Here is a 53,264-nt window from a genome sequence, read left to right as displayed (position 1 = left end):
CGAGCCACCTTGATCCACGACGCTGCCCTCGCCGAGCCCGACCGACGCCGGCGCTGCCTCGCGGCCATGCTGCCCGAGCACTACAAGCCAAGCCCACACTGGCTTGACCTCCGCAACCGCCTTCAACCCCCTCCTTGACCTCTTCGATGGCACCGGGTCGGTCGCCGACGTGGCCACCGCTTCGGCTCTCTGATCTCACCAACATCTCGGGCGGCCGCACCTATCTGTGCGGAGCAGGCGGAATGAAGTACCTCGACCCGCTCCCATTTCAGGAGCACGGCATTCGCGTGGTTCTATTCCAGCCTGGCGGCGTAAGCGGGCCGTGGGGGCAAGCACGGCGTGTCACGGTGATGTCAAGAATCCCGAGTTTCCTGGCTGGAAGAGTGATCGCGGCTTCTTCTCCACCTTGGAGTTCGACGACGCGTGGGATGAGGAGCTCGGTCAGTCCGAACTTCGCGATGTGCTGGAGACCAGGTCACAACAGGAACGCTTTGAGTCCGTTCTCGTCTTGTTCGAAGAAAAGCTGCGGCTCCTGTCCGACCGTGACAGCACGCCCGACTACGTGGTACTCGCTCTATCCGACGAGATTGTCCGTCGTTGTGGCGTAGCGGATTACCGAGATCCAGACCACGGGCAGGTGCATCGCGACCTGAGGCAAGCCCTCAAGGCTCGCGCAATGAAGTACCGCATCCCCACACAGATCATCCGCGAGCCCACACTCGATGGCAGGGACAAGACCCCACCTTCGCGGATCGCCTGGAACTTCTTCACCGCTATGTACTGCAAAGCCGGGGGCTACCCCTGGAGCCCTCACGGCCTGGCCTCTGGAACTTGCTACGTGGGCGTGGGCTTCTACCGTCCAATGAGCACGTCGTAGCCGACCATGCAAACGAGCTTGGTGCAGGCATTCAACGAGCGCGGCGACGGACTGGTCCTTAGAGGCCATGACTTCGACTGGGATCCAACTAAGACGGGCAGCTGGCCCGGCGAGCTCGATGGATTCCGAGCAGCGATCGAAAGCCGCGTTCGGCGATACGACTTGATGGCGCTCCAACCACAGAGCGCGGTCAGATTGATCACCACCTCCAAGTATCCGCCCCTGCGGGGTACCCGCTTCGGCGTCGGCGATCTCGACTACCTGTATACGACCGGATACATCTCAGCTCTTCGCGAGTTTCACGGCATGCATGTCCCCTCGCCGCTCCAGGTAGCCGATCATGTCGGGCAGGACACGTCCAGAGACACCCTCCTGCGCGAAGTCCTCGCGCTCACGAAGCTGAACTGGAACTCTGCAGCGCTCGGCGGTCTCCTTCCCATCACGATCAAGTTTTCTCGCTTGGTCGGAGAGGTCATGAAGGAGATCCCCGCAGACCGAGATCCCCTACCCCAGTTCAAGTTCTATATATGAGGTGCGGGTTCCAGGCCGCCTGGTGAGCTCCAGCCTGGGGAAGCCAGTTGGAAGACGGAGCAACTCAGCTTCCACTGACGATGCGGGGACCGTCAGGAGCCGGTCGAGGGTGGACGTGGCCGGGGCCATGACGGCGGCCGTGATGCCGTCGACGGACAGGATGAAGGTCCGGCGCGCTCGGTCCAGTTTGCTCGGCATGAAGGATCAGTCCATGTTGATGGCGGATCTGAGTGCCACCCGGCGAGAACGCTGGAAGTGATGCCGGACCGCCTCGCCAACCCAGTCCTTCTCGATGATCGCCGCGATCCGGCCGCCGTCGGCGTTGGGGAACAGCCCCACCGCCAGCTCGCACGCGGACAGCAGGGCCAGGAGGGCAGCGGTCCGCCTGCTCGGCGGCTCACCGGCGAGCGCCAGGTCGATACGGCCGCTGATCTCCAGTCTCAGGCTGGGGTCTCCCTCCGGATATCGCTTGTTGCGGAGCATGGTCTTCTGCATGGACAGTGCGCCTCGGGAGATGAGCCGGTCCAGCAGGCGTTGCGCCCGCTGCGCGGAATACAGCCTGTTGAACCACTCCAGGACTCCGATCGGGGCGGTCTCACCCGCCAGGGTGCTCAACACGTCGTCGAGCTCCCCGTCGCCGGTCGCGGCCTCGTCCAGCACCCGGATGTTTCCGTTCCGCAGGTCAATCCGGTTTCGGACGGCAAGCTCGGAGAGGACGCCGGCGGTGCTGACGAAGCCAAGGGGCTCCGAGGCGAGGAGGGGGCGGCCATCCGTCTGGTACGTCAGGAGAACGAACTCTTCGGCGATCATCAGATCCGGGTCTTCCATGGTTCTGGAGTCTGGCCGACGCGGACCGATCGCGCCATGCGCACGCCTGCGGGCCGGGGGAAACATCCCGCTCGACTCCTGCGCCTCCCGTCACGACCCTGGAATCCCCGGCCAGTGATCGGCCGGGGGTTCGGATCGGTTGTCAGCTCGTGATCTCTAGGGCTGCCTCCACTGGTCTGACGGGGAGACGCCGGGCAGTGGCTTGCCGATGAGGGCCAGGGGGAGGAAGAAGCAGACCTGGCCGATCGCCATGATGAGGGTGGCGAGTGCCTTCTCGTCGTAGTGAAGCGACGCCCGCGTGTACAGCTCGTCGGGGACGCGTTCGCCCGACGGGTTCGGGGTCAGGACGGATTCGACCAGTTCCAGTGCGACCCGTTCGGCGTCGGTGAAGTAGGGCGCGTCTCGCCAGGAGGCCACGGCGGTGATGGTCTCCTCGCTCACGCCGGATTTGCGGAGGCTGCCGGTGTGCAGGACGGTCAGGTACGTGCTGCCGGCGAGTTGCCCGGCGCGGAGCTGGATCAGGCTGATGGTGGTCTGCGGGATGGCGCCGTTGCCGGTCGCCTTGTACAGGGCGCCGCCGATGTCCTTGAGCTCGGGGATGAGCGCGAGGGGGTTGGACAGGCGCGACTGCCGCTCGATGGCGGTCATGGTGGTGGGTTCCTTTCTGAACGGTGGCTTCGCCGCTATGACGGATCGGCCGCGACGGAGGTGACGGCGCGATGCAGGGCGGTGGCGAGGCGGTCGTGTTCGGGGTAGGACCAGGCGAAGCCGAAGCGGCGCCGGGTGTAGCCGAGGACGATGCCGGTGCGGGGGTCGGCGAAGGCTTCTGAGCCGGCCGAGCCGTCGTGGCCGAACGCGTTCGCGCTGAGGAACGGGTAGCGCAGCCCCTTGGCCTGGAAGCCGAGCGCGTAGTTGCCCTGGTCACCGCGGACCAGGTCGGCGCCGATGGAGTGCGGCTGGGCGAACTCGGCGACGGTGTCGGGCTTGAGTAGCGGGGGGTTTCCGTTCACTCCCCAGATGGCCGCCGCGTACAGGGCGGCCAGGCCGCGCGCGCTGCCCACGCCGCCGGCCGACGCCTGGCCGTTGGCGCGGACGGTACGGTCGTTGGCGAAGGCCGCCTGGTCCAGCGGGGGCGTGCTGTTGAGGCCGTATCCGATGCCGAGGAGGCTGTGGGGGCCGGGGACGTTCTCCCAGAACGCGGCTTCCTGTTCAGGCGTGGCCGTCCACCATTGGATCGGGCGGAACCGGGCCTCCTCGGACGACGGCAGGCCCAGGTAGAGGTCCAGTCCGTACGGTATGCGGATGCGCTCGTCGTAGACCTGCTGGAGCGTCTGTCCGGTCACCCGCCGGACCACCTCGCCGGCCATGGCGAACGAGACGAACCCGCCGTAGCCATAGGCCGCGCCCGGCCGCCAGTACGGGCGCTGCGTGGCCAGGCGGCGCGCGATGACCGCGTCGTCGGCGAGTTCGGCCGCGGGCAGGCCGCCGTCGACGCCGATGACGCCGGAGCGGTGGGTGAGCACGTCCCGCAGCGTGATCGTGTCCTTGCCCGCGGCGGCGAACTCCGGCCAGTGCCGGGCCACGGGCTGGTCCAGGTCGAGGATTCCCTCCTGGACCAGCACCGCCACGACCAGCGTCGCGGCGCCCTTGGTGGAGGAGTAGACGCCGGTCAGCGTGTCGCCCCTCACCTCGTCCCCGGCCCACAGGTCCACCACCTGCCGGCCGTGGGCGTAGGCGGCGAGCTGCGCGCCCGCCTGCCCATCCTGTTCCGCCACGACCGCGGCGAACTCCTCGCGTACCTGCTCGAAGCCGTCCGCCACCGTTCCCTGAATCCGTCCCGCTCATCGCGGCCACCTTTCGTGAGTGTCGTTGCCGGGATGACGGAGAGCGCGGGTCAGAGGTGACCGGTCACCTTTCCCCGGTTCGACACGTCACCTGTATGAGAGAGAGGTGTGCGACCGATGACGACCCATGACGCGCTGGCTGTCCGGTTCGAGGGGCATCGCCCCCATCTGAGAGCGGTCGCCTACCGCATGCTCGGCTCGCTGAGCGAGGCCGAGGACGCGGTCCAGGAGTCGTGGCTACGGCTGGCGCGCTCGGACTCCGCCGACGTCGGCAACCTGGGCGGCTGGCTGACCACCGTGGTCGGCCGGATCTGCCTGGACATGCTCCGCGCCCGCAGGTCCCGGCGTGAGGAGTCTCTCGAGGACCGCCTGCCGGACCCGGTGATCAGCCGGGAGGATGCCACGGGCCCGGAGCAGGAGGCGCTGCTGGCCGACTCGGTGGGGCTGGCGCTGCTGGTGGTGCTGGAGTCGCTGACTCCGGCGGAACGGCTGGCGTTCGTGCTGCACGACATGTTCGGCCTGCCGTTCGAGCAGATCGCGCCCATCGTGGACCGTTCGGCGGCGACGGCCAAGAAGCTCGCCAGCCGCGCGCGTCAGCGGGTGCGCGGCGGGACCCCGAATCCCGACCCCGACCGGGCGGATCAGCGCCGGGTGGTGGACGCGTTCCTGAGCGCCGCGCGCGGCGGCGACTTCGCCGCGCTGGTCTCCATCCTCGACCCTGACGTGGTCCTGCGCGCCGACGGCGGCGTGCTCGCCGGTGGCCTCAAGGTCATCCGCGGCGCCGCGGACGTGGCCGGGCAGGCCGCCACCTTCCGGCGGATGGCCGGCGGCACCACCACCCGCCCGGCGCTCGTGAACGGCCTCGCCGGCCTGGTCAACACCGTCGACGGCCGGCTGTTCTCCATCATGAGCTTCACCGTCTCCGGCGGCAGGATCGCCGCGATCGACATCCTGTCCGACCGCGACCGGCTGGCCCGGCTCGACCTCACCCGTCTGGAGCCGTGATCGGTCAGGGGGCCAGGAGGTCGTGCAGTTCGGCCTCGAAGAGCAGGGCGGTGTCGATGCGCATGCCGTTGAAGTGGCCGGCGAGTTCGAGGGAAAGGACGCCGTGCACGCGGGTCCAGAAGCTCAGGCCCCGGTGCAGCGCCTCGGGTGGGGCGGGGTGGCCGGCGGCCCAGTCGCGGTGGTCGGCCAGGTGGGCGTCGAGCGGGGTCGCGGGGGCACGCGCGGGTAGCTTGACGGCGGCGTCGAGCAGGGCCGTCATGATCTCGGAAGAGATGAGCGTGATGTCGTCGGGCGCCTGGTAGCCGGGGACGGGCGTGCCGTAGATCAGCAGGTACCGCTGGGGGTCCTCCAGCGCCCAGGCGCGCATCGCGCGTGCCAACCCGGCCAGGTCGGCACCGGCCGCGGCGGCTTCCTGGACGCTGTCGGCGAGGCTTCGGTAGGCGTCCCTGATGAGCTCGGTGATCAGGTCGTCGCGGCTGGCGTAGTAGCGGTAGAGGGCGGGGCCGCTCATGCCCATCTGTTTGGCGATGGCGTTGAGGGAGAGCGCGGATGCGCCGGTTGTGGCGATCTGTTCCCACGCGTGTTGCTTGATCTCCGCGCGTACCTGAGCCCGGTAGCGCTCGCGGGGGGTCATCGTCTCCGCCATCTCCAGCCGCCTTACATCTTGAAGATTCTGTTAGAAGGTATCACGAAACCTATTGACGCCTTCTTCCGCTTTCAGTTATAACTTCTAACGTAAGCATGAGGCCCTAACAGACAACGAGGAAACGTCATGACCACCGCATCTCTCGCCTCCACCAGCCGCCGTACTCCGCTCGCGGTGACCATCTCCGCCTGGGCGGTTCCCGTCATGGTGATCGGCCAGTTCGCCATGCTGGCGATCGTCCCGGTCGTCATCGCCCTGGTCGGCGCGCTCCGCGGCGCCCACGACCGGCTGGTCCGGTGGACGGCCGCGGCGGTGGCCGCCTCGTGGGCGATCCCGTTCGCCATCTGGCAGGTGCGTCCCGACGGCGCGCCGAGCATGTCCAAGGACATCCACCCCGGCTTCGTCGCCCTGATCGTCGTCGCGTCCGCCGCGCTCATCCTCGCCATCTTCCGCGCCCGCCGCCGCGGCTGACCGCTCCTCGACCAGACACCCCCGGAAGGAAACACCATGTCCAGGAACCGCACCCGCTTCGCCGCCCTCACCGTCTCGGTCGCCACCGCCGCCATCCTCGCGGGCAACGTCCCGGCCGCCCAGGCCGCCACCGCGCGGCAGCCCAGCCCCGCCGGTCTGACGTGCCGCGGCGCGGGCGTGGACCCCGGCGCCAAGGTCCACTACCGGAGCGAGATCCTGATCAAGGCGCCGCTGCGCACCATCTGGAACCTGCAGACCGACGTGGAGCGCTGGCCCCGGTGGCAGAAGCCCGTCGCCACCATGAAGCGCCTGGACAAGGGCCCGTTCCGCGAGCACTCGCGGTTCCGCTGGACCACTCCGGTGCCCGCCACCCCGGTCAGCCCGCCCACCACGCTCGTCATCACCTCCACGGTCAAGCAGCTGAAGAAGGACGCCTGCATCCGCTGGACCGGGCCCGCGATCGGCAAGGGTCTGCGCATCGACCAGGGCGTCCACGTCTGGACGTTCCAAAAGGTCAAGGGCGGTGTCCTCGTACGCACCGAGGAGACCCACGCCGGCAAGCAGATCGAATCCGACGTCCCCCTCGCCACCCAGTTCCTCGGCCAGGGCCTGGAGGCCTGGCTGGGCGCCCTGAAGACCACCGCCGAGGCCAAGCACCGGCGATAGAATCCCGAACAACGCCATCCACGAGGCCCGCACCGGCGCGAAGACCGCCGATGCGGGCCTCGGCGTTACAAAGCGTCAGCGCCGATGCGCCCAGGCCGGTGCCGCAGCCCATGGTCGGCGGGCCAGACGAGCCGGGTCTGCTCCCCCACGAACGTCGGCGGCGTCCTGGAAACGCCCCGTGTCCGCGGCGGCCACGAAGGTGCGCACGGCATCGAGATCCACGCCTGCGAACGGGGCCCGGCGTCGTCGACCGCGCCTGGCCCCGTCCGGCCTGCCGTACCGGAGAATCAGCCCTTGTCGGCTTCGCCGGTGGCGGCTTCCTGAGCCTCTTCCGGGGAGGCCTCCAGGTCCTGCTCGGCGTCGGCGCCCGCCTGGGCGGAGGCCTTGTCCAGGCGCACCCACGAGGTGACGCTCTCCACCGCGAACAGGACGAACAGGTACGCCGTGAGCACCGCCAGCACCGGCAGCAGGATTTTCAGGGCGGCGCCGGCGCCGATGATCAGCAGCCGCACCTCCCAGCCGAGGCCCGCGTGGAAGACCCAGGCCGGCGGCCAGATGCTCTGACGGGTGCGGTAGACGGTGTCGTAGGTGTGGTAGCCGACCACGTACACCAGCACGAACAGCAGCCACTTCGGCGCGTCGGCGGCCAGCCCCACCAGGATCACGGTCAGGAACTCGGTGCCGCGCAGCAGCGGCGGTGTGAGCCAGTCGAAGCGGCCCAGGTGGTCGCGCGGGGCGGTGGGCAGCACCAGCAGGACCACGACCAGCGGCGCCACGAAGAGCATCGGGCCCGGCTTGAGCAGCCCGGCCACGGCGAGGGCGATGACGACCAGCAGCGCGGCGAGCGTGGCGGGGACCGGCGGGAGGCCCTTGCCGATCTTGCCGGCGACGGCGTGGACGAGGAGACCGTCGTCGCGGTAGGCGAGCAGACGGGCCGTCTGGATACGGCGCCGCTCCTCGTCGGGGTCGGGTGTGGGGGTGGCGGCGGCCTGCGGCTGAGTGATCATGCGAGCGACCTCATGAGGCGTCCGGTGAGGGTGTAGGCGGCGGCGACGGTGCCCCAGGCCACCAGGGTGATGAAGGTGACGCGGGCGTCGAAGAGGGCGGCGGTGATCGCGATGGCCGCGAACCGCTCGCCGATGGGGAACACGACCATCTTGCGGGCCCAGTGGACGGCCCGGTAGCGCCCGGCCTTGGTCCACATCTTCAGCAGGCCGCGGATGCCCTGGCTGCGCTCGATCTTGCGCTTCTCCAGGTCCTTGCGGAGTTTGCGGTCGTCGGGGGCGTCCAGCGCGAGCGTGGGCAGCTGCGCGGGGGGCTTGCGGCGGTTGGAGATGCCGAAGGAGAAGTCGAGCAGGTGGCGCACCGACTGCAGGCCGAGCGCCGCCAGCGCGAGGATCCAGATGTCGTCGCCGTTGCCGGAGACCACCCAGCCGACGGCCAGGCCCGCGAAGACCACGTACTCCTTGAACCGGTCGAACGTGGCGTCCAGCCACGCGCCCAGCACGCCGAACTTGCGGGCGTAGCGGGCCACCTGGCCGTCGACGCAGTCGAAGACGAAGGCGAAGTAGATGAGCACGCCGCCGGCGACCATCCACGGCCGCTGGCCGGTGGCGAAACAGGCCGCCGCAGCCACGCCGAGCAGGATGGAGATCAGCGTCACCTGGTTGGGAGTCAGGCCGCGGCGAGCCGCCCAGCGGGCGATGAAACGCGAGTACGTCGAGACGAAGTAGGTGGTGAAGAAGCCGTCGGCGCCCTTGACCGCGTTGTCGAGCCTGGCGCGGTCCTCGTTCATGCCGGCCATCTCGGAGCCGGCCTCGTTGGCCTCCTCCTGGGTGGAGACCCGGCGGAAGAACAGGTCGCGGCGGCCGCGGATGCCGACCGAGACGCCCTTGCGCACCAGCCCGAACGCGACCAGCTGCGCCAGGTCGTCGTCGGGGCCGAAGCTGCCGGCCAGGTCGGCCAGCTCGCGGCAGGTCTCGGCGAGCACCGGCATGTGCTGCACCTTGATGTGCAGCGGGCCGAGCAGCACCGTGTTGGGCCTGGTCACCGCGATGGTGGCGGTGCCGACGGAGACGATGCGGGACTTGCCGGCGCGGGCCCGGACGGGCAGGCCCTCCAGGGTGCGGTCGCCGATCTCGGGATCGGCCTCGTCGATCGGGACGGTGTCGGCGCTGTCCTCCTGCGTGTCCTCACCGTTGTCCGGCCGCGGCTCCTTGGCCACGAGCGCGAGGGCGCCCCGCTTGGCCTTGGTGATCTGGTAGATCAGCTCGTCGTGGATGACGGAGTTGGCCGGGAGGATGAGAAGGTTGTCCGTTGCGGATTCTGCGACGTCGGCAAGGGCACGCAAAGCGGCGGCCACGTCGTGGGGCTCGATCGTGGCCGGCTGCGGATCCAGGGAGAGGATCTGACCGCGCAGTCTCTCGCCAACCGTGGGGTTGCCGGGCAGCGCGGCCAGCCGAAGGCCGGTCGGAGCGGTGTCGGGGCCGGGCGAAGAGCCCAGCAGGACCACGCGGGTCATGACTCCCTTTCGAGGCAGTTGCGGGGGGTTGAACAACGGGTAATGCGGGGACAGACGTCAAAGTCTAGTGAGCCTTGGGTAAAGCCGGTCCACCCGTGTGCCCCAATAGGATGTCCTCGTGAGTCTCTATCGTGACGAGGGCGTAGTCCTGCGCACGCAGAAACTGGGCGAGGCCGATCGCATCATCACGGTGCTCACCAAGCGCACGGGCAAGGTCAGGGCGGTCGCCAAGGGCGTGCGCCGCACCACGAGCAAGTTCGGGGCGCGCCTCGAACCGTTCACTCACGTAGATCTTCAACTGCACGTCGGACGCTCCCTCGACGTCGTCACCCAGGCCGAGACGCTCAGGCCGTACGGCGAGGCGCTGGCGATCGACTACCCGAAGTACACCGCGGGCAGCGCGATGCTGGAGACCGCCGACCGGCTCACCCACGGCGAGAAGGAGCCGGCGCTGCGGCAGTTCCTGCTCCTGGTGGGCGGGCTGCGCACGCTGGCCGAGGGCGAACACGAAGCCAGGCTGGTCCTTGACGCGTATTTCCTGCGCTCGCTGGCCGTCGCCGGGTACGCTCCGGCGCTGGAGGCGTGCGCCAGGTGCCGTGCCCCGGCGATCAGGGCGTTCGCGATCGTGGCCGGTGGCGTGGTCTGCGGCGGCTGCAAACCGGCGGGCTCCGCCGTACCGTCGATCGAGACCATCGGGCTCATGACGGCGCTGCTGAAGGGCGACTGGGCGGCGGCCGACGCGTCGCTGCCGCGCCACCGCGGCGAGTGCAGCGGGCTGGTGGCCGCCTACCTGCAGTGGCACCTGGAGCACGGCATCCGCTCGCTCCGACACGTAGAAAGAGAACCGGTTTGAACGTCCGTCCCCCGACGCCCCACCCCTCCGGCGTGACGCCGCCGCCGATCCCCCGTGAGCTGGTGCCCAGGCACGTGGCGATCGTCATGGACGGCAACGGCCGCTGGGCCAAGCAGCGCGGGCTGCCGCGCACCGAGGGGCACAAGGCGGGCGAGGCGTCGCTGTTCGACGTGATCGAGGGCGCGATCGAGCTGGGCATCCCCTATCTGTCGGCCTACGCCTTCTCCACGGAGAACTGGAAGCGCTCGCCGGACGAGGTGCGCTTCCTCATGGGCTTCAACCGTGACGTGATCCGCCGCCGCCGCGACGAGCTCAACGCCATGGGCGTGCGGGTGCGCTGGGCGGGCCGGCCCGGACGGCTGTGGAAGAGCGTGATCTCCGAGCTGGAGACGGCGCAGGAGATGACCGAGCGCAACCGGACGCTGACGTTGCAGTTCTGCGTCAATTACGGTGGCCAGGCCGAAATCGTCGATGCCGCGGTGAAGCTGGCCGCCGACATCGCCGCGGGCCGGGTGAAGCCGGGCAAGGTCAACGAGAAGGTCTTCGCCCGCTACCTGGACGAACCGGACGTGCCCGAGGTCGACCTGTTCGTACGCTCGTCGGGCGAACAGCGCTTCTCCAACTTCCTGCTGTGGCAGTCGGCCTACGCGGAGATGGTCTTCCTCAACCGCCTCTGGCCGGACTTCGACCGGCGCGATCTGTGGGAGGCCTGCGAGATCTACGCCAAGCGCGACAGAAGATACGGCGGAGCCGTACCCAACGAAGTCGCCCGCTGAGCCGCGAGGGGGCCCGCACCACGCGGACCCCCGAGGTCCGTCAGCCGCGGCGGCGGGCGCGGTAGGCGGCGACGTGCATGCGGTTTCCGCAGGTACGGCTGTCGCAGTAGACCCGCGAGCGGTTGCGGGACTCATCCACGAACACCCGGTCGCAGTCGGGCGCCGAGCAGGTGCGCAACCGCTCCCACTCGCCCTCGACCAGCAGATGGGCCAGCGCCACCCCGCAGTCGGCGGCCACGTGCTCGGACAGCACGGCGTCCTGCGCGAAGTAGTGCATGTGCAGCGGATGCCCGTCGTGCTCGGCCAGCCGGGGCGTGATCCGCGTGTCGGCGAGCAGCGAGTTGAGCAGCCGGACCGCGACGGCCTGGTCGGTGGCGAGGAACACCCGGTGGAAGGCCTCCCGCAGCATGCGCACCTGGCCGAGGTCGCGGGGGGTGAGCACGCCGATACCGCTGACCTGCCGCGACTCGACGAAGGCCTGCAGGTCGCTCAGATCCGCCAGCCCGTCGTCGCCCCCGGTGGAGGGCGAGGTGTTCACAAGCTCGACGACGGTGGCCAGCGAGTGCACCATGTCATGGCCAAACGGCATATTGACTCCTGTCTACGCCTGCTCATAGCGTGGACGAAGCGTATCTCTACAACGGGCGGGCGGGGGTCCTCGGTGAGTGCACATCGCCGTATCGTGCTGATCGCGGTGGTGGGCGCGCTGGTCATCTCCATGTCGGGGCCGCTCGTCCGCCTGTCCGGCGTGTCACCGGCCACCTCGGCGTTCTGGCGGCTCGCCTACGCGGTGCCGCCCTTACTCCTGCTGGCCTGGCTGGAGCGACGCCGGCTCGGCCCGCTGCCGGCCAGGGGCCGCTACCTGTCCTGGGCCGCGGGCTTCGTCTTCGCCCTCGACCTGCTGTTCTGGCACACCGCGATCGAGTACGTCGGTGCCGGGCTGGCCACCGTACTCGGCAACCTGCAGGTGTTCCTGGTGGCGTTCGCCGCCTGGGCGATCTTCCGGGAACGCCCCTCCACCCGGCTCATGATCGGCACCCCGGTGGTGTTCACCGGCGTCGTCCTGATCTCCGGCCTCTTCGACAGCGCCGCCTATGGCGCCGACCCCGGGCTCGGGGTCGTGTTCGGCCTGGCCACCTCGGTCGCCTACGCCGCGTACCTGCTGCTGATGAAGGCCGCAGGCCCGCACACCATGACCCCCCTCGCGCACACCGCCGTGGTCGCCACGCTCTCGGTGGCCGTCCTCAGCCCGATCTTCGGCGGCGCCGACTTCGTACCGGACTGGCCCGCCCACGGCTGGCTGCTCGCCCTCGCCCTGGGGCCTCAGGTCCTCGGCTGGGCGCTCATCACCTGGGCACTCCCCCGCCAGCCCGCCGCCCTCACCGCGCTGCTGCTCCTCATCCAGCCGATGACGACGGTCGCGCTGTCAGCGCTCTTTCTGGAAGAACGCCCGTCACCGTGGCAGCTCGCCGGCTGCGTGGTGATCATCATCGGTGTCCTGTACGGCTCCCGCGGCTCCTCACCCCCTCCACCCGGCCCGCCAGTGCCAGCCGAGCCACTCGGCACCTCGTCCCGGCGGACCTGACCCACGCCACCCGATGGTTGATTACTGAACCTGGACGCTATGGTGCGCTCTACGCCAATTGATCTCTATCGCATGGAGCGCACGGTGCTGGAGACGAGGGAGCCCGACTGGGCGCGTGTGGTCTGGTCCTTGACCAAGGTCCTGGCCGTCACCGCGGCACTGTCCCTTGCCGCGTACGTGGCGGACCGGGTGCTGTGGGTGTTCGTCGATTTCGGTACCGAACAGAAGGCCAGCATGTACGGCACGGCCGCCCGCATCGCCAACCCCGACAAACGTTTCGTCTACGGCTCAAGCCACGACTCCGGGCTGCTGGAGAGCCGGTACACGCTGTGGGGTGAGCCGCGCCGGGCCGGACCCAGCGAGGGCCGGACGGAGTACACGATCACGGAGAACGTGTTCGGCTCCGTCCGTGCGCCCTTCCTCGACAAGCCGGACGGCAGCGTGGCCGACGCGATCGACTACGTGGAAACAGGCCACGACCCGGCCGGGAAGGACAAGGTCAGGGAGATCATCGACGCGCTGCCCCAGACGCTCAAGACCGTGGCCGTCGTGGAGTTCACCCGCGAGATGACCACCACGCAACTCATGGCCTTCAACCGCGCGTACAAGATCTGCGGAGGCCCGGACGTCTCCTACATCTACTATCCGTCCTACTACGACGACTCCAGCGACCCCGACTCCATGAACGCGATCACCTGGAACCGCGACATGACCCGCGACACCTACATGCCGGAGGTCCAGTACCAGTGCGAGGGCGAGCCCAGTCCGGCGCTGGAGGAGTTCCGCAAATGGGTGGGGCTGCTCAACGAGGGAGACGACCTCTACGCGTTCGAACTGGACCACGACTGGCTCACGCGTGCTGCCGAGGAGGGCGTCGTCTACGGACTGCTCCTTGACGGCTGGAAGCTGAGCGACGTCAGGAGGCTTCTCGACAACCCGCAGGTCGAAAGCGTGTACCTCGCCGACGTCGCCCATGACATCAGCGGGCCCGTTAGTGGCCGGGAACGCTGATCGGCACCGAGATGTGTTCGTGCGTGATCAGCCACTGGTCGTTTGACCGACGGCAGCAGACCGTCGATCGCACCCATACCTCACCTTCGGGGCCGCCCTTCCGGGTTCCCGAGTTCAGGTGCAGCATGTGCGCGAACGCCACATCCCCGCTCACCGCGACGTTCAGCTCGTGCGTCTCCAGGCCGATCGGACCTTCGTAGCCGTCGAACCACCGCACGAAATTGCGGCGGACGTCATCGGCGCCCGCGAACTGGAGCGGCGGTACGACATCGAAATAGACGATGTCGTCGGCGTAGTGCGACATGAGCCGGTCAATGTCCTTCTTCTGGGCGGCGTCGACGCGGCCTTCCAGAAACGTCCTGAACTCGGACTCGCTCGAAGTCATCTCGTCCTCCGTTCAACAATGTTCGCCGGTACTCCGACGACACAGCCCTCCGGAACGTCAGGCCGACGCCAGTAGTTCGACCGATGCGGCCCGATCGTCCGCGCTTCTAGCGTTCAGGCAAGCCACAGAACGGAGAACGCACGATGGGACAGCTGATCGTCCACAACTCCATCAGCGCCAACGGGGCCTTCGAGTCGCCCTCGCCCGAGGACTGGCTGGTCCTCGACGACGACAGCGCCAACGCCTCGCTGGAGCAGTTGACGCTGGCCGACGCGATGGTCCTCGGCCGCAAGACCTACGAAGGACTGGCCGCCGCCTGGCCGCACCTGACCGGCCATCCGGCGATGGGGCGCTTCGCCGGCCGTATCAACGCCATGCCGAAGTACGTCGCGTCGCGCACGCTGACCGAGCCGCTGGAGTGGAACGCCGTCCTGATCGAGGGCGAGCTCGGCCAGGCCGTACCCGAGCTGAAGAAGGCGCACGGCGGCAACCTGATCGTCTCCGGGGCCGGCGAGTTCGCGCACGCCCTCACCCGGCAGGGATTGGTCGACGAGTTCTGGATCTGGATCCACCCGGCCCTGTGGGCGAGGGGCCCGCGCTTCTTCGACGGCGTCGGTCCCGTGCGCCTGCAACTGGTGGCCGCGACGCCGTTCCGGTCGGGCGTCGTGTGGCTGCGCTACCGGCCCGCGGGCTGAGATGCGGTACGCCGGCCGTTGACCGCGTAACTCTGTATATATAGAGTTATGCGCATGACCCGCATCCGACGGCCTTCCCCGCAGACCATGGCGGTGGTGCTGGCGCTGGCGGAGCAGCCCGCCGCCTGGCGGTACGGCTACGAGCTCTGCCGGCAACTGGACATCAAACCGGGCTCGATGTACCCGATCCTGATGCGGCTGACCGACCGTGGCCTGCTGGAGACCTCCTGGGACTCCGACGTCCCCGCCGGCCGGCCACCGCGGCACCTGTACCGGCTCACCGGCTCCGGCCGCGCCCTGGCCACCGAGCTCGCCGCCGCCGAGCCGGCCCCGAGTCCGTTCGGAACGCGAGAGAGGTGGCAGGGCGCATGAAGTGGACGCGGCACGGATTCCTGGCCGGCGCGGCCTGGATCATCGTCGTGGTGTGGGTGGCCGCCTACGCCGTCATCCTGGTGAACTCCGAGCAGCTGCCCGCGCCGGACGCCGCCTTCCTCTACCTGGTGGGCCCGCCCGTGGTGTGGGCGGGCACCGCCACCCTCGTCCTGCACCACTGGTGGAGGGCGACCGGCGAGCGCATGTCCGCGATGGACCCGCCGCAGCGGCTGCTGACCGCCGCGGTGGCGGCGCTGCCGGAACGCCGCCGCGAGTGGGGCCTGGCTATGACCGCGGAACTGGCCGGGATCGAGGGGCGGACGGCGCGGTGGCGGTTCGCGCTCAGCAGCGCGCGGGCCATGCTGTGGCTGCGCCCGGCGGGCGGCTGGCCGGTCCTCGTCCTGACGAGCGGCGCCGCCGTGGCCGCCGCGGCGGTGGCGGGAACGGCGATGGGCGCACTGGCGCCCGGCCTGAGCGTGCTGGCGGCGAGCTTCACCGCGATCGTCGGCGCGATGGCGGTGCTGGCCGTCGCCCGTGCGCCGCGGCTGCGGTTGCCGGTGCCGGCCGCGACCGCGGTGGTGGTCGCCGGCGTGGCGGCCGCGATCGCCATGACCGTGATCTTCTTCCGCACCGAACCGGCCGCGGTACGGCACCTGCCGCCGGTCGCGGCGATCTCCCTGGCCGCCGTTCTGGCGGGTTGCCTGTGGATCGCCCTGGCGACACCGCGGTGGCTGGGAACCGACCGGGTGGCACCCCACCTGGCCACCGCGGCCGCCGCCGGGTTCGCCGCCTGGTTCCTGCTGATCAACTTCATGGAGCGCAACGAGCCGTCGCCGGTCGTCGCGCTCCTGACCGCACCCCTGATCGTGGGCGCGCCCCTGGCCACCTTCGTCGTGCCCGCGTTCGTGGCCGGGCGTGTCAGCCGGTCCTTCCGCGCGGGCCTGCGGGCCGCGATCTGGACCGTCGCCGCGGCCGTCCCGCTCACCTACGCGGTGTGGCTGCCCCAAGGACTGTCCGGCGGCGTCTCCCTGGTCGACGAGAGCGGCCTGGCTCCTGTCAGCGCGAACCTGGCCGACGCCCTGATCATGTGCCTCGTCGTCCTTCCTCTGGTCGGACTCCCCCTGGCCGTCTTCGCCGCCGCCCTCGGCGCCCGCACACCGCCCTCCGCGGCGGACCCCATGTGAGCGGTTGTGCGTGGCGTCAGCGTGCGAACTTCTCGATGGCCGCCGTGGTGACGGGGGTGAAGAAGTTGACGAGGTTGCCGTCGGGGTCACGGAACAGCAGGGACCGGTTGCCCCAGGGCATCGTGGTGGGCTCGGTGACGAAGTCGGTGACGAACCCGGTCAGGTTCCGGTGGACACGGTCCACGTCGTCGACGAGGAACTCGGTGATCACGCTGTGGTTGTCGGCCGGGCGGGCCGAACCGGGTGCGAACAGCGGGACGGTGCGCGTGCCGGCGATCGCGAGGGTGGCGGACGCGGTCCTGAGTTCGGCGAAGTCCTCGGTGGCCCACGTCGCCCGTACTCCTGTGGCTCGCTCGTAGAACTCGACGAGGCGGGCGACGTCGCCGGTGATGATGCGGATCGAGACGAATTCCATGGTGATCTCCTTGGCTGTGCAGGACGTGCGCCTCGCAGGCTAGGAGCAATAGTGGACAGAATCGGTCCAGTATTCGGGCTAGGCTGCGAACATGTCTCGCCCCACCGGCCGCGTGCTGACGCTCCTGGAACTGCTGCAGTCGGGCGGCACCCGGACGGTGGCCGAACTCGCCGACCGGCTCGGCGTCGAGGGGCGCACCGTGCGGCGGTACGTGGACCATCTGATCGACCTGGACGTCCCCGTGGAATCGGTGCGCGGCCGCTACGGCGGGTACCGGCTCGCCCCCGGCTACCGCCTGCCTCCGCTCATGCTCAGCGACGACGAGGCGCTGGCCGTGCTGCTCGGCCTGGTCGCCGGCCGCCGGGCAGGGCTGACGACGACGCAGCACACGGCAGGCGAGACGGCATCGGCGAAGATCCGGCGGGTACTGCCCAAGCACCTCGCCCGCCGGCTGGACACGCTCCTGGAAGCTCTCGCCTTCACCGATCAGCCCGGCGAGTTCGCCGCCCCGGACGCCGGGGTCCTGCTCACCATCGCCGACGCGGTGCGCCACCGCCGGCCGTTCTCGATCCGCTACACCGACCGCGACGGACGGCACAGCGAACGCACGCTGCACGCCTACGGCATCGTCGCCCATGCGGGCCGGTGGTACGTCACGGGCAAGGACCCCGCCATCGGCGAGGACCGCACCTTCCGGCTCGACCGCGTCGCGGACGCGAGAACCCTGCCCGGCTCCTTCGAGGCGCCCGTGGGTCCCGATCCGGCACGGCGCCTGTTGTCAGGGTTCGCCACGGCCGAGTACCGGCACGAGGTGACCTTGCGGATCCACGGGACGGTTGACCAGATCCGCGCCCACCTTCCCGCCGGCGTCGCGAGCCTGGAGGAGTACGCCCCCACGCCAGGCCGGGACCGGGCGGCCGAGCGCTGGCTGCGCGTCGAACTACGGGCGGAGCGGCTCGACTGGTTGCCTCCGGTGCTCGCCGCACTCGACCGGCCGTTCGTCATCGAGCGCCCCGGCGAACTACGCGACCTCGTCACCGCGCTCGCCGATCGCCTCGCGTCCCACGCCCGCCAAGCCTGACACCTATGCACCGCCGTCGCCCTCGCGGAGGGCATGGATCATGCTCTTCAGGGTCCGGAACGCGGCTGACTGCTCGGTCTCGGTCATGCCGGCCAGCATTCTGACCTCGACGGACCGGACCGCCACGGTCGCCTTCTCCAGGCTCCGCCGGCCGCGAGGCGTGAGCCGCGTGGGAAGGACCTTCCCGACGGGCGCCGCCGCGGGCCTGGTCACGTAGCCCTCTCGTTCCAGGTTCTGGAGCAGTACGTTCATCGTCTGCCGTGTCACGAACGCGCCCCGCGCGAGCTCGGAGTTCGACAGGCCCGGTCGCTGAGCCAGCAGTTCGAGGCAGGAGTAGTGCGTCACGCTCATCCCGAGCGGCCGCAGCACCTCCTCCATGGCCGCGCGCAGCGCGCTCGACGCCTCTTTCAGCAGGTAGCCCAGTGACGTCTCCAGGTCGACGCCGACACCGTGTTGACTCATGTCAGTATTCTGACATAGATTGACCCGTGTCAGAAAACTGACATGCATTCAGGAGGACATCATCATGCCCGTCACCGGCCCCGACTTCATCTCGCTCCAGGCGCGCGACCTCGGCGCTTCGCAGGCGTTCTACGAGCAGTACCTCGGCCTCGTCCGCTCGCCGGCCGGACCTCCGCACGCCGTCGTCTTCGAGACCAAGCCGATCGCGTTCGCACTCCGCGACATCGTTCCCGGCACCGACCTCGCGTCCGTCGCCCAGCCCGGCATCGGTGCCGCGATCTGGCTCCACGCCACAGACGTCCAGGCCATCCACGACGCTCTCGCCGCCGACGGTCACACCATCGTCTCCGCACCGATCGACGGCCCCTTCGGCCGGACCTTCACCTTCGCCGACCCCGACGGCTACCAGATCACCCTCCACGACCGCACCTGACACGCCAGACCGAGGCCGACACGGCGCTGATGCGATCGGCCGGCTGGGCGGCCACACTGGAGCGGTGCGGCGCGACGAAGAACAGCCATTGACCGGCGGGAATGTGCACGACGGCGTCGTCCGGGTGGGAGACACAGTCCGTCGCCCCACAGGACCGTGGACTCCCGCGGTGCACGCACTCCTCACCCACCTGCACGAAGTGGGGTTTCACGCGGCTCCACTGCCCCTGGGCATCGACGATCAAGGCCGAGAGGTATTGACCTTCGCCCCCGGCAAGGTCGTCTGGCCCGACTCGTTCACCCTGGTCGAGCCACCACGGAAACTGGCCCACGTGGCGCGGCTCATCCGAGACTTCCACGACGCCGTGGAAAGCTTCACCCCTCCGGCCGACGCCCAGTGGCAGACGCTGATCCCGGCAGATGAAGACGACATCATCGCCCATCACGACCTGGCACCGTGGAACCTCGTGATCGACGACGCGGGCGAATGCGTCTTCATCGACTGGGATACGGCCGGGCCGGGCTCCCGGCTGTGGGACGTCGCCTACGCCATCCACGGCTTCGTCCCCATGTCCGCGCACCCGGACTGGCAGAACCGCGACATGGCCGCCCGGCTGCGGACCTTCGCCGACGCCTACGGCCTGCGGGAGACCGATCGTCGCCGGCTGGTCCCGCTGCTGAGCCGCCGCACCCGATCCATGCACGACTTCCTCCGCGAGCAGTCCACGCTCGGAACACAGCCTTGGGCGACGTTGTGGGCCGAAGGCCACGGCGCCGCCTGGCTGAACGATGCCGCGTACATCGAACAACGCGAAGACCAGTGGGAACGCGCCTTGCTCACCTAACCAAAGGTCCGCACGCAGCTTTGACCTGCGGCGACAACGGCCGGTGGCGGCGAAAAGCTTGCGGACATGCCCTAGATGCCCGCGCCATCCATCAGACTGCCCGTCACGACCTTCAACACGATGAACGCCTGTTTCAGAGGTCGAACTCGTGCTTGGCGACGCCGTCCCGGAATGCCGCCCACTCGCCGTCGGTGAAGGTCAGCGCGGAGCCGTCAGGGGTTCCGCTCTTGCGCAGGGAGACGATGCCGGCGAGGTCGGTGGCGACGCTCATGCCCGGCCCCTCGCCGTCGAGGAACCCCGCCCACTCCTCGTCAGTGAAGATCAGCGCGGGGCCGTCGGGGTCCTTGCTATCGCGGACTGCGACGATGCCAGGGAGATTGGTGGCGACTTCCACGCACTGCCCGTTGTCGCCGCTGGCGGTGGCCTTTGTCCATGCGGCGTTGTCGAGGTTCACCCGGTCCATTTTCTGATCGCATCCTCTATTGCCTCATGAGTGACGCTTTTCGGTTGCGCGTCGGCTCTGATGCTGTCATGTCTCTGTTTGATGCGGGCCACGGCGTCGTAATCGGCTGTCACCTGGCCGGACAAGACCGAGTCCGCGCAGACCACTTCGGAGCCGTCGCGCAACCGCGCCAACGCGAATGCGCTCATCATGCCAAGCACACAACCTGCGGCGATAGGCACGAGTTGGACAGTAATGCGTGGGTGCCGCGCCATCTCCAGCAGATATCGCAACTGGGCCGCCAATGGGGCGGTGGAGCACTGTTGCGAGCCGACTACCGCCTTGCCCGGCTGGCGCGCCATTCGGCGGTGATCGTGACGAGCTCGGTGAGGCTGTTGATCCGCCAGTCCGCCGCAGCCGCCGCCGGGTCGTCTGCCCACAAGTGCCCCCAGGGGCCGCGACGAATGTGCGCCGTGCGCATCCCGACGGCCCGCGCAGGCGTGATGTCGTTGGCAGGGTGGTCGCCGACGTAGATCGTGGCGTTAGGGGCGGTTCCGGTGAGTTCCAGGACCCGAGCGAAGAAAGCCAGGTCCGGCTTGGAGACACCCCATTCGCCCGATGTGGCGATGGCTTGGACGGGCAGATTCAGGCGGCGAAGTAGCTCGGCGGCGCGAACGGTCTGGTTACCCGCGACCACGACTTGATGGCCGGCCTCTCGGAGAGCGGCCAGAGCAGGTCGAACGTCGGGATAGAGGTCGGCTTCTTCGATGACCTCGCCGCGTCCTGCGGCTTCCCGTTCCGCGTATTCGGCCGCGATGTCCACATCGGGGTCCACGAGCCGGATGGCGTCGGCGTTGTCACGTCCTTGCGCGACGACAGCTCCGACCAGGGCGGACAAGGTGTGTCGAGGGACTTCGAGCCAGTCGGCCCAGGCTGCCCAGTAGCGGTCGTCGCGGACGATGGTTTCACCGACGTCCAGGACGATGGTCATCATGGGGATGAGCATAGGTGGCCGCACGATCAGGTGATGCCTGGGATGGCTTTCGCCCCCGGGTAGGGTGTGGGTGGGCGGACGAGTTTTTGCACCCACAGGTTGTCATGGCGGAGAGGATTAGCGCCGAAGCCCCTGCGGTTTTACGAAGCGAGGCGCTGAGATTCACTCTCAGCGCCTTCACCTCTTTTGATGATTTGCCGCAGACCGGCGTTACGAGCCGCAGGTTCGCACATACCAGACTGGGCTCCAGTTCACGATATATCCTTGCCCTCCCCGGTACCAGCCGAATACCGACTTGTCGCTTCTGAGGGCATTAACCGTCAGCGACCCGTGATTGTGTGCGTCCCAGTGTCCATTAAAGTAAGCCAGAGCGAAGTCGCCACATCCGCTGAATTTCCACACGTTGTAGTACCCGGCAGGGCCCTCCTGTATGGTGCAGAACGCATCGCCGCATCTGCTCCGAGTATGAACGTAGTTTTGCGCATCTGCGGCGCCTCTGGGAGTGCGAGGGAATAGGATGCTGCGTACCTGAGCGCTCGCTCTGTTCACGTGTACGTATGCATGCGGCACGACGAGGGCATTCGATCCCGCCCGTGCGGCGGTTGACGCTGCTGCCGAGTAGGTGCCGATCTGCAGACCGGCGAAGAGGGCAGCGAGAGTCACCAATGCCAATGCCGCACTCAGCAGGTATTGCCGTATTGAACGCATTTACGTTCCCTTCGATTGGTGAGTGATATTGTTCGGAGGCGTGTGTCTGTTACCTTTTGACAGCCCCGAGCGGGCCAATGCCATTGCGCCGGTTGCGAGCTGGCGGCCCGCGCCGATTTGCCGCAGACGGCGCTCGCGGATCCAGCCGGCGGGTGTGCCCTTCGATGTGGAACAGTTTCTGCGGACAGCGCCGAGTTGAACTCGGCAAGGTTTTGGGCCGGTTGCAACAGGAACTGCGAAGACAGCGCGCCGACGGCCTGAACGCCCGGGACGCGCATCGTGGTCAGCTGCCGCAGGTCCCGTGCCGGCAGCGACAGCAACGAGCGCATAAGCCTGCAGGACCAGCAGCCGGCTGCGGCGGGCCGAACTGGCCTCGCTCGCTGGTCTCAGGACGCGAGGGTCGTTGGGAGGTTCCTCATTGCTAGATCCCCTTCGGTTGGTGGGGGTGAGACCTCCGGTGTACCAAGGTGCGTCTTCATCGCCGCTTCACGGCTGCGTCGCAGCTGGTCTGGCCAGCGGGGACCACGATATGACCCTGGAAGAGCTCACCGCGGCTCGTCTTCAAGCGATTCCACGGCCACGGAAGCCAACCGGGCAAACCTGGGCGTCAGCCCCTATGAGGAAAACGCGCGGAGCGAAGCGGAGCACCTTTGGCCAGGGCGGGATCCAATCGCTCAACCACTTAGCTGGGCAACGGGCGGGCCTCAAGAGGGCGGTCCGAGCGCAGCGAGGCCCCACAGGGGTCGGGGCTCGCCCCGACTGGAAGAACGCGCGGAGCGAAGCGGAGCACCTTGCCCTTCAGGTCGAGCACACAGCACAGGTCCCGAACACCTCGACGGTGTGGGTGATCTCTGTGAAGCCGTGCTCGCTGCCCACCGCCTCCGCCCACCGCTCCACCGCGGGCCCGGCCACCTCGACCGTCCGCCCGCATCGCCGGCACACCAGGTGGTGGTGATGGTCGTCGGTCGCGCAGGCCCGGTATACGGACTCCCCGTCGTCCGTACGCAGCACATCGACCTTGCCCCCATCGGCCAAGGCCTGAAGCGCGCGGTAAACAGTAGTGAGGCCGATCTTGGCCCCATCCTGCCGCATCTCGGCGTAGACGTCCTGCGCGCTGCGGAACCCCTCGCTGCGCCGCAGCGTGTCGTGGACGGCATCGCGTCTGGTCGTCATGTGATCTCCTGTGGTCGGCCTCGCCGTACGAACTTACCGACCCCGAGGGCCAGCACGAAGCCGGCGAGCGCGAGTAGGACGATCGAGGCTCCCGGCGGCACCTTCGGCGAGACGGTGGACACGAGCAGACCGCCGACCGCCGCCACCATCCCGAACACCGTCGCCAGCCCCATCGTCGCCTTGAACCCCCTGGTCAGCTGCTGGCTCGTGGCGACCGGGATCACCATGAGCGCGCTGACGAGCAGCAGCCCCACCACCCGCATGGCGATGACCACGGTCAGTGCCGCGGTCACGGCGATCAGCAGGCTGAGGAAGCGCACCGGCAGCCCGCTCGCCTTCGCCACCTCCTCATCCTGGCAGAGCACGAACAACTCTCTCCCGAAGAACCCCACGACCGCCAGCACCGCGACCGCGAGCCCGCCGATGATCCAGATGTCCTGGCGGGTGACGCTGGCGATGGCGCCGAACAGGAAGGAGTTGAGTTTGGCGTTGCTGCCGCCGGGCGCGATGGCCATGAGCATGACGCCGCCGGCGATGCCGCCGTAGAACAGCAGGGCGAGGGCGACGTCTCCGCTGGTACGCCCGCGCGCCCGTACCAGCTCGATGGCGATGGCGCCGGCGACGGAGACGAGCACGGCGGTGAGCACCGGCGCCGTGTCGGTCAGGAACCCGAGGGCGACGCCGGTCAGCGCCACGTGGCCGATGCCGTCGCCGAGCAGGGCGAGGCGGCGCTGCACGATGAACGTGCCGACGGCGGGCGCGCACAGGCCCACCAGCAGGGCGGCGATGAGGGCGAGCTGGAAGAACTCCCTCTGGAGAAGGTCGCTCACGGGTGCACTTGCCAATCGGTCGGGGGTGGGCGGCTACGGTTTGACGCGGAGGTCGGTCAGCGGGCCGGTGACGGGTTCCTCGGCGTGCGGGTGGACGTGCTCGTGTCCGGGTTTGGCGCATTCTCCTTCCGGCTGCGGCGGCCGTCCGTCGTGCTCGATGAGCCCGGCGCGGACCACGACGCCGCGTGAGATGACGGGTTCGAGCGGGCCGAGCTCGTGGGCGACGAGCACGACGGTGCGTCCTTCGCGGACGAGCGTGGCGAGCGTCCCGGCCAGCAGTTGCTGGCTGTCGGCGTCGACGCCGGCGGTGGGCTCGTCCATGACGAACGTGTCCGGCTCGCCGGCCAGCGCCCGCGCGATGAGCACGCGCTGTTGCTGCCCGCCGGACAACGACTGCACGGGGTCGCCGGCCCGCTCGGACAGGTCGACCGCCGCGAGCGCGCGCGCCACCGCCGCGTGGTCTTCCTTGCTGGTACGGCGGAGCCTGCTCTGCCTGGCGATGCGCCCGGAGGCGACGATCTCCCTGACGGTCGCGGGCACGCCGCCGCCGACGGCCAGGCGCTGGGGAACGTAGCCGATGCGCCGCCAGTCGCGGAATCTGCCGGGCGGCACGCCGTACAGGAGAGTCTGCCCGCCCGACAGCGGCGTGAGGCCGAGCAGGGCGCGCACGAGCGTGGACTTGCCGGAGCCGTTGGCGCCCATGATGGCGACGACCTCGCCGGGGCAGACGGTGAGGTCGACGCCGCGCAGGATCGGGCGGCGGTCGAGGGTGACCTGGCCGCCGGTCATCTGGAAGACGGTGTTCACGCGCAGCCCAGGGCGGTCTGGAGTGTTTTGAGGTTCTGCCGCATCTGGGAAAGGTAGTCGCCGTTGGCCGGCTTGCCCTCCAGCGGGTCGAGTACCGCGGTCTTGGCGTGGACCTCCTGGGCCAGTACTTCGGCGACCTTCGGGCTGACCAGGGCCTCGGTGAAGATGGTGGTCACCTTCTCGGCGTTGGCGAGCTTGGCGACCTCGGCGATGCGGGCGGGCGACGGCTCGGTCTCGGGGTCGAGGGTGATGCCGATCTGCTTGAGCTTGTAGCGGTCGGCGAGGTAGCCGAACGCCTCGTGGCTGGTCACCATGGTCTTGCTGGTGCAGTTGGTCAGGCCCTTGGCCATCTCCTGGTCGAGCGCGGTGAGGTCGGCGGCCGTCCTGGCGGCGCGGTCCTGGTACGCCTGCGCGTGCGCCGGATCGGCCTGGGCCATGCGCTCGCCCAGTTTCCCGGCGACGGTGGCGAGCCTGGACGGGTCGAGCCACAGGTGCGGGTCGTAGGAGACCTCGTGTTCGTGCGCCTCTTCTTCTTCGCCGGCGTGTGCGGGGGCGGGTAGCGTCTTCACGGCGGTCGCCGCGTCGAAGGCCCGCTCGCCCCGCGGCGCGAGCGCGTCGTCCACGGCGGGCTGGACGCCCTTGATGTAGACGGACAGGGTGGCGTCCTCCAGGTCGGCGATCTGCTGGGCGCCCAGTTCGAGGTCGTGCGGCTCGACGCCGGGGGCGGTGAGCACGGACACGTCGATGTCAGCACCGCCGACGCGCTCGGCCAGCCACTGCAGCGGGTAGAAGGCCGTGACCACGCGGGGCTTGTCACCGGCGGTGGCGGTCTCGGCGGCGCCCGAACCGCAGGCGGCGGTGGCGAGGAGTCCGGCACCCGCGAGCAAACCCACAGCGCGCACCCGGAAATGTCCTGACATCATGGGAGTCATTATGCGGCAAAATGAAAATGGTTGTCAAAATCAGGCGTGATCTCCGCAGGGCGGCTCGAAGGCCAGACCGGGGAAGTGGCGCTGCCACTCGGCGGCGGTGATCCGCGGCGTCGCCAGCGCGCAGAGCCGCCGCGCGACACGTTCCGGGTCCATGTCCCACAACCTGGCCGTGCTGTCGCTGCTGCCCGTGACCAGGGTCGCGCCGCCGGGGCCGAGCGCGACGGAGTTCACCCGGTCGGTGTGGCCCACCAGCGGCACCGGCGGGCCGGGGCTGCGGGGGCGCGTGATGTCCCAGACGCGGGCCGTACCGTCGAAGCCCGCCGTGACGAGCGTGCGGCCGTCGGGACTGAAGGCGAGCCCGTTGACGCTGTTGCTGTGTCCCGCCAGGACCGACAGCGGCCGCGGGCCGCGGGTCGGACAGGTCCCAGAGGCGGGCGGTGTGGTCGTAGCCCGCGCTGGCCAGCACGTCGCCGGAGGGGGCGAACGCGACGGCGGCCACGCTGTTGGCGTGCGCGCTGATCGTCGACAGCGCGGCCGGGCGCCGCGGATCGGACAGCTCCCACAACCGCACCGTGCGGTCGGCGCCCGCGCTGGCCAGCACCCGCCCGTCCGGCCTGAAGGCCAGGCCCAGCACCCGATCGGTGTGCGCGCGCAGGACGCGGGTCTCGACGGGCCTGCGCGGGTCGGACAGGTCCCACACGCGCACGACGCCGCCGTCCTCTCCCACCGCCAGCACCCGGGCGTCGGGGCGCAGCGCCAGCGTGAACGTGTTGGCCGGCGCGCTCACCATGCCCAGCCGCACCGGGCGGAGGGGATCGCGCACGTCCCACAGGCGGGCGGTGCGGTCGAGGGAGACGGTGACCAGCCGGCCGCCGTCGGGGGTGAAGGCGGCGGCCAGGACGTTGTCGGTGTGCTCCTTCAGCGTCGCCAGCGCCGCGGGCCGGCCAGGGTCGGACAGGTCCCACAGGTGCGCGCGCCGGTAGCTGTTGGCCACGAGCAGCCGCCCGCCCGCGCCGGGCACCGCGGAGTGGATCGGGCCGCTGTGGCCGTACAGGACCGGGCCCTTGACCTCCCACAGCCGGGCCGTGGTGTCGCGACCGCCGCTGGCCAGGGTGCGGCCGTCGGGGCTGAAGGCGACCGCGTAGACGGTGTCGGTGTGCCCGGTCAGCGTGAGGGGGACGGCGGCGAAGCGTGGCTCGGCGATGTCCCACAGGCGCACGGTCAGGTCGTAGCTGCCCGTCGCGACGGTACGCCCGTCGGGGCTGAAGGCCACCGCGACGATGCCGTTGACGTGCCCGCCGAGGGCCGCCAGCGCGACCGGCCGGGCGGGGTCGCGCACGTCCCACAGCCGCAGCGTGTTGTCGAAGCCCCCGGTCGCCAGCGTGCGGCCGTCCGGGCTGTAGGCGGCGGCCAGGACCCGGTCGGTGTGCCGGACCTTGGCCACCTGCCGCGGTTCGCGCGGGTCGGCGACGTCCCACAGGCGCACGGTCGCGTCCCCGCTGGTGGTGGCGAGCGTACGCCCACCGGGGGCGAACACCGCCGCCGAGACGCCGTCGCCGTGCCCGCCCAGCACCGACAACTGCCTGGCCTGGGCCGGCGTCGTGACGTCCCAGAGCCGGACGGTGCGGTCGGCGCCGGCCGAGGCCAGCGTCCGCCCGTCGGGGCTGAACGCCACCCGCCGGATCTCGCCCGCGTGCCCCATGAGCGTGGCCGCGGCGGCCGGGCGGGCGGGGTCGGCGAGATCCCACAGCCGCGCGGCGCCGTCCTGCCCCGCGGTGGCCAGCAGCCGCCCGTCGCCGCGGATCGCCGCCCCGAGCAGGCCGCCCGAGCCCGGCAGCACGGCCAGCGGCCGTGGCGCGTGCCGCGCGCCGACGTCCCACAACCGGACCGTGCCGTCCGTGCCGGTGGTGGCGAGCCGCCGCCCGTCCGGGGTGAACTCGGCCGCGTAGACCGCCCCGGTGTGCCCGGTGATCCGCGTCGAGTACGGCGTCGCGAACGTGCTGAGCAACGCCCCTCTGGCCTCCGCCGTCGGCGCCAGCCGGTAGGCGGCCAGGCCGATCTGCGCGGCCAGCGCCGGGTTGGTGCCGCGCAGCGCGACCGCCTCGTTGGCGGCCTTGCCGGACAACGCCTGGTTGCGCTGGTCGCTGACGGCCTCCAGGCTGCGTACGCTGACCACGGTCGCCACCACGGTGAGCAGCAGCATCCCCGCCAGTCCCGCGACGAGCTGGTAGAGCCGCCGGGTCCGGCGGCGGGCGGCGGCCAGCTCACCGGCCTCGCGGGCGAGCGAGGCGTCCAGGAACGCGCGGTCGGCCGGCTGGGTCGTGGCCAGCTCGCGGGCGGCGGCCAGCCGGGCGCCCCGGTAGAGCAGCGCGGGGTCGCGGTGTTCACGTTCCCAGGCGGCCGCCGCGTCGGCGAGCTGCCGGCGGATCACCAGCCCGGCCCGGTCCTCCTCCAGCCACTGCCGCAGCAGCGGCCAGGCCGTCAGCAGCGCCTCGTGGCTGATCTCCACCGAGTCGGTGTCGGCGGTGATCAGCCGTTGCGCCACGAACCGGTCGAGTACCTCCTCGGGTAACCGCTCGGTCGCGACCCGCCGCCGGGTGTCTGCGGTGTCGGCGGCCACGTGCACCAGATCGACGAACAGCCGCCTGGCCTGCTCCCGCTGCGGCCCGCTGAGCGAGGTGTAGACCTGGGTGGCGCTGGCCGCGACCGCGCCCTCGATGCCGCCCACCGCCCGGTAGTCGGCGATGGTCAGGCGCCGTCCGCCACCCTGCCGCCAGGTGGCGTACAGGGCGTGCGACAGCAGCGGCAGCACCCCCGCCTCGTGGGCGCCCGCGCGCGGGGCGACCTCGCGCAGCAGGAGGTCGACCAGCCCCTCCCCCAGGTCGACGCGGGCCTTGCGCGCGGGTTCGACGATGGCCTCGCGCAGTTCCGACTCGCTCATCGGGCCCACCGCGAACTGGCCGTCCCGGGCCGCGGCCAGCAGCGACGGGTGGCGCAGGGCGTGGGCGTAGAAGTCGGCGCGCAGGCCCAGGACCACCGTCGCGCCGTCGTTCGCCGCCTCGGCCAGCTCCGCGATGAGCGCCTCGCCGGGCGAGCTGGTGGTGAAGACCTCCTCGAACTGGTCCACGACCACGAGCCCGGACAGCTCGCCGGGCGGGCGCGTGCTCGGCGTGAACAGCAGCGCGGGCCGCTCGCCCAGCGCGGGGATGAGCCCGGCGCGCAGCAGCGAGGACTTGCCCGAGCCCGACGCCCCGACCACCAGGTGCGGGCCGCGGCCGCGGGTGACGCGCTCCACCAGTTCCTCGGTCAGCGCCCGGCGGCCGAAGAACCACTCGGCGTCCTCGACCTGGAATCCGGCCAGTCCGCGGTACGGTTCCGGTCCGGCCGGCCTGGGGCCGGGGGCGCGGCGTACCCGCCGCCAGGCTTCCACCCACCGCTCCAGCTCGGCGGGGTCGTCGACCCCGCACGCCCGCAGGACGCGGTCGAGCAGGTCGCGCGAGCCCGTCGCGGGCAGCCCGCGGCCGGCGAACCAGTCGCCGACCGTGCTGTGCGCGCCGCGCACCCCCGTCGCCGCGGCGACCTGGCGGACGGTGAGGCCGGCGCGCTCGCGCGACGCGGTCAGCTCGCGGGCGAAGTCCTGGCGGGTGTGGATCAGGTCGATCGCGTGCGAGCTGCCGGACATTCGAGTCTCGATTCGACACGTGGCGACGGCGGGTCACCGCGATCGTACGTGTCAGCCCGACTTCGGCCGCCAGCCGGGCGGGGGATCCTCGCCGACCCGCCCGTCGATGGACTCGCGCAGCAGGTCGGCGTGCCCGGTGTGCCTGCCGTACTCCTCGATGAGGTCGCAGACCAGCCTGCGCAGGCTGGCGTGGTTGCCGTCGGGGTCGCTGATGTGCGCGAGCTGGTCGAGGCCGCCGTCGGCCAGGGCCGCCCCGAGCCGCGCGCGGGAGCGTTCCACCGCGCCGTCCCACAGGGCGTAGAGCTGCTCGGGGGTGTGACCGGTGGTGGCGAACTGCCATTCGCCGCCGCTCCGGTCGATGGTGTCCCACGGCGGGCCGACGGGCTCGCCCCGCATCTTGGCCGTGAACATGTGGTCCTCCACGAGGGCCAGATGCTTGAGCAGACCGCCGATGGTCAGGTCGGAGGCGCCGATCCGGGTCCGCAGCTGCCCCGCGTCGAGGTCGTCGGCCTTCCACCGGAACGTCGCGCGCAGCCGGTCGAGCGCGCCGATCAGGTGCTCGGTCTCGGTGCCGGCGAGGGGTGGCTCCCAAGGGGTGTCGCTGTCGCTCATGGCCGACACCGTAGCCGCCGCCTCCGACAGTCTCGGCACAATGAGGGCATGCGATTTCCCGATGGCTTCGTGTGGGGCGTCTCCTCCTCGGCCTATCAGATCGAGGGCGCGGCGGCCGAGGACGGCAGGGGGCCGTCGATCTGGGACACCTTCTCCCACGCTCCCGGCCGGATCGCCGACGGGAGCACCGGCGACGAGGCGTGCGACCACTACCACCGCCACGCCGAGGACGTCGGGCTGATGAAGGGGCTCGGGCTGCGCGCGTACCGGTTCTCGGTGAGCTGGTCCAGGGTGCTGCCGGACGGGGCGGGAAAGGTCAACGCGGCCGGGCTCGACTTCTACGAACGGCTGACCGACGACCTGCTCGGCCAGGGAATCGCCCCGTACGCCACCCTCTACCACTGGGACCTGCCCCAGGCGCTGGAGGACCGGGGCGGCTGGCCGAGCCGCGACACCGCCGAGCGGTTCGCCGGCTACGCGGCGGCCGTACACGAGAGGCTGGGTGACCGGGTCGACACCTGGTTCACGATCAACGAGCCGTGGGTGGCGTCCTTCCTCGGCTACGCGGCCGGCACGCACGCGCCGGGGCGGCGCTCGGCGGCCGAGGCGTTCAGGAGCGCGCACCACATGCTGCTGGCCCACGGGCTGGCCGCCGGGGTGCTGCGGGAGGCGGGTGCGCGGCGGATCGGCGTGGCGCTCAACCTGTCGCCCGTGCTCACGCCTGGCCAGCTCGGCGACCAGGACCAGGAGCTGACGCCCGAGGACGCCGGGGCGGTGTCCAGGATCGACGCGCTGCTCAACCGCCAGTTCCTGGACCCGATGCTGCGCGGCTCCTACCCGCCGGAACTGCTCGAGGTGGTGGAGCGGCATGCCGGGCTCGATCACGTGCGCGACGGCGACCTCGATCTCATCGCGCGGCCGATCGACGTGCTCGGCGTCAACTACTACGCGCCGCACGTCGTCCAGGCGCAGCCCAGCCGGCCGGGCGAGCCCGCCTTCCCCGGCAGCGAGGGCGTGCTGTTCGCCGCCACGCCGGGCCCGGCCACGGCGATGGGCTGGCCGATCGTGCCGAGCGGGCTGACCGTCTTGCTGCGCAGGCTGGCCGCCGACCATCCCGGGCTCGACCTCATGGTCACCGAGAACGGCGCCGACTTCGGCGACGGGTCGCGCGACGCCGACCGGGTCGCGTTCATCGAGGCGCACGTGCGCGCCGCCCACGCCGCGATCTCCGACGGGGTACGGCTGCGCGGCTTCCTCGCCTGGACGCTCATGGACAACTTCGAGTGGGCCGACGGCTACCGGCGCAAGTTCGGCCTGGTCCACGTCGACTTCGCCACCCAGCGGCGCACGGAGAGGGACAGCGCGCGCTGGTTCCGCGAGGTGATCGCGCGCAACGGCCTGCCCGCCGCGCCCCGGCCGACGCTGGAGACCGTGGCGGCGCGCGCCGGGGTCTCCCGGGCGACGGTCTCGCGCGTGGTGAACGGCGAGGCGTCCGTCCGCCCGGAGGTCAGGGCCAGGGTCCAGGCGGCGGTCGAGGAGCTCGGCTACGTGCCGAACCAGGCGGCCCGCAGCCTGGTCACGCGGCGCACCGGCACGGTGGCGCTGGTGCTGTCCGGGCCGCGCCACGACAACGCCGCCCTGGTCTCTGCGGTCGTCCAGTACGTGACCAGCGTCCTGGAGGCGAGCGGCCGTCAGGTGCGGCTCATGCTGGCCGACTCCGAGCGGAGCCACCGCCGCGTCCTGGCGCAGGCGGAGGGACGGCACGTGGACGGCATGATCCTGCTGCCCCCCGACCATCCGGACCCGCTGGCGGAGCGATTGGCCGCGACGGACGTGCCACTGGTGCTGCTCGGCGGCCCCGTGGTGGCCGTCGACGAGGCGGGGGGTGGCGCGGCGGTGGGCCGCCACCTGCGCGAGCTCGGCTGTGCCCGCCCCGCTGTCCTGACCGGTCCCGGCGCGGCGGCCGGGGAGCGGGTGCGCGGCTTCCTGGAGGTGTTCCCAGAGGCGGAGGTCTCCGGCGACGCCGGGCGGCTGCTGGCCGGACGCCTCAACCCGATGCGCCCCGACGCGGTCTTCGCCGTGACCGACGCGCTGGCGCTGGAGGTGCTCGGGATCGCGCGGGAGGTGGGCCTGCGGGTTCCCGAGGACCTCGCGGTGGCCGGGTTCGGGGACGGCGAGGCCGGGCGGCACACGCTGCCCGCGCTCACCACGGTCGCCGTCCCGGTGACCGACCTGGCGCTGGCCCTCGCCAGGTCGCTGCTGTCCGCGCTGGACGGGCAACCCGTGGCGCCGAGCGTCCTGCCCGTCCGTCTGGAGGTCAGGGGGAGCACGGTCAGCGGCGGGCGATGATGCGCTCGGCCCAGCTGGCCGCCTCCGGGTCCTTCAGGCCCTCCACCACGCCGCCCAGGTAGGCCGTGGCCAGGCTGTGGAAGCCGTTGTCGAGCTGGCGGACGCGTCCGGCCCGCCGCCGGTCGGCGCCCTGGAGGTGCTGGCCGATGCTCTCGGCGTACCCGGCGTCGTGCTGGTAGGCGGCCTGGGCCCGCGCGCAGGCGGCGGCGTCGTGGTCGCGCTTGGCACGCAGTTCGCGCAGCCGCCGGTCGTTCGGGTTGTGCATGCGGCGGCCGAGGTCGGCGGCGATGAGCGCGGTGGCGATCAGGAGCGCGAGCAGCAGCACCATCGTGGGCAGTTCACCGACGCCCTGGGAGGTGGGGCCGATCTCCTGGCCGTCCACGACCAGCGGCTTGACCAGGGCGTCGCGGCGCAGGACGGCCACGGCGACGATCAGGCCGAGCCATACCAGCGCCACGGCGGCCAGCAGCCAGCGTCCCCGGGCCGGGCTGCCGTTCTCCTGCCAGGCGCGGAACGCCCTGCCGTACATGTGCGGCGCGACCAGCATGATCAACGCGGCGCCGGTGGCGAGCAGGGCGGTCATGGCGACGCTGTCACCCCAGTTCAGGATGACCTGGTAGAGGATGGGCACCTCGACGATCAGCAGGAGCAGCAGCAGGAGCGCGCCGGGCAGCCAGCGCCGGATCGCCGGCCAGCGGCTGCCGGACAGCGCGATCGAGCTGGGCCGCCCGTCGCCGGGGCGCCTGCTGGGCTGCTCCAGCTCGGCGACGTGGCGCTGGGAGTCGTCGAGCGTCTTGCGCAGGTCGGAGAAGGTGCGCTGCGACTCGGCCAGCCTGATCTTCTGCGCCTCGAACTCGGCCCTGGCCTGCTGCGCCTCGCGCTCGGCGCACTCCTCGACGCGGGCCAGCTCGGCCAGCCGTTCGTCCTCCAGCTCGTGGAAGCGCGGGACGCTGCCGGTCTCCAGCGTGAGCGTGTCGATCTGCCCTTCGGCGGCGTGGCCGCGGCCCAGCTCGCGTTCCTCGGCGCGGCGGCGGCGCCAGTCGGGCAGGTGGTACAGGTCCCCGTCATAGGCGATCGCGGGGGTGATCCGTGCGACCTGCGCGGGCTCGTCGGGAAGGTCCTTGTGCCGTTTGCGTAAACGCATCGCCCCTCCAGCTTCTGCTTCGATGCTAATCGCCGAAATTCACGGAGAATGGCTGTCGTGAGCGAATTGCCGGTTATCGATATCGCGCCCCTCCTCTCCGGTACGGCCGGCGACGTCCCCGACCAGATCGGGGCGGCCTGCCGTACCAGCGGCTTCTTCTACGTCACGGGGCACGGCGTGCCACCCGCGCTGATCGAGCGGCTGGACGCGGCCGCGCGCGCGTTCTTCGAGCTGCCGGACGAGGCCAAGAACGAGATCTCCATGGAGCGCGGCGGGCGGGCCTGGCGCGGCTTCTTCCCGGTCGGCGGCGAGCTCACCTCGGGCCGCCCCGACCTCAAGGAGGGCATCTACTTCGGCGCCGAGCGCCCGCCCGGCGGCACGCCCCTGCACGGGCCGAACCTGTTCCCCGCACAGGTCCCGGAACTGCGCGCGGCGGTGCTCGCCTACATCGAGGCGATGACCGGGCTCGGCCAGGCCGTCATGCGCGGCATCGCGCTCAGCCTGGGCCTGCCTGGCGACTACTTCAGCGCCGGGTACACCGCCGACCCGACCGTCCTGTTCCGTGTCTTCCACTATCCGCCGTCGGAGCCGGACGCGGACGGATGGGGCGTCGGCGAGCACACCGACTACGGGCTGCTCACGCTGCTGCTCCAGGACGCCAACGGCGGGCTCCAGGTCCACACGCCCGGCGGCTGGATCTCCGCGCCGCCGGTCCCGGGCACGTTCGTGTGCAACATCGGGGACATGCTCGACAAGCTCACCGGCGGCCTGTACCGCTCGACGCCGCACCGGGTGCGCAACCTGAGCGGGAACGAGCGGCTCAGCTTCCCCTTCTTCTTCGATCCCGGGTGGGACAGCGAGGTGCCGCCGCTGCCGTACACCGAGGGCGGGCGGGCCCGGTGGGACGGGCAGGATCTGCGGGCCTTCACCGGGACCTACGGCGAGTACCTGCTCGGCAAGGTCTCCAAGGTCTTCCCCCAGTTGCGCGCGGACGTCCTGGACTAGAGCAGGTCGGAGGAGACGGCGCCGGAGGCCTCGAACGCCTCCCGCCAGAAGGTCTCCAGCAGCGGGAAGCGGTCCGGGTTCGAGGTCTTGGCGCGCAGGAAGCCGTGCACCACCACCTCATACCCGGTCAGGTCCGGCAGCAGGCGGGCCTGGCGCAGCTCCTCGATCTTGCGTTTCCTGCCGGCGTCGCTCAGGTCGAGCTTGTTGACGTCGAGGTCGCCGCGGTTGTTGATGAGGTCGCTGAAGACGGCGATCCGGTGCGCGCTGTCCGGCCGGCGCTGGGCGTTCATCTGCTTGACCAGGTAGCGCAGCGCGCCGATCACGTCCGAGCCCTTGCCCTCCGCCGGGCAGTCGAACAGCTTGAGCGCCTTCGGCAGCACCTGGCCCAGGCGGTGCTTCCTGATGCGCTCGTCGACCACCGGGTTGTCGTTCGGGTTCTCCCGCGGCGACGCGGCGATCTTGACCGGGGTCTCGCGGCACGTGCTGCTCTCCGAGGCGCCGGTGACGGCGGCGAAGCCCATCCAGTCGCAGCCGCCGGTGAACTCCGGCAGCTTGGCCGACACATCGCTCCTGGACGTGGCCGGCTCGGCGTACGAGGTGGAGTCCACGATCGTCCCGCACAGGGCGCGCGCGTCCGTCCCGCACCCGCTCACACCCGCGCCGGCCAGCACGACGACCATGACCCCCGCCAGCCGCCTCACGCGTCCCCCTTCTCGTCAGGTGCGGCCTCTTCGAGTTCCGGGGGCTGGGAGGTGGTCAGCTCGCGCCGCCCGTTCACCTCGGCCTGCCAGAGCTCGACCCGCCGCTCCACCTCCTCCAGCAGCCCGCCCATCTCCTCGCTCCCGGCGACCGGGGCGGCGGTGTCCATGGCGATCACCTCGCCCTTCCACAGCGGCGGGATCTCCTCGCGCCGTGGATGGGCCCGCATCACCCCGCTCCGGTAGGCCGCGATCATCCGCTGGGCCCAGGCGTGCACCTGCTCCACGTCGTGGTTGCGCCGCAGCACCGCGCCGTCCCACTCGCGCGCCAGCCGTTCCACCTGGGCCCGCGCGCCGAACACCCGCTCGGCGGAGTCCCTGGCCTCGGCCGCCCGCCGCCGTTCCTCCCGCCGCCGCCTGGCCTCGGCGATGGAGATGAACTCGTCCTCCCCCCGGCCGTTGGCGGCGTGCGTCCCGTTCGGCGACGCGGGCCTGGCGAAGTCGACCGTCATCCGCAGTACGGCCTGCCGCGCCTCGCCCGCCTCCCGTAACAGGGCGGTCCTGACCTCGGCCAGTTCGCGGTCCAGCCGGGCGATCCGCTCGCGCGCCATGGCCCGTACCTCGCCCAGGTAGGCGGGCCGGCAGTCGGGGTCGGTGAACTCGTGCAGCGCGTGCCGGCGGGCGTCGCGTACACCTTGCTGGTGAGCGTCCTCCCGCTCCTGGTCCAGCCCTGTGCTCCGCTTGAACAGCCGCGCCAAGAACGCCATCCGCGTCTCCCGAGTGTCCCTGGAATCTCCACACTAATCGCCCAACCCATCCCGAAAGCGTCTTCTCCCCCGAAACGACTTCGTGATCACGAGGGTCGTGGAAGAAGGGAGGTGGGAGCGTTCCTGGAATGCGGGGGTGCGGGCGGGTCCGGGCGGGTGGCGAGGCTGTATACAGGTCGCGTGGAACTGGATCGGCTGGACCGCGACATCATCGGGGCGCTCATGGAGGACGCTCGGGCGACATACGCGGAAATAGGCCAGCAAGTGGGTCTGTCGGCGTCGGCGGTGAAGCGGCGCGTGGATCGGTTGCGTGAGGCGGGGACGATCACGGGGTTCAGCGCCGTGGTGGCCCCGCAGGCCCTGGGGTGGACGACCGAGGCGTACGTGGAGCTCTTCTGCCAGGGCAAGACGAAACCCTCCGACATCGCGCTGGCGGTGGCGCGGTTTCCCGAGGTGGTGGCGGCGGCGACGATCACCGGCGAGGCCGACGCCCTCCTGCACATCCGGGCGACCGACGTGGGCCATGTGGAGCGGGTCATCGAGCGCATCGCGGCCATGCCGTTCGTGGTGCGGACCAAGAGTTCGATCGTGCTGTCGAGGCTGGTCGACACCGCCGTGCCGACCGCACGCAACGGATCGCCCATCACCGGGTAAGACTCGCAACAGACCCGCGCCAACGCGCAATATCAGCCGCTTGGCCTGCATAATCATGCATTCCTAGGCTGTCTCCGTCCCCCGAGATACCCCTGGTGGCCCGGAGGGGATCCCCCGACGACGATGACGGAGACCCGTATGCCCAAGCACTTCCTGATGTGCCGCCCCGAGCACTTCACGGTGGAGTACGCGATCAACCCCTGGATGGACCCCGAGGCGGGCGCCGATCGCGAAGTCGCCGTGCGGCAGTGGGAAGGGCTGAAGGCCGCCTATGAGAGCCTCGGCCACCAGGTCAGCCTGATCGACCCGATCGAGGGCCTGCCGGACATGGTGTTCGCCGCCAACGGCGCCACGGTGGTCGGCGGTCGCGTGTACGGCGCGCGGTTCGCCTTCCCCGAGCGCGGCCCGGAGGGCCCGGCTTACCTGCGCTGGTTCGAGGAGCGCGGCTACCAGGTGAAGAACCCCGAGCACGTGAACGAGGGCGAGGGCGACTTCCTGACGCTCGACGAGTTCGTCCTCGCGGGCACCGGCTTTCGCACCGACGTACGGGCGCACCAGGAGGCCCAGGAGTTCCTCGGCCGCCCGGTGATCTCGTTGTCGCTGGTCGACCCGCGTTTCTACCACCTCGACACGGCGCTATTCTCACTCGACGGACGCAATGTCGCCTACTACCCCGGCGCCTTCTCCGAGGGCAGCCAGGAGGTGCTGAAGCGGCTGTTTCCCGAAGCGGTTCTGGCCACGGCGGCCGATGCCGAGGTTCTCGGTCTCAACGCGGTCAGCGACGGCGAGCACATCGTCATCAACTCCGAGGCGGGCGAGCTCCAGCTGGAGCTCAAGCGGCGCGGCTACGAAGTGATCCCCGTCGAGCTGGCCGAGCTGCGTAAGGCCGGTGGCGGGCCGAAGTGCTGCACGCTCGAAATCCGGGCATAACAGAAAATCCCGGACATAACATGTAATAGGGGGAGATAATGACCAGCACCACACAAGAGCTGATTGAGATCAGCGAGCGGCGCAGCGCGCACAACTACCACCCGCTTCCCATCGTGATCCACGAGGCGCACGGCGCCTGGGTGACCGACGTCGAGGGCAAGCGCTACCTGGACTTCCTGGCCGGATACTCCAGCCTGAACTTCGGCCACGGCAACCCGAAGATCATCGAGGCGGCTCAGGCCCAGCTGCAGAACCTCACGCTCACCAGCCGCGCCTTCTACCACGACCAGTTCGCCGCGTTCTGCACCGGACTGGGCGACCTGACCGGCAAGGACATGATCCTGCCGATGAACACCGGCGCCGAGGCGGTCGAGACCGCGATCAAGGTCTCCCGCAAGTGGGGCTACGAGGTCAAGGGCGTCGCACCGGAGCAGGCCAACATCATCGTGATGGAGGACAACTTCCACGGGCGTACCACCACGATCATCAGCTTCTCCACCGACCCCGACGCGCGCGAGAACTTCGGCCCGTACACACCCGGCTTCAAGATCGTGAAGTACGGCTCCGCCGAGGCCGTCCGCGAGGCCATCGACGCCAACACCGTCGCGGTCCTGGTCGAGCCCATCCAGGGCGAGGCCGGAGTCCTGGTGCCGCCGGACGGCTACCTCACCCACATCCGCGAGATCTGCACCGAGAACAACGTTCTCATGATCGCCGACGAGATCCAGTCCGGCCTCGGCCGTACCGGCAAGACGTTCGCCTGCGACCACGAAGGCGTCGTGCCCGACATCTACATCATGGGCAAGGCCCTCGGCGGCGGCGTCGTCCCGGTCAGCGCCATCGCGGCCGACGAGGACGTGCTCGGCGTCATCAAGCCGGGCCAGCACGGCTCCACGTTCGGCGGCAACCCGCTGGCCTGCGCCGTCGGCAACGCCGTCATCGAGATCCTCAACACCGGCGAGTACCAGGCCAGGGCCACCCAGCTCGGCGAGGTCCTCCACGCCCGCCTGAACGAACTGATCGGCAAGGGCGTCGTCACGGTACGCGGACGCGGGCTGTGGGCAGGCGTGGACATCGACCCGTCGCTGGCCACGGGCCGCGAGGTCTCCAAGGCCCTGATGGCCCGCGGCGTCCTGGCCAAGGACACGCACGGGTCGACGATCCGGCTGGCTCCGCCGATCGTCATCTCCGAGGAGGACCTCCTCTGGGCCGTCGACCAGCTCGCCGACGCCATCGCCTCCTTCCAGTAACCCCGATACGGGCCTCCCGGACGACCACCGCGCGTCCGTCCGGGAGATCGGCCCTGCCCGCAGGCGGCGTTCACCGGAGGGGGTGCGCCCGCCGAGGGCGGCCGGGGAGGTCAGACCTGCCCGGACGGCCCTGTGGGGCGCCCCTCACCAGAGGCGCCCCGGTTTCGGGAGGCGGCTCGCCAGGAGTGATCCTCCGGGTGAGCCGCCTTCCGCGCGTCAGGGGGCGGCGGCGATCAGTTTTCCTCCGGGATCGGAGTCGGCTCCCGGCTCGCCTGTTCGGCGGACGTGGGGGTGGGCGTGGCGACCGGTGGGGTGGCATCGACCGGCGGCGGGGCGGAGGTGGCCACGTTCGCGGGCGTGGCATCGGCCGGCGGGGTCGGGCTAGCCGAAGCCGTGGGCTTGTCCTGTGGGCAGGGCGTGATCTCCCGGCCGTCCACCTCGGGCAACGAGTCGACCACCCGCATGCCGAGCTGAGCCGTCAGCGCCAGGACGCTGCCCTCGGGCGCCTGCGCCTCCTTCGCGTCCACGACCGTGCTGCGCAGGCCCATGTACTGGCTGGTCACGGGGTCGAAGATGAGCTGATTGAGGGCTCCGCCGTACACGAGCCCGATCCCGATCCCCGTGCGGCCGGTCTCGTCCGCGACCCCGTCGGCCACGCGCACGCCGGGGATCGCCTTCAGCTCCGCGATCAGCGTGTCCAGCTGCTCCTTGGTCAGGTACCGCTCGACGATCATCTCCCGTGCCCGGTCGAACGCGGCGGCGGCCGGGTCCCGGTTCGAGGCGCCGTCCGGGTTGGCGAGCTGTGCCCGCACCGCCGCCGGGTCGGGGGCCACGATGGGCAGCCACTCGGGGCACTCGGCCAGCCGCAGCCACCTGGTGCGCGGCATCGCGGGCGCGGGCGTCGCCTGCCCCGGCGAGGACGGGGACGGCGGCGTCTCGATGCGGACGTACACCGCCTCGGTCCCCGACGACGTCAGCCACACCTGCCGTTTGGCCTGCCTCATGACGCGTCCCTCCGGGCCGAACCAGGCCTGCACCAGGCCGCCCTCGGTCCCCTGCGTCTCGATCACGATGTACTGGCCGGGCTGAGGATCGAGCCCGCCCGGCGAGGCCACCATCCCCGTCTCCTCGCGGGCCAGCGCCCCCGCCACTCCCCCGACCAGCAGCACGGTCACCCCGAACGCCGCCACCGACTGCCAGCCCAGCCGCGGGAGCCTGAACCCGCCCCGCCCCCCGCGCGCCGCACGTACCAGCTCCTCCCGCGCCCGCGATCGAGCCTCTTCCGGGTACGGCGGAGCCGCCGGCCGGCCTTCTGCGAAGATCCTGATCTCGTCATCCACGGTGGGCCTCCTCGGCAGCGAACGGATCGGCACCGCCGAGAGCCCTGCGCACCTTCACCCGCAGCCGATGCAGCCGCGAACGCACGGTGCCGACCGGGACGCCCAGTGCCAGGGCCGCGTCCTCGTAGGTGAGGTCGGCCCAGGCGACCAGGAGCAGCAGGTCGCGTTCGGCCGCGGTCAGCTTGGTGAGCGCCCGCGCCAGCCTGGGCTGGAGCAGTTCGGCGCTGACCCGGTCGGCGCTGCGCTCGTCGAAGCCGTCCGGGCGCTCGGCGCTCACCTTGGCCATGGCCTGGTTGCGGCGGCGTTCCGCCCTGCGGTGCTGGGCCACGACGTTGGTGGCGATGCCGTACAGCCAGGGTCTGGCGTCGGGGCGGGCCAGGTCGTAGCGGGCGCGGGCACGGAAGGCGACGAGGAACACCTCGCCGGTCACGTCCTCGGCGAGCTCGGCGCCCAGCCTGCGGGCGGCGTAGCGGTGGATCTCCTCGGCGTGCCGGTCGAACAGCGCGGCGAAGCTCTCGGGGTCGCCCAGTGAGCGCCCGATCAGCGCCGCGTCGTCCAGCCGTTCTTGAACACCCACCACGTTCCGGTCCTCTCGTGTGCGGTCACCCTGTTGTTGACCGCACCCGGAACCCCGGTTCCACCTTTCTTCTCCCACCCTCGTGGGGACCGGACGCGAACACCAGAACAGAACCCCCGAAAGCCCTACCGGGGAGCCGCGGAGGCCAAGCCCGAAGAGCCGCGGAGCCCGAGCCCGGGATGTCACCGGTGGTGGGAAGCGAACGGGACGGGAATCCGCGAGGCGGGGCCCCGAGGGGGGTGGTTAGGGGTGGTGCCAGGTGAGGAGGCCGGCGGGGGCGGTGCCGGGGGTGAAGCCGGCCGCCGTGAGCTCGGCGGTCAGCTCCTCCAGGGAGGGCCGGTAGCCGTCGCTCTCCACGATGTCCTCGCTGATGACGACCCCCCGCTGCAGTACCCGGTAGGAAAAGCGCGAGGTGGCCATCTCGGGCGTCGCCGACACGACCTGCCCGAGGATCTCGTAGGTGTGCCGCCCCACCCGGTACGACCCCATGACCTCCGGCGGCCCGGGCACGCCCACGGGCCGCTGCCGCCAGTTGAAGATCAGGCGGCCTCCGGGCCGGAGCTGCCTGGCCAGCGTCTCCCACAGTTTCGTGCGCTCCGGGGGCGCGAAGCCGTACAGGACGGAGATCATCACGGCGGCCTCGACGGGTTCGTCGAGGTCGGCGTCGAGCGCGCCGCAGGGCAGGACGGTCACCCGCGCGCGCAGGGAGGGCCGGTCGGACAGGCGGGAGAGCAGGATGGCGCGCATGCCGAGCGACGGCTCGACCGCGAAGATCTCGCCGGGCACGGTGTCGCCGATGACCTGGGTGATGAGGCCGGTTCCGGCGCCGATCTCCAGGACGCCGCCGGTGACGCCGTCGAGGAGGGGCGGCAGGAGCTTCCTGATCTCGGGGACGTGGCCGTCCTCGTGCCACAGGTCGTAGAAGGGTGCGGTGCGGGTGTAGGCGTCCAGAGTCACAAGACTCGAACGATAATGGTTTTCATGTTAGATGTACAGTGTCGATGGGTTTGACCGTGTTGTCGGTGGCCTCGTACCAGGTGACCGAGTTCGGAAAGGTCAGTACGGCCAGCGCGTTCTGGAACCACGGCCCGTGCGTCACCCGCCACCGGATCGGCGGGCGCGGGATGCGGGCGAGCTTGGCCAGCGTCCCCCCGATCAACGTGGCGATGCCGAACTGCGTGAACACGTTGGCCAGCCGCAGCAGCCTGCTGAGCGGGTTGCGGATGGGCGAGCAGACCAACTGGGTGATGTTGCGGGACTTGGCGACGTAGGAGTAATGGACGTCACCGGACAGGATCATCACCGGCACGCCCGTCTTCAGCAGGAGCGTGGCCAGCGAGTCGAACGACCGCCGGAACGCCGCCCAATGCTCCAGGTCGAACGCCTGCCGGAACATCTCCGAGAGCCGCGCGACCGGCTTGCCCCACTTGCCGTCGCACAGCGCCTCGTTCCAGTTCTGCACCGAATGCACGCCCTCGGGCAGCATGAACGGGATCGACGAGCCGATGATCAGCCGCTCGGCCGGCAGCGCGACCTGCTCCTCCAGCCAGGCCCACTCGACCGCGTCGAGCATGCGCCGGTCGCCCGGCGTGAGCTGGCGGGCGCAGCGGGTGTCGACGACGAGCAGCCTCGTGTGGCCGAGGTCGCGGGCGTAGCTCCACCGGTTGCTGCTCGGCTCGGCGTCGGCCTGCTCGGCGAAGGCGTCGAGGCGCTCGGAGCCCCCGCCCTTCAGGAGGTCCTGCAGCAGCGGATCGGAGGCCCGCTCTGCCGGCGAGAGGTTGCCCAGGTGCTGGTAGACCCAGTACGCGCCGAGCCCGGAGATCACCCGGTGCTTCCACCAGGGCACGCGGGCCATGGTCTCGCGCCACGTCTGGGAGGTGTTCCAGTCGTCGCGGACGTCGTGGTCGTCGAAGATCATGGCGGTCGGCACCGTGGACAGCAGCCAGCGCAGCTCCGGTTCGGTCCAGGCCAGCCGGTAGAGCTCGGCGTACTCCTCGAAGTCGGCGATCTCGTCCTGCGGCTCGGAGGCGCGCCGGGCGTGGATGAAGTCGAGCATCTCGGGCGAGGGGTTGTCGGCGTAGACCTGGTCGCCGAGCAGCAGCAGCAGGTCGGGCCAGTCGGGGTCGTCGGCGGTCTCGAGGTGGTCGCCGTAGGCGCGCAGCACGTCGGGGCCGTGCGTGCGCACGTGCGCCGCGTCATGGGGCACGCTGGTACGGCAGGAGCCGAACGCCAGCCGGCGCGGCCCCTCGGGCGGGATCAACCGGATCCGGCTGGGCGCGCGGCCCTCCAGCGGCCAGACGGAGGTTCCGTCCAGCTCGACCCGGTACTCCGGCACGTCCCGTGTCAGCTCGGTGAGATCGACGATGGCGTAGTGGTGGCCGTGCACGGTGAACGTCGGCGAGGAGTGCTCCCCGTCGCGTGTCGAGACCGTGACCTGGCATGGCTCGTCGGTTTCCACCCATATGGACGCGCTGGTCTCATCGACGTAGCGCAGCATGGGACCGATCACCAACCCGGGCATCCCACCCCCTCATGTGACAGTTCGGCGAAGAGCTTCTACCCAGCCTGCCAGTGTGGCACGTTCCCTGAGTGACGATCACGCGCTTGGATTTGTCTACAACGGATCGGCTGCGAATCTGGACAGAATCCCTACACAATTCGAAACCACTCGATATAGGCTGATCACGACAAGAACGTCCAAATGGATCGAGCAACGGCGCTTAATCCACTGATTTGGGCGTACATAACAGGAGGATTTTCTCCCATGAGCATCATGGTGCCGTCAAAGACGCCGGCCCTGATCACCCCTGGACAACAGGCCCTCGACTCCGCTCTCCACCAGCTCGGCCACGCGGCCGAGCACCTCGGTCTCGACGACGGGCTGCGCACGATGCTGGCCACGCCACGCCGTTCGCTGACCGTCTCCGTGCCGGTCCGCCGCGAGGACGGCCGCATGGACGTGGTCCAGGGCTTCCGTGTCCAGCACAACGTATCGCGCGGCCCCGCCAAGGGCGGCATCCGCTTTCATCCCAGCACCGACATCCACGAGGTCACCGCGCTGGCGATGTGGATGACGTGGAAGTGCGCCCTGGTCGGCATCCCCTACGGCGGCGCCAAGGGCGGCGTCTCCGTGGACCCGGCCGCGCTGACCACCCGCGAACTGGAGCGGCTCACCCGCCGCTACGTCAACGAGATTTTGCCGCTCATCGGCCCGGAGAAGGACATCCCCGCCCCCGACGTCGGCACCGACGAGCAGACCATGGCGTGGATCATGGACACCTACAGCGTCAACGCCGGCTACTCGGTGCCCGGCGTCGTCACCGGCAAGCCGATGACGCTCGGCGGCTCCCTGGGCCGTGCCGGGGCGACCTCGCGCGGCGTGCAGATCGCGGCCCTGGCCGCGCTCGGCCGCTCACCCGATGGCGTGACCGTGGCCGTGCAGGGCTTCGGCAAGGTGGGCGCGCTGGCCGCGCAGTACCTCGCCGACGTGGGCTGCAAGGTCGTGGCCGTCTCCGACGTACGCGGCGCGATCTACTCGCCGACCGGCCTGGACATCGCCGACCTGCGCGCCCACAGCGCCGAGACCGGCAGCGTGTACGGCTACCGCCACGCCGACGCCATGAGCCACGCCGACCTGTTCGAGCTGGACGTGGACCTGCTGGTCCCGGCGGCGCTGGAAGGCGTGATCACCGAGGAGAACGCTCCGAGGGTCCGCGCCCGCCTCATCGTCGAGGGCGCCAACGGCCCGACCACCCCGGAGGCCGACGAGATCCTCGCCGCCTCCGGCACCACCGTCGTGCCGGACATCCTGGCCAACGCGGGCGGCGTGATCGTGTCGTACCTGGAGTGGGTGCAGAACATGCAGGCCTTCTCGTGGAGTGCCGCCGAGGTCGAGATGAAGCTGCGCGACCTGATGCAGAGCGCGTACGGCGAGGTGAAGTCGCTGGCCGCGGAGAAGGGCCTGACGCTGCGCCAGGCCGCCCACCTCATCGGCGTGGGCCGGGTGGCCGAGGCGCACCAGATGCGCGGCCTCTACCCGTGAGCGCGACTTAAGTAGGTGGCGCGACCGCCCTGGGACCGATGTTCCGGTCCCGGGGCGGCTGCCAGGCTGAGCCCCATGAGAGCAATCGTGGGGGTCATCCTCCTCATCCAAGGGGTGGCCGGCTTCGTCGGCCTCACGTTCTTCGACTCCAAGTGGGGCCTGCTGCACCGCGTCGCCGAGGTCCCGAACTGGGGCTACCTGGGCATCGCGCTGGTGGGGGCCGGCCTGGTCATGTGGGGCGAGTCGGCCAAGAAGAAGACCTAGCCCGTACGCTCTGACCATGACCTATCCCGATCCGATCTACCACGGTGACCAGGGCGAGAAGAGCGCCCTGCACCGGCCGGCGGGCCACGCGCCCGAACTCGTCTACCCCAACGGCAACGAGGTCCACTACATCGCCACCGGCGCCTCGACCGGCGGCCTGTTCGGCCTCTACCGCTGGGTCATGGGACCGACGCCCAGCGGGCCCGGCCCCCATTTCCACAAGACGATCACGGAGTCGTTCTACGTGCTGCGCGGCACGATCCGCATCTTCAACGGCGACCAGTGGCTGGAGACCGAGCCGGGCGACTGGGTCCACGTCCCGGCCGGCGGCATCCACGGCTTCAGGAACGAGTCCGGCGAGCCCGCCGAGATGCTCCTGCACTTCTCCCCGGGCGCGCCCCGCGAGGGGTACTTCGAGGGCCTGGTGGAGTCCGGGGACATGACCGACGAGGAGCGTGCCGCGTTCTACCTGCGCCATGACAACTACTGGCTGTAGGGATCAGGCGTACGGCGCGGTGATGACCTCCATGTTGTGGCCGTCGGGGTCGTCGAAGTAGACGCCGCGCCCGCCGTACAGGTGGTTGATCTCGCCGGGGGTGTGGTGGCCCGGGTCGGCCCAGAACTCCACGCCCGCCTCCTCGATCCGCGCGAAGATCGCGTCGAACTCCGGCTCGCTGACGATGAAGCAGTAGTGGTTCGGCTGGATCGACGTGGCTTCCATGTAGTCGAGCGTGACGCCGTTGGAGGTCTCCAGCGGCGTGAACGGCCCCCAGTCCTTGCCCACCGGGAGGCCGAGGATCCCGCCCAGGAACTCGGCGGAAGCACGCTTGTTCCGGCTCTGCACAATCGTGTGGTTCAAGTCGACTGCCATACCAGCCAAGCTATGCCCGGCCCGGCCCCGATGCCAGGCGGCCGGGCGTCGTGGCGCGTCGACCCAAGAGCCCCATAAGTCCAGAATTGCCCCTTTCGCGTGGGCGCACCGCCGGTAGATACTCGCGATCATCAAGCCCCTACAGGGGCTCCATGAGAGGACCCGGCAACATGCCCACACCCCCCACCACCGTGGAGCAGTTCGGATACCGCCAAGAGCTCCAGCGATCCCTGGGCTTCGCGGATCTGATGATCTACGGGCTCATCTTCATGGTGCCGATCGCGCCGTTCGGCATCTTCGGCAGCGTCTTCGCCGCCTCCGGCGGCATGGTCGCCCTGGCCTACGTCGTCGGCATGGTCGCGATGGCGTTCACGGCGCTGTCGTACGCCCAGATGGCGCGGGCCTTCCCGATGGCCGGATCGGTCTACACCTACGCCGGCCGCGGCATCGGCGCCCCCGTCGGGTTCATCGCCGGATGGGCGATCCTGCTCGACTACCTGCTGGTGCCCGGCCTGCTGTACCTGGTCGCCGGCGTGGCCATGAACTCCTTCGTGCCCGTCATACCGGTATGGGGATGGGTGGTGGTCTTCGTGGCGCTCAACACCGTGGTCAACTACCTGGGCATCCAGATGACCGTGCGCATCACCCGGATCATGCTGGTCGCCGAGCTGATCGTGCTCGCGATCTTCCTCGTGGTCGGCGTGGTCGCGCTGGCCCAGGGCAAGGCGCAGACGGGCGCGCTGACCCCGCTCTTCGACTCCTCGACGTTCACCCTGCCACTGGTGTTCGGGGCCGCGTCGGTGGCGGTGCTGTCCTTCCTCGGCTTCGACGGCATCTCGACGCTGGCCGAGGAGAGCCGCGAGGACGCCAGGCGGCTGGGCCGTTCCATGGTGGCCGCGCTCGCGCTGGCGGCCGTGCTGTTCGTGGCGCAGACCTGGGTGGCGGCGCTGCTCACGCCCAACCGGGCCACGCTGCTGGAGAAGGGCGACCCGGCCGGCAGCGCCTTCTACGACACCGCGGCCTTCGCCGGCGGCCCCTGGCTGGCCACGCTCACCGCCGTCGCCACCGCGATCGCCTGGGGCTTCGCCAACTCGCTCGTCGCCCAGGCGGCCACGTCCCGGCTGCTGTTCGCGATGGCCCGCGACCGCCAGTTGCCCGCGTTCCTGTCGCGCGTCCACCCCCGCCACAAGGTCCCGGTCAACGCCACGCTCGCGGTCGCCGCGCTCTCGCTCGCGCTGGGCGTCTACATGAGCACCCGCGAGGACGGCATCCCGCTGATGAGCTCGCTGGTCAACTTCGGCGCGATGACCGCCTTCCTGCTGCTGCACGTCGCCGTCGTGGTCCACTATCTGCTACGGCAGCGCAGCTCCAACCTGATCGCCCACCTCCTGGTCCCGTTGCTGGGATTCGCGATCCTGGTCTTCGTCGTCGTCAACGCGAACGTGGCCGCGCAGCGGCTGGGCTTCGCCTGGCTCGGGCTGGGCCTGGTGGTCCTGGCCGTCACCTACCTCGTGGGCCGCCGCCCACGCCTGCCGAAAGAGGTCGTGTGAACATCCACCCCTACCGCCCCGGGCCGGACGAGCTGAGCTACACCTTCGGCGGCCGTGCCCCGGTCGGCGAGGTACGGCCCGGCACGATCCTGGAGCTCTACACCGAGGACTGCTTCGGCGGCCGGGTGCGGACCGTGGACGACCTGCCGTCACAGGTGTGCGAGTTCCCCTACCTCAACCCGGTGACCGGCCCCTTCCACGTGACGGGCGCCGAGCCGGGCGACACGATCGCGCTGCACTTCGTCTCGATCACCCCGGCCCGCGACTGGGCGATGTCCACGACGTTCCCGCACTTCGGGGCGCTGACGGCCACCCACACGACCGCGATGCTGCATCCGGCGCTGGAGGAGCGGGTCTGGCGCTACGACCTGGACCTGGAACGCGGCGTGGCCGTCTACCGGGCCAGGAAGAGCGACTTCACCGTCGAGCTGCCCCTGGACCCCATGCACGGCACCGTCGGCGTCGCCCCGGCGGCCGGTGAGGTCAAGATGACGATCACGCCCGACGCTCACGGCGGCAACATGGACACCCCGGAGCTGCGCGCCGGCGTCACCGTCTACCTGGGCGTCAACGTCGCGGGCGGGCTGTTCGCCATCGGCGACGGGCACGGCCGCCAGGGCCACGGCGAGGTGTGCGGCACCGCGCTGGAGACCGCGATGAACACCGTCGTCGCGGTGGACCTGATCAAGGGCGTGGGCACGCCGTGGCCGCGCATGGAGGACGACCTGCACCTGATGTCCACGGGCTCGGCCCGTCCGCTGGAGGACGCCTACCGCGTCAGCCAGCACGACCTGGTCACCTGGTCGGCCGAGCTGACCGGGCTGGAGACGCTCGACGCCTACCAGCTCATCAGCCAGGCGGGCCAGGCGCCGGTCGGCAACGTGTGCGACACGAACTACACGATGGTCGCCAAGGTCGCCAAGGCCCACCTGAAGGATCCGGCCGCCTACGGCTCCGCCCACGCCCGGCTGCGCGCCCTCGGCGCGGAGTATCTTTCTTCCCGCTGAAAGGCGAGTGTCGCAGGTCAGGGTAATGATCACCTTCGCTCTACAGTGGAGGCGTGCTCCGGCTGCTGCTGTCCATGACCCTGCTCAACCCGACGGCCGAGCCACCCCTCGACGCCGTTCCCGCCGCCCACGTGCTCACCCCCGGCGGCGACCGGCTGGGGTACGCCCCGGCCGGTCGCGCCCGGCCCGACACCGGTGTGCTGATCGGCCACGACCCGGTGGCGGGGACGGCCGTGATGTGCGGCGGCGCCGTCCTGAGGTCGCGGAGCAGGAGCCTGGTCCTGACCGCGGCGCACTGCCTCTACCACCGGGGCAGGCGGCTGCGCGGACTGGTGTTCATGCCCGGCTACGACGGGGGGCGGGCGCCCATGGGCGTCTGGCCCGCCGTACGCACCTGGGTGCCCTCAGAGTGGCGCGACCGGCCGGACTCCCCCGCCCGGCTGCCCTACGACCTCGCGCTGGTCGGCGTCGCCGGGAAGGGGCGCTCGTCCCTGGAGTCGGTGGCCGGGCGCGGGCTGCGGCCGGTGGCGCGCGGGACGCTGTCGCGGCGCCGGGCCCTGGACCTGCTCGGGTATCCGGCCGGACGGCGCTATCCGGGCACGCGGCTCTACCACTGCCTGGGGCAGGCGGCGCCGTACCGGGGAGTGCTCGTCACGCACAACTGTCACGCGTCCGGCGGCGGGAGCGGCGGCCCGGCCCTGTACGGCGGGGCCGTGGCGGGCGTGGTCTCCTCCTCAAGCCCGCTGTCGGACCCGGCCGGGTTCACGGTGCTGGCACCGCTGGACTCGCGGCCCTTCGCCCGCATGCTGAGCAGGGCCGACCGCGTCATGCGGCGTGGCTGACGATCTCCTCGCAGATCGCGTGGCTGACCAGCGCGTCACCGGCGTCCAGGACGCGGCCCTCGCGCACGGCGGCGAGGAAGTCCAGCGTGATCTGCTCGATGCCGCGCTGCCGCGCGACCGGCACCCAGTCGGGACGGCGGCGCAGGACCTCGCCGGACCCGGTGTAGTCGACGACGTCACCGAGGTTGACCACGCGGCGCTTGACGCCGTCGCCCATGACCTCGCAGCTCTCCTCTGAGGCGCCGCTGAGCCGGTTCATGACGCCGATGGCGGTGAAGCCGTCGCCGGACAGCTCCAGCGTCACGTGCTCGACCTGGCCGGCGCGGACCCTGGTGCGGACGCGGGTGTCACTCACCTCGCCGGGGACCAGGAAGCGCAGGGTGTCCACGACGTGGATGAAGTCGTCGAACATGACCGGGCGGGGCGCGTCGGGGTGGTTCTCGCGGTTCTTCTCCATGATCACCAGGTGCCTGGGCAGTTCGGCCAGGCCCGTGTAGCCGGGGGCGTAGCGGCGGTTGAAGCCGACCATCAGCGAGCGTCCGGCCTCGCGCGCCAGGCTCACCAGCCGCTCGCACTCGGCGAGGTTGTCGGCGATCGGCTTGTCCACGTAGACGTGGACGCCCGCGCGCAGGAGGGTGTCCACGATCTTGGGGTGGGCGCCGGTGGCGGCGTGGACGAACGCCGCGTCGATCCCCTCCTCGACCACCTGCTCGACCGTGGTGAAGCGGTTGGCGATCCGGTGCGCCGCGCCCAGGCGGTCGAGGGTTCCGGTGTTGCGGGTGCACAGGTGGAGGTCGAGGCCGGGCTGGGTGGCCAGCACGGGGAGATAGGCCTTCTCCGCGATGTCGCCCAGGCCGATCATGGCAATCTTCATCCGGCCAGGCTAGCCTTCAGCGCCTCGTCGACCGGCGTGGGCGCGACGTCGAAGGTGCGCTGGAAGGCGCTGGAGTCGAGCACGAAGGGCGCGACGAACTGGTAGCGGATGTGGCGGAACTCGCCGATCAACGGGTTGAACAGCCCGGCGACCCGCAGGACCGGCCACGGCAGCACGCTCATCTTGGGCGCGGGGCGGCCGAGGACGGCGGCCATGCCCGCGCCGATCTGCCGGAAGGTCATCGGCTCGTTCGTGGGCACGTGCCAGGCCCTGCCCCAGGCCCGCTCCTCGGCGGCGGCGGTGATGAGCGCGTCGGCGACGTCGGGCAGGTAGGTCCAGCTGTGCGGCACGTCGGCCGGCCAGACGAGCTGGATGGTCTTGCCCGCCTTGAGCGGGTCGATGAAGCGCCCGCCCAGGTACGACTGGTCGCTGGCGCCGGGGCCGAAGAAGTCGGAGGCGCGTACCTCGGTCACCCGGATGCGGCCGGCCTCGTGCAGGGCCAGCGCGTCCTGCCACATCTTCGCCCTGACCATGGCCTTGGGGCTGCGCGAGGCCAGCGGGAGGTCCTCGGTCATGGGGCCGTTGACGGGGCCGTAGGGGTAGAGGTTGCCGAGGATGGCCAGCACGGCGCCGGTGGACTCGGCGGCGGCCAGGAACGCCGCGGACATCGGCGGCCAGTCGGTGAGCCAGCGGTGGTACTTCGGGTTGACGCAGTTGTAGAGGGCGTCGGCGCCCTTGGCCGCCTCGGTCAGCCGGGCGGCGTCGGCCACGTCCGCGGCCACCTTGACGACGCCTTCCGGGCCGCTGCCCGACCGGGTGACGACCGTGACGTCCTGGCCGAGGTCGCGGAGCTTGACGGCGAGGTGGGTCCCGACCTGGCCGGAACCGACGATGACGTGCTTACCCATGATCAGGCCTGCTTCCAGATGAGGCGGAGAGTCGCGTTGACGGCGAAGAGGATCGCGAAGACGGCGGCCGGAGTGGCGGCGCCCGCGGCGTAGAGTGCGGCGGCCCCGCCGCCGAACCAGAGGATCTCCAGGACGCCCCGCCAGATCCCGGTGGCCGGGAAGGTGGCGTTGACCCCGCCACCAGCGCCGAACAGCGCCCAGGCGGTGATGAAGAGGGCCGGCGCGCCGAGCCCGGCGAGCGTGTTGATGATCCAGTTCGAGCTTACGGTGAATCCCCAGTATCCGACGGCGGCGATGACGCCGAGTTCCAGGAGGAACATCAGCAGCATATTCGCGTTCTTCATCATCTCGGGGACTCCAACCTTCGTGACTGCCGTTCGCTTACGAGAGCAATGCTCTCTCAAAAGAGCACTTTTCGTCAAGAGCAGTGCTCTCGTTTATTGCCACCGCTCTGGTAGCGTGCTGAGTATGACAGCTAGCAGGACCGCGAGAGAACGTGTCAGAGCCGAGCTCACCAAGGAGATCGCCGACATCGCCCGGCGCCAGCTCGCCACGGAAGGGGCGGGCGGGCTGTCGTTGCGCGCCGTGGCCCGCGAGATGGGCATGGTCTCCTCGGCCATCTACCGCTACTTCCCCAGCCGGGACGACCTGCTGACCACCCTGATCATCGACGGCTACAACGCGATCGGGGAGTGCGTGGAGCGGGCCGACGCCGCCGTCGATCGCGGCGACCACCTGGGCCGCTGGCTGGCGGTCTGTCACGCCGTACGCGACTGGGCGCTGACCAACCCCCACGAGTACGCCCTGCTGTACGGCTCGCCCGTACCCGGCTACCAGGCGCCGATGGACACCGTGGAGGCGGCGGTCCGCGACACGGTCGTCTTCGGCCGCATCCTGTCGGACGCCCATGAGGCGGGCGTCCTCGACCCCCCCGGCATCGCGCCCGCTCCCCCGCCCTCGCTGGCCGAGGACGCCGCGCTCGTCCGGGCCGTCATGCCGGGGATCTCCGACCTGGTCGTCTTCCGCGCGATCAACGCCTGGACCGGCCTGTTCGGCTGGGTCAGCTTCGAGTTGTTCGGCCAGTTCAACAACACGCTGGACAACCGCAGGACCGCCTTCGAGCACGCCATGCTCAACAACGCCGCCCTCATGGGGCTGGGCATCCCAGAAGCGGCACGATGATCTCGTCGACCACCTCGACGATGAGCGCGTCGGGGATCGGCGTCCCGTTGAACAGGAAGTACTGCCTGATCATCGCCTGACCCACGTCCAGCCGGCGGGGAGTGACCGCGCCGGCCTCGACCTCGCCGCGCTCGACCGCGCGGCGGACCACCTCGTGCATCATCCTGCGCCCCGCGCCCTGGGAGTTCTCGCGCAGCGCGGCGCCCCGGCCGCGGTCGCCGAGCGCCTCGCTCAGCAGCCCGCGCATGGCCTCGCCGGGGGCGCCGTCCAGCGCGGCCGCGGTGTGGCGGAGCAGGGCCAGCAGGTCGCCGCGCAGGCTGCCGGTGTCGGCCACGTCGGAGGGGTCGGGCAGGACGGAGTAGACCGCCGCCATCACCAGCTCCAGCCGGGTCGGCCAGCGGCGATACAGCGAGGCCTTGCCGGTCCTGGCCCGCTCGGCGACCCGTTCCATGGTCAGCTTGGCGTAGCCGACCTCGGCCAGCTCGTCGAGCGTGGCCCGGAAGATGGCGGCGTGCAGCGCCTCGCCCCGGCGGCGGGGCTGTTTGCGGTGGTCGGTGACCATGGATGCATCCTATGGAGCCTTGCCGACCGTGCCGGTGTCTCCGTCCACGACGACCATGAGCCCGTCGGTCAGCACCGAGGTGCCCTCGCCGGTGCCCATGACCGCCGGGATGCCGTACTCCCTGGCCACGATCGCCGCGTGCGAGCCGGTGCCGCCGGTGTCCACGACGACCGCGGCGGCCCGCTGGAACAACGGCGTCCACGACGGGTTCGTGTACGGGCAGACCAGCACGTCCCCCGCGGCCAGCCGGCCGAACTCGGCGGGCTCGCGGATCACCCTGACCGGCCCCGTCACCGTGCCGCCGCTGGCCGGGGTGCCGGCGACCAGCGCGTCACCGGCGTTGGGCGCGGGGAAGACCGCCCGGGGGTCGATGAGCCGCACACCCCGCAGTTCCTCCCGCTTGGCCGCCCTGGCGAGGATCGTGGCGCGCAGCCTTTCCCGGTACGGCCCGGCCGCCGGATCCTCGATGCCTTCCAGCTCCTCCAGCCGCAGGTGGAAGACGTCCTCCGGGTCGGGCAGCCCGAGCCGCCTGCCCATCTCCACCAGCGACCGGCGCAGGATGGGCTGGGGCATCGTGAAGGAGAAGTGGCTGTCCTCGCGGAAGGCGAGCCCGGCCCGCGCCGCCCTGACCAGCCGCTCGACCCGCCGCCTGCGTCGCGGCGAGCGCAGCCGGGGATGGCTCAGCAGCCGCTCCAGCGGATCGGGGCCGTGGGGGCGCGCCGGGGGGGCGCCCGCGCGCCCGGGGGACATGTAGGGCGCGGGGGCGGGGGGGGGGGGCCCCGT

The 53,264-nt window shown here is 70.6% G+C and carries 60 protein-coding genes and 1 pseudogene (1 of these 61 cut by a window edge); 28 read left to right on the top strand and 33 right to left on the bottom strand.

Features of this window, described 5'->3' with window-relative positions:
• From ACFWY5_RS23600 to ACFWY5_RS23590, 3 genes are all read left to right on the top strand, one after another.
• Positions 1 to 13, top strand: the 3' portion of a protein-coding gene (locus tag ACFWY5_RS23600) for a WbqC family protein (RefSeq protein WP_379634279.1). 266 nt of this gene lie to the left of the window's left edge; only the last 13 of its 279 coding nucleotides appear in the window; the start codon falls outside the window, past its left edge; it ends in the stop codon at positions 11 to 13.
• Between the two features lie 393 nt (positions 14 to 406).
• Positions 407 to 877 carry a hypothetical protein gene (locus ACFWY5_RS23595; protein WP_379634277.1) on the top strand — a complete coding sequence of 157 codons (471 nt, stop codon included), beginning with the start codon at positions 407 to 409 and terminating at the stop codon, positions 875 to 877.
• Positions 878 to 898: 21 nt separating this feature from the next.
• A complete protein-coding gene (locus ACFWY5_RS23590) occupies positions 899 to 1,408 on the top strand; it encodes a hypothetical protein (protein ID WP_379634275.1) in 510 nt (169 codons plus the stop codon).
• A 204-nt stretch (positions 1,409 to 1,612) separates the two neighbouring features.
• Here ACFWY5_RS23590 and ACFWY5_RS23585 read toward each other — a convergent pair whose 3' ends face one another.
• The 3 genes from ACFWY5_RS23585 to ACFWY5_RS23575 form a co-directional block, all read right to left on the bottom strand.
• Positions 1,613 to 2,236 carry a GPP34 family phosphoprotein gene (locus ACFWY5_RS23585; protein WP_379634273.1) on the bottom strand — a complete coding sequence of 208 codons (624 nt, stop codon included), beginning with the start codon at positions 2,234 to 2,236 and terminating at the stop codon, positions 1,613 to 1,615.
• Positions 2,237 to 2,392: 156 nt separating this feature from the next.
• Positions 2,393 to 2,884, bottom strand: a complete 492-nt coding sequence (locus ACFWY5_RS23580) for a carboxymuconolactone decarboxylase family protein (protein ID WP_379634271.1) — start codon at positions 2,882 to 2,884, stop codon at positions 2,393 to 2,395.
• Positions 2,885 to 2,919: 35 nt separating this feature from the next.
• Complete coding sequence (locus ACFWY5_RS23575; RefSeq protein ID WP_379634269.1) at positions 2,920 to 4,056, bottom strand: serine hydrolase domain-containing protein; 1,137 nt, start codon at positions 4,054 to 4,056, stop codon at positions 2,920 to 2,922.
• Positions 4,057 to 4,197: 141 nt separating this feature from the next.
• On the opposite strand from ACFWY5_RS23575, the gene ACFWY5_RS23570 reads away from it, so the two are divergent.
• Complete coding sequence (locus ACFWY5_RS23570; protein WP_379634267.1) at positions 4,198 to 5,085, top strand: sigma-70 family RNA polymerase sigma factor; 888 nt, start codon at positions 4,198 to 4,200, stop codon at positions 5,083 to 5,085.
• A gap of 4 nt (positions 5,086 to 5,089) precedes the next feature.
• Here ACFWY5_RS23570 and ACFWY5_RS23565 read toward each other — a convergent pair whose 3' ends face one another.
• The gene (locus ACFWY5_RS23565) at positions 5,090 to 5,731 is read right to left on the bottom strand and encodes a TetR/AcrR family transcriptional regulator (RefSeq protein WP_379634265.1); all 642 of its coding nucleotides are present in this window, start codon (positions 5,729 to 5,731) and stop codon (positions 5,090 to 5,092) included.
• A gap of 126 nt (positions 5,732 to 5,857) precedes the next feature.
• Between ACFWY5_RS23565 and ACFWY5_RS23560 the strand changes: the two genes are divergently transcribed.
• Together ACFWY5_RS23560 and ACFWY5_RS23555 are read left to right on the top strand one after the other, a co-directional pair.
• Entirely contained in the window at positions 5,858 to 6,202 is a 345-nt protein-coding gene (locus tag ACFWY5_RS23560; protein WP_379634263.1) for a hypothetical protein, read from the top strand.
• Between the two features lie 36 nt (positions 6,203 to 6,238).
• Positions 6,239 to 6,868, top strand: a complete 630-nt coding sequence (locus ACFWY5_RS23555) for an SRPBCC family protein (protein ID WP_379634262.1) — start codon at positions 6,239 to 6,241, stop codon at positions 6,866 to 6,868.
• 287 nt (positions 6,869 to 7,155) lie between these two features.
• On the opposite strand, the gene ACFWY5_RS23550 is transcribed toward ACFWY5_RS23555, so the two are convergent.
• Entirely contained in the window at positions 7,156 to 7,875 is a 720-nt protein-coding gene (locus tag ACFWY5_RS23550; RefSeq protein ID WP_379622004.1) for a DUF5941 domain-containing protein, read from the bottom strand.
• Positions 7,872 to 9,389 (bottom strand): CDP-alcohol phosphatidyltransferase family protein, encoded by a 1,518-nt coding sequence (locus ACFWY5_RS23545; protein WP_379622002.1) that lies wholly within the window; start codon positions 9,387 to 9,389, stop codon positions 7,872 to 7,874. The genes ACFWY5_RS23550 and ACFWY5_RS23545 overlap by 4 nt, the downstream gene beginning before the upstream one ends.
• A gap of 118 nt (positions 9,390 to 9,507) precedes the next feature.
• Between ACFWY5_RS23545 and recO the strand changes: the two genes are divergently transcribed.
• A complete protein-coding gene (gene recO / locus ACFWY5_RS23540; RefSeq protein WP_379622000.1) occupies positions 9,508 to 10,242 on the top strand; it encodes a DNA repair protein RecO in 735 nt (244 codons plus the stop codon).
• Positions 10,239 to 11,018: an isoprenyl transferase gene (locus ACFWY5_RS23535; protein WP_379621998.1), complete on the top strand. Its 780-nt coding sequence runs from the start codon at positions 10,239 to 10,241 to the stop codon at positions 11,016 to 11,018. Before recO ends, ACFWY5_RS23535 begins: the two co-directional genes overlap by 4 nt.
• A 40-nt stretch (positions 11,019 to 11,058) precedes the next feature.
• Here ACFWY5_RS23535 and ACFWY5_RS23530 read toward each other — a convergent pair whose 3' ends face one another.
• On the bottom strand, positions 11,059 to 11,607 hold the full coding sequence (locus tag ACFWY5_RS23530; RefSeq protein ID WP_379621996.1) for a CGNR zinc finger domain-containing protein: 549 nt from the start codon (positions 11,605 to 11,607) through the stop codon (positions 11,059 to 11,061).
• Positions 11,608 to 11,700: 93 nt separating this feature from the next.
• On the opposite strand from ACFWY5_RS23530, the gene ACFWY5_RS23525 reads away from it, so the two are divergent.
• A complete protein-coding gene (locus ACFWY5_RS23525; RefSeq protein WP_379621994.1) occupies positions 11,701 to 12,603 on the top strand; it encodes a DMT family transporter in 903 nt (300 codons plus the stop codon).
• A gap of 84 nt (positions 12,604 to 12,687) precedes the next feature.
• Positions 12,688 to 13,614, top strand: coding sequence for a hypothetical protein (locus tag ACFWY5_RS23520; protein WP_379621992.1), 927 nt, complete (start codon positions 12,688 to 12,690; stop codon positions 13,612 to 13,614).
• Here the strand turns inward: ACFWY5_RS23520 and ACFWY5_RS23515 are convergent.
• Positions 13,595 to 13,999, bottom strand: coding sequence for a YybH family protein (locus ACFWY5_RS23515; RefSeq protein ID WP_379621990.1), 405 nt, complete (start codon positions 13,997 to 13,999; stop codon positions 13,595 to 13,597). The two genes, ACFWY5_RS23520 and ACFWY5_RS23515, sit on opposite strands and share 20 nt — an antisense overlap.
• Positions 14,000 to 14,142: 143 nt before the next feature.
• Here ACFWY5_RS23515 and ACFWY5_RS23510 point away from each other — a divergent pair, with 143 nt between their 5' ends.
• The 3 genes from ACFWY5_RS23510 to ACFWY5_RS23500 are packed head-to-tail and all read left to right on the top strand — an operon-like array spanning position 14,143 to position 16,250.
• Entirely contained in the window at positions 14,143 to 14,694 is a 552-nt protein-coding gene (locus tag ACFWY5_RS23510) for a dihydrofolate reductase family protein (RefSeq protein ID WP_379634259.1), read from the top strand.
• Positions 14,695 to 14,748: 54 nt separating this feature from the next.
• On the top strand, positions 14,749 to 15,066 hold the full coding sequence (locus ACFWY5_RS23505) for a PadR family transcriptional regulator (protein ID WP_379621986.1): 318 nt from the start codon (positions 14,749 to 14,751) through the stop codon (positions 15,064 to 15,066).
• Positions 15,063 to 16,250, top strand: coding sequence for a hypothetical protein (locus tag ACFWY5_RS23500; protein WP_379634257.1), 1,188 nt, complete (start codon positions 15,063 to 15,065; stop codon positions 16,248 to 16,250). The genes ACFWY5_RS23505 and ACFWY5_RS23500 overlap by 4 nt, the downstream gene beginning before the upstream one ends.
• Before the next feature lie 16 nt (positions 16,251 to 16,266).
• Here ACFWY5_RS23500 and ACFWY5_RS23495 read toward each other — a convergent pair whose 3' ends face one another.
• Positions 16,267 to 16,665 (bottom strand): VOC family protein, encoded by a 399-nt coding sequence (locus tag ACFWY5_RS23495; RefSeq protein WP_379621982.1) that lies wholly within the window; start codon positions 16,663 to 16,665, stop codon positions 16,267 to 16,269.
• Between the two features lie 91 nt (positions 16,666 to 16,756).
• Between ACFWY5_RS23495 and ACFWY5_RS23490 the strand changes: the two genes are divergently transcribed.
• Entirely contained in the window at positions 16,757 to 17,746 is a 990-nt protein-coding gene (locus tag ACFWY5_RS23490; RefSeq protein WP_379634255.1) for a helix-turn-helix transcriptional regulator, read from the top strand.
• Positions 17,747 to 17,749: 3 nt separating this feature from the next.
• Here ACFWY5_RS23490 and ACFWY5_RS23485 read toward each other — a convergent pair whose 3' ends face one another.
• A complete protein-coding gene (locus ACFWY5_RS23485) occupies positions 17,750 to 18,208 on the bottom strand; it encodes a MarR family winged helix-turn-helix transcriptional regulator (RefSeq protein WP_379634253.1) in 459 nt (152 codons plus the stop codon).
• A gap of 64 nt (positions 18,209 to 18,272) precedes the next feature.
• On the opposite strand from ACFWY5_RS23485, the gene ACFWY5_RS23480 reads away from it, so the two are divergent.
• Positions 18,273 to 18,641, top strand: coding sequence for a VOC family protein (locus ACFWY5_RS23480; RefSeq protein ID WP_379634251.1), 369 nt, complete (start codon positions 18,273 to 18,275; stop codon positions 18,639 to 18,641).
• 169 nt (positions 18,642 to 18,810) lie between these two features.
• Entirely contained in the window at positions 18,811 to 19,485 is a 675-nt protein-coding gene (locus tag ACFWY5_RS23475) for a phosphotransferase (RefSeq protein ID WP_379634249.1), read from the top strand.
• Positions 19,486 to 19,618: 133 nt separating this feature from the next.
• Here the strand turns inward: ACFWY5_RS23475 and ACFWY5_RS23470 are convergent, their stop codons facing one another.
• The 10 genes and pseudogenes from ACFWY5_RS23470 to ACFWY5_RS23425 form a co-directional block, all read right to left on the bottom strand.
• The gene (locus tag ACFWY5_RS23470; protein ID WP_379634247.1) at positions 19,619 to 19,948 is read right to left on the bottom strand and encodes a DUF397 domain-containing protein; all 330 of its coding nucleotides are present in this window, start codon (positions 19,946 to 19,948) and stop codon (positions 19,619 to 19,621) included.
• Positions 19,936 to 20,289 carry a Scr1 family TA system antitoxin-like transcriptional regulator gene (locus ACFWY5_RS23465; protein ID WP_379634245.1) on the bottom strand — a complete coding sequence of 118 codons (354 nt, stop codon included), beginning with the start codon at positions 20,287 to 20,289 and terminating at the stop codon, positions 19,936 to 19,938. Before ACFWY5_RS23465 ends, ACFWY5_RS23470 begins: the two co-directional genes overlap by 13 nt.
• Entirely contained in the window at positions 20,262 to 20,921 is a 660-nt protein-coding gene (locus ACFWY5_RS23460; RefSeq protein ID WP_379634243.1) for an HAD family hydrolase, read from the bottom strand. Before ACFWY5_RS23460 ends, ACFWY5_RS23465 begins: the two co-directional genes overlap by 28 nt.
• 1,506 nt (positions 20,922 to 22,427) lie before the next feature.
• On the bottom strand, positions 22,428 to 22,802 hold the full coding sequence (locus ACFWY5_RS23455) for a Fur family transcriptional regulator (protein ID WP_379621968.1): 375 nt from the start codon (positions 22,800 to 22,802) through the stop codon (positions 22,428 to 22,430).
• Positions 22,799 to 23,632, bottom strand: a complete 834-nt coding sequence (locus ACFWY5_RS23450) for a metal ABC transporter permease (RefSeq protein ID WP_379621966.1) — start codon at positions 23,630 to 23,632, stop codon at positions 22,799 to 22,801. Before ACFWY5_RS23450 ends, ACFWY5_RS23455 begins: the two co-directional genes overlap by 4 nt.
• Before the next feature lie 33 nt (positions 23,633 to 23,665).
• Positions 23,666 to 24,421, bottom strand: a complete 756-nt coding sequence (locus tag ACFWY5_RS23445) for a metal ABC transporter ATP-binding protein (RefSeq protein WP_379622116.1) — start codon at positions 24,419 to 24,421, stop codon at positions 23,666 to 23,668.
• 14 nt (positions 24,422 to 24,435) lie between these two features.
• Positions 24,436 to 25,332 (bottom strand): metal ABC transporter substrate-binding protein, encoded by an 897-nt coding sequence (locus tag ACFWY5_RS23440; RefSeq protein WP_379621964.1) that lies wholly within the window; start codon positions 25,330 to 25,332, stop codon positions 24,436 to 24,438.
• Positions 25,333 to 25,401: 69 nt separating this feature from the next.
• Entirely contained in the window at positions 25,402 to 25,758 is a 357-nt protein-coding gene (locus ACFWY5_RS23435; protein WP_379634315.1) for a WD40 repeat domain-containing protein, read from the bottom strand.
• A gap of 46 nt (positions 25,759 to 25,804) precedes the next feature.
• Positions 25,805 to 29,053: pseudogene (locus tag ACFWY5_RS23430) on the bottom strand (helix-turn-helix domain-containing protein); the annotation flags it as partial.
• Between the two features lie 51 nt (positions 29,054 to 29,104).
• Positions 29,105 to 29,665, bottom strand: a complete 561-nt coding sequence (locus ACFWY5_RS23425; protein WP_379616733.1) for a DinB family protein — start codon at positions 29,663 to 29,665, stop codon at positions 29,105 to 29,107.
• A 48-nt stretch (positions 29,666 to 29,713) separates the two neighbouring features.
• Between ACFWY5_RS23425 and ACFWY5_RS23420 the strand changes: the two genes are divergently transcribed.
• Positions 29,714 to 32,014, top strand: coding sequence for a GH1 family beta-glucosidase (locus ACFWY5_RS23420; protein WP_379634241.1), 2,301 nt, complete (start codon positions 29,714 to 29,716; stop codon positions 32,012 to 32,014).
• Here the strand turns inward: ACFWY5_RS23420 and ACFWY5_RS23415 are convergent.
• A complete protein-coding gene (locus tag ACFWY5_RS23415; RefSeq protein ID WP_379616729.1) occupies positions 31,998 to 33,158 on the bottom strand; it encodes a hypothetical protein in 1,161 nt (386 codons plus the stop codon). The genes ACFWY5_RS23420 and ACFWY5_RS23415 overlap by 17 nt on opposite strands.
• 57 nt (positions 33,159 to 33,215) lie before the next feature.
• On the opposite strand from ACFWY5_RS23415, the gene ACFWY5_RS23410 reads away from it, so the two are divergent.
• Positions 33,216 to 34,163: an isopenicillin N synthase family dioxygenase gene (locus tag ACFWY5_RS23410; protein ID WP_379616727.1), complete on the top strand. Its 948-nt coding sequence runs from the start codon at positions 33,216 to 33,218 to the stop codon at positions 34,161 to 34,163.
• Here ACFWY5_RS23410 and ACFWY5_RS23405 read toward each other — a convergent pair.
• On the bottom strand, positions 34,160 to 34,864 hold the full coding sequence (locus tag ACFWY5_RS23405) for a hypothetical protein (RefSeq protein WP_379616725.1): 705 nt from the start codon (positions 34,862 to 34,864) through the stop codon (positions 34,160 to 34,162). The genes ACFWY5_RS23410 and ACFWY5_RS23405 overlap by 4 nt on opposite strands.
• Positions 34,861 to 35,628 (bottom strand): hypothetical protein, encoded by a 768-nt coding sequence (locus ACFWY5_RS23400; RefSeq protein ID WP_379634239.1) that lies wholly within the window; start codon positions 35,626 to 35,628, stop codon positions 34,861 to 34,863. The genes ACFWY5_RS23405 and ACFWY5_RS23400 overlap by 4 nt, the downstream gene beginning before the upstream one ends.
• 180 nt (positions 35,629 to 35,808) lie before the next feature.
• Here ACFWY5_RS23400 and ACFWY5_RS23395 point away from each other — a divergent pair, with 180 nt between their 5' ends.
• The 3 genes from ACFWY5_RS23395 (at position 35,809) to rocD (ending at position 38,462) form a co-directional block, all read left to right on the top strand.
• Positions 35,809 to 36,282, top strand: coding sequence for an Lrp/AsnC family transcriptional regulator (locus ACFWY5_RS23395; RefSeq protein ID WP_184966517.1), 474 nt, complete (start codon positions 35,809 to 35,811; stop codon positions 36,280 to 36,282).
• Positions 36,283 to 36,420: 138 nt separating this feature from the next.
• Positions 36,421 to 37,212: a dimethylargininase gene (gene ddaH / locus ACFWY5_RS23390; protein WP_379616720.1), complete on the top strand. Its 792-nt coding sequence runs from the start codon at positions 36,421 to 36,423 to the stop codon at positions 37,210 to 37,212.
• 38 nt (positions 37,213 to 37,250) lie between these two features.
• A complete protein-coding gene (gene rocD / locus ACFWY5_RS23385) occupies positions 37,251 to 38,462 on the top strand; it encodes an ornithine--oxo-acid transaminase (protein WP_379634237.1) in 1,212 nt (403 codons plus the stop codon).
• Between the two features lie 233 nt (positions 38,463 to 38,695).
• On the opposite strand, the gene ACFWY5_RS23380 is transcribed toward rocD, so the two are convergent.
• The 4 genes from ACFWY5_RS23380 to ACFWY5_RS23365 form a co-directional block, all read right to left on the bottom strand.
• Positions 38,696 to 39,802, bottom strand: coding sequence for a hypothetical protein (locus tag ACFWY5_RS23380; protein ID WP_379616716.1), 1,107 nt, complete (start codon positions 39,800 to 39,802; stop codon positions 38,696 to 38,698).
• Positions 39,795 to 40,382, bottom strand: coding sequence for an RNA polymerase sigma factor (locus ACFWY5_RS23375; protein ID WP_379616714.1), 588 nt, complete (start codon positions 40,380 to 40,382; stop codon positions 39,795 to 39,797). Before ACFWY5_RS23375 ends, ACFWY5_RS23380 begins: the two co-directional genes overlap by 8 nt.
• A 240-nt stretch (positions 40,383 to 40,622) precedes the next feature.
• Positions 40,623 to 41,336 carry a methyltransferase domain-containing protein gene (locus tag ACFWY5_RS23370; RefSeq protein ID WP_379634235.1) on the bottom strand — a complete coding sequence of 238 codons (714 nt, stop codon included), beginning with the start codon at positions 41,334 to 41,336 and terminating at the stop codon, positions 40,623 to 40,625.
• Between the two features lie 22 nt (positions 41,337 to 41,358).
• Positions 41,359 to 42,900 carry an alkaline phosphatase D family protein gene (locus tag ACFWY5_RS23365; RefSeq protein ID WP_379634233.1) on the bottom strand — a complete coding sequence of 514 codons (1,542 nt, stop codon included), beginning with the start codon at positions 42,898 to 42,900 and terminating at the stop codon, positions 41,359 to 41,361.
• Positions 42,901 to 43,143: 243 nt separating this feature from the next.
• On the opposite strand from ACFWY5_RS23365, the gene ACFWY5_RS23360 reads away from it, so the two are divergent.
• The 3 genes from ACFWY5_RS23360 to ACFWY5_RS23350 all read left to right on the top strand — a co-directional run bounded on the left by ACFWY5_RS23360 (position 43,144) and on the right by ACFWY5_RS23350 (position 45,181).
• A complete protein-coding gene (locus tag ACFWY5_RS23360) occupies positions 43,144 to 44,421 on the top strand; it encodes a Glu/Leu/Phe/Val dehydrogenase (RefSeq protein ID WP_379634231.1) in 1,278 nt (425 codons plus the stop codon).
• A gap of 75 nt (positions 44,422 to 44,496) precedes the next feature.
• Positions 44,497 to 44,685, top strand: coding sequence for a hypothetical protein (locus ACFWY5_RS23355; protein WP_379616706.1), 189 nt, complete (start codon positions 44,497 to 44,499; stop codon positions 44,683 to 44,685).
• Positions 44,686 to 44,701: 16 nt separating this feature from the next.
• Positions 44,702 to 45,181 carry a cupin domain-containing protein gene (locus ACFWY5_RS23350; RefSeq protein WP_379616704.1) on the top strand — a complete coding sequence of 160 codons (480 nt, stop codon included), beginning with the start codon at positions 44,702 to 44,704 and terminating at the stop codon, positions 45,179 to 45,181.
• A gap of 3 nt (positions 45,182 to 45,184) precedes the next feature.
• Here ACFWY5_RS23350 and ACFWY5_RS23345 read toward each other — a convergent pair whose 3' ends face one another.
• Positions 45,185 to 45,556, bottom strand: coding sequence for a VOC family protein (locus ACFWY5_RS23345; protein WP_379616702.1), 372 nt, complete (start codon positions 45,554 to 45,556; stop codon positions 45,185 to 45,187).
• Between the two features lie 170 nt (positions 45,557 to 45,726).
• On the opposite strand from ACFWY5_RS23345, the gene ACFWY5_RS23340 reads away from it, so the two are divergent.
• From ACFWY5_RS23340 to ACFWY5_RS23330, 3 genes are read left to right on the top strand one after another with little or no spacing between them, the layout of a single operon-like run.
• On the top strand, positions 45,727 to 47,106 hold the full coding sequence (locus ACFWY5_RS23340) for an APC family permease (protein ID WP_379634229.1): 1,380 nt from the start codon (positions 45,727 to 45,729) through the stop codon (positions 47,104 to 47,106).
• Positions 47,103 to 48,113: an acetamidase/formamidase family protein gene (locus ACFWY5_RS23335; RefSeq protein WP_379616698.1), complete on the top strand. Its 1,011-nt coding sequence runs from the start codon at positions 47,103 to 47,105 to the stop codon at positions 48,111 to 48,113. Before ACFWY5_RS23340 ends, ACFWY5_RS23335 begins: the two co-directional genes overlap by 4 nt.
• 53 nt (positions 48,114 to 48,166) lie before the next feature.
• Positions 48,167 to 48,955 (top strand): trypsin-like serine peptidase, encoded by a 789-nt coding sequence (locus tag ACFWY5_RS23330; protein ID WP_379634226.1) that lies wholly within the window; start codon positions 48,167 to 48,169, stop codon positions 48,953 to 48,955.
• Here ACFWY5_RS23330 and ACFWY5_RS23325 read toward each other — a convergent pair.
• From ACFWY5_RS23325 to ACFWY5_RS23315, 3 genes are read right to left on the bottom strand one after another with little or no spacing between them, the layout of a single operon-like run.
• On the bottom strand, positions 48,939 to 49,829 hold the full coding sequence (locus ACFWY5_RS23325; RefSeq protein WP_379634224.1) for a Gfo/Idh/MocA family protein: 891 nt from the start codon (positions 49,827 to 49,829) through the stop codon (positions 48,939 to 48,941). The genes ACFWY5_RS23330 and ACFWY5_RS23325 overlap by 17 nt on opposite strands.
• Positions 49,826 to 50,737: an NAD-dependent epimerase/dehydratase family protein gene (locus ACFWY5_RS23320; protein WP_379634222.1), complete on the bottom strand. Its 912-nt coding sequence runs from the start codon at positions 50,735 to 50,737 to the stop codon at positions 49,826 to 49,828. The genes ACFWY5_RS23325 and ACFWY5_RS23320 overlap by 4 nt, the downstream gene beginning before the upstream one ends.
• Positions 50,738 to 50,739: 2 nt before the next feature.
• Entirely contained in the window at positions 50,740 to 51,066 is a 327-nt protein-coding gene (locus tag ACFWY5_RS23315) for a YrdB family protein (RefSeq protein ID WP_379616690.1), read from the bottom strand.
• Between the two features lie 139 nt (positions 51,067 to 51,205).
• On the opposite strand from ACFWY5_RS23315, the gene ACFWY5_RS23310 reads away from it, so the two are divergent.
• A complete protein-coding gene (locus ACFWY5_RS23310; protein WP_379616688.1) occupies positions 51,206 to 51,919 on the top strand; it encodes a TetR/AcrR family transcriptional regulator in 714 nt (237 codons plus the stop codon).
• Here ACFWY5_RS23310 and ACFWY5_RS23305 read toward each other — a convergent pair.
• Together ACFWY5_RS23305 and ACFWY5_RS23300 are read right to left on the bottom strand one after the other, a co-directional pair.
• Complete coding sequence (locus ACFWY5_RS23305) at positions 51,885 to 52,481, bottom strand: TetR/AcrR family transcriptional regulator (RefSeq protein WP_379616686.1); 597 nt, start codon at positions 52,479 to 52,481, stop codon at positions 51,885 to 51,887. The two genes, ACFWY5_RS23310 and ACFWY5_RS23305, sit on opposite strands and share 35 nt — an antisense overlap.
• Positions 52,482 to 52,490: 9 nt before the next feature.
• Positions 52,491 to 53,231 carry a PEP-utilizing enzyme gene (locus ACFWY5_RS23300; RefSeq protein ID WP_379634220.1) on the bottom strand — a complete coding sequence of 247 codons (741 nt, stop codon included), beginning with the start codon at positions 53,229 to 53,231 and terminating at the stop codon, positions 52,491 to 52,493.
• Between the last annotated feature and the right edge of the window lie 33 nt (positions 53,232 to 53,264).

This window comes from Nonomuraea sp. NPDC059007, from assembly GCF_042740555.1.
GTDB lineage: Bacteria > Actinomycetota > Actinomycetes > Streptosporangiales > Streptosporangiaceae > Nonomuraea.
The sequence above is the reverse complement of the archived record's forward strand: the minus strand, read 5'-3'. Positions and strand labels throughout refer to the sequence as shown.

Excerpts from the sequence above, each read along its gene's own strand:
- ACFWY5_RS23340 (WP_379634229.1), top strand. The coding sequence starts at position 45,727 with ATGCCCACACCCCCCACCACCGTGGAGCAGTTCGGATACCGCCAAGAG.
- ACFWY5_RS23300 (WP_379634220.1), bottom strand. The coding sequence starts at position 53,231 with ATGTCCCCCGGGCGCGCGGGCGCCCCCCCGGCGCGCCCCCACGGCCCC.
- ACFWY5_RS23550 (WP_379622004.1), bottom strand. The coding sequence starts at position 7,875 with ATGATCACTCAGCCGCAGGCCGCCGCCACCCCCACACCCGACCCCGAC.
- ddaH (WP_379616720.1), top strand. The coding sequence starts at position 36,421 with ATGCCCAAGCACTTCCTGATGTGCCGCCCCGAGCACTTCACGGTGGAG.
- ACFWY5_RS23560 (WP_379634263.1), top strand. The coding sequence starts at position 5,858 with ATGACCACCGCATCTCTCGCCTCCACCAGCCGCCGTACTCCGCTCGCG.
- ACFWY5_RS23585 (WP_379634273.1), bottom strand. The coding sequence starts at position 2,236 with ATGGAAGACCCGGATCTGATGATCGCCGAAGAGTTCGTTCTCCTGACG.
- ACFWY5_RS23530 (WP_379621996.1), bottom strand. The coding sequence starts at position 11,607 with ATGCCGTTTGGCCATGACATGGTGCACTCGCTGGCCACCGTCGTCGAG.
- ACFWY5_RS23400 (WP_379634239.1), bottom strand. The coding sequence starts at position 35,628 with ATGGCGTTCTTGGCGCGGCTGTTCAAGCGGAGCACAGGGCTGGACCAG.
- ACFWY5_RS23345 (WP_379616702.1), bottom strand. The coding sequence starts at position 45,556 with ATGGCAGTCGACTTGAACCACACGATTGTGCAGAGCCGGAACAAGCGT.
- ACFWY5_RS23460 (WP_379634243.1), bottom strand. The coding sequence starts at position 20,921 with ATGATGACCATCGTCCTGGACGTCGGTGAAACCATCGTCCGCGACGAC.
- ACFWY5_RS23470 (WP_379634247.1), bottom strand. The coding sequence starts at position 19,948 with ATGGACCGGGTGAACCTCGACAACGCCGCATGGACAAAGGCCACCGCC.
- ACFWY5_RS23420 (WP_379634241.1), top strand. The coding sequence starts at position 29,714 with ATGCGATTTCCCGATGGCTTCGTGTGGGGCGTCTCCTCCTCGGCCTAT.
- ACFWY5_RS23485 (WP_379634253.1), bottom strand. The coding sequence starts at position 18,208 with ATGAGTCAACACGGTGTCGGCGTCGACCTGGAGACGTCACTGGGCTAC.
- ACFWY5_RS23310 (WP_379616688.1), top strand. The coding sequence starts at position 51,206 with ATGACAGCTAGCAGGACCGCGAGAGAACGTGTCAGAGCCGAGCTCACC.
- ACFWY5_RS23500 (WP_379634257.1), top strand. The coding sequence starts at position 15,063 with ATGAAGTGGACGCGGCACGGATTCCTGGCCGGCGCGGCCTGGATCATC.
- ACFWY5_RS23480 (WP_379634251.1), top strand. The coding sequence starts at position 18,273 with ATGCCCGTCACCGGCCCCGACTTCATCTCGCTCCAGGCGCGCGACCTC.
- ACFWY5_RS23355 (WP_379616706.1), top strand. The coding sequence starts at position 44,497 with ATGAGAGCAATCGTGGGGGTCATCCTCCTCATCCAAGGGGTGGCCGGC.
- ACFWY5_RS23490 (WP_379634255.1), top strand. The coding sequence starts at position 16,757 with ATGTCTCGCCCCACCGGCCGCGTGCTGACGCTCCTGGAACTGCTGCAG.
- ACFWY5_RS23465 (WP_379634245.1), bottom strand. The coding sequence starts at position 20,289 with ATGGCGCGCCAGCCGGGCAAGGCGGTAGTCGGCTCGCAACAGTGCTCC.
- ACFWY5_RS23565 (WP_379634265.1), bottom strand. The coding sequence starts at position 5,731 with ATGGCGGAGACGATGACCCCCCGCGAGCGCTACCGGGCTCAGGTACGC.
- ACFWY5_RS23445 (WP_379622116.1), bottom strand. The coding sequence starts at position 24,421 with ATGACCGGCGGCCAGGTCACCCTCGACCGCCGCCCGATCCTGCGCGGC.
- ACFWY5_RS23555 (WP_379634262.1), top strand. The coding sequence starts at position 6,239 with ATGTCCAGGAACCGCACCCGCTTCGCCGCCCTCACCGTCTCGGTCGCC.
- ACFWY5_RS23415 (WP_379616729.1), bottom strand. The coding sequence starts at position 33,158 with ATGCGTTTACGCAAACGGCACAAGGACCTTCCCGACGAGCCCGCGCAG.
- rocD (WP_379634237.1), top strand. The coding sequence starts at position 37,251 with ATGACCAGCACCACACAAGAGCTGATTGAGATCAGCGAGCGGCGCAGC.
- ACFWY5_RS23505 (WP_379621986.1), top strand. The coding sequence starts at position 14,749 with ATGACCCGCATCCGACGGCCTTCCCCGCAGACCATGGCGGTGGTGCTG.
- ACFWY5_RS23570 (WP_379634267.1), top strand. The coding sequence starts at position 4,198 with ATGACGACCCATGACGCGCTGGCTGTCCGGTTCGAGGGGCATCGCCCC.
- ACFWY5_RS23320 (WP_379634222.1), bottom strand. The coding sequence starts at position 50,737 with ATGGGTAAGCACGTCATCGTCGGTTCCGGCCAGGTCGGGACCCACCTC.
- ACFWY5_RS23350 (WP_379616704.1), top strand. The coding sequence starts at position 44,702 with ATGACCTATCCCGATCCGATCTACCACGGTGACCAGGGCGAGAAGAGC.
- ACFWY5_RS23495 (WP_379621982.1), bottom strand. The coding sequence starts at position 16,665 with ATGGAATTCGTCTCGATCCGCATCATCACCGGCGACGTCGCCCGCCTC.
- ACFWY5_RS23360 (WP_379634231.1), top strand. The coding sequence starts at position 43,144 with ATGAGCATCATGGTGCCGTCAAAGACGCCGGCCCTGATCACCCCTGGA.
- ACFWY5_RS23580 (WP_379634271.1), bottom strand. The coding sequence starts at position 2,884 with ATGACCGCCATCGAGCGGCAGTCGCGCCTGTCCAACCCCCTCGCGCTC.
- ACFWY5_RS23515 (WP_379621990.1), bottom strand. The coding sequence starts at position 13,999 with ATGACTTCGAGCGAGTCCGAGTTCAGGACGTTTCTGGAAGGCCGCGTC.
- ACFWY5_RS23325 (WP_379634224.1), bottom strand. The coding sequence starts at position 49,829 with ATGAAGATTGCCATGATCGGCCTGGGCGACATCGCGGAGAAGGCCTAT.
- ACFWY5_RS23510 (WP_379634259.1), top strand. The coding sequence starts at position 14,143 with ATGGGACAGCTGATCGTCCACAACTCCATCAGCGCCAACGGGGCCTTC.
- ACFWY5_RS23545 (WP_379622002.1), bottom strand. The coding sequence starts at position 9,389 with ATGACCCGCGTGGTCCTGCTGGGCTCTTCGCCCGGCCCCGACACCGCT.
- ACFWY5_RS23365 (WP_379634233.1), bottom strand. The coding sequence starts at position 42,900 with ATGCCCGGGTTGGTGATCGGTCCCATGCTGCGCTACGTCGATGAGACC.
- ACFWY5_RS23455 (WP_379621968.1), bottom strand. The coding sequence starts at position 22,802 with ATGACGACCAGACGCGATGCCGTCCACGACACGCTGCGGCGCAGCGAG.
- ACFWY5_RS23305 (WP_379616686.1), bottom strand. The coding sequence starts at position 52,481 with ATGGTCACCGACCACCGCAAACAGCCCCGCCGCCGGGGCGAGGCGCTG.
- ACFWY5_RS23315 (WP_379616690.1), bottom strand. The coding sequence starts at position 51,066 with ATGCTGCTGATGTTCCTCCTGGAACTCGGCGTCATCGCCGCCGTCGGA.
- ACFWY5_RS23425 (WP_379616733.1), bottom strand. The coding sequence starts at position 29,665 with ATGAGCGACAGCGACACCCCTTGGGAGCCACCCCTCGCCGGCACCGAG.